This is a genomic window from Klebsiella sp. K5-45, assembly GCF_030128605.1.
GTDB classification, from domain to species: Bacteria; Pseudomonadota; Gammaproteobacteria; order Enterobacterales; family Enterobacteriaceae; genus Klebsiella; species Klebsiella quasipneumoniae.
Map to the genome: position 1 here is coordinate 286,282 of NZ_JAKUZW010000006.1, position 57,671 is coordinate 343,952.

Genomic DNA, 57,671 nt, shown 5'->3' on the forward strand with positions numbered 1-57,671 from the left:
AACGACCAAATCAACGCCTTCGCCTTCTTCGGCGGCAATGTGGTCCTCCACTCGGCCCTGTTCCGCTATTCCGATAATGAGAGCGAACTGGCCTCTGTCATGGCGCACGAAATTTCCCACGTTACGCAGCGGCATCTTGCCCGCGCAATGGAAGATCAGAAGCGCAATGCGCCGCTGACCTGGGTCGGCGCGCTGGGTTCAATTCTGCTGGCGATGGCCAGCCCGCAGGCCGGGATGGCGGCGCTGACCGGGACGCTGGCCGGCACCCAACAGGGCATGATCAGCTTCACCCGTCAGAACGAAGAAGAGGCCGACCGGATCGGTATTCAGGTTCTGCAACGCTCAGGATTCGACCCGCAGGCCATGCCGATGTTTATGGGTAAACTGCTTGATGAGTCGCGTTACTCAACGCGGCCGCCGGAAATGCTGCTCACCCACCCCCTGCCGGAAAGCCGGCTTGCCGATGCCCGTAACCGCGCCAACCAGATGCGCCCGGTTGTCGTACAGTCCTCAGCGGACTTCTATCTGGCGAAGGCGCGTACCCTCGGAATGTACACCAACGGCGACAATAAGCTGGGCACCGATCTGCTCAACGCCTGGGATAAAGGCAATATCCGCCAGCAGCATGCCGCGCAGTATGGCCGCGCCCTGCTGGCGATGGAAAGCAACAACTTTGACCAGGCGCGCAAAACGCTGCAGCCGCTGCTCAGCGCCGATCCGCAAAATCCCTGGTATCTCGATCTGGCTACCGATATCGACCTCGGGCAGAAGAAAACCGGCGACGCCATCAACCGCCTTAAAAACGCCCGCGAGCTGCGCACCAATCCGGTGCTGCAGTTGAACCTGGCCAACGCCCTGCTGCAGGGTGGCCAGCCCGGGGAAGCGGCGACCATCCTGAATCGTTATACCTTTACCTATAAAGAGGATGGCAACGGCTGGGACCTGCTGGCTCAGGCGGAAGGCGCCCTGGGCAATCGCGACCAGGAGCTGGCGGCGCGGGCAGAAAGCATGGCGCTGGTCGGCCAGCTGGAACAGGCGATTTCCCTGCTCAGCAGCGCCAGCTCGCAAGTGAAACTCGGTAGTCTGCAGCAGGCCCGCTACGATGCCCGCATCGACCAGCTACGTGAGCTACAGGCCCGCTTCCGCCCCTACCAAAAAATGTAAGGAGACCCCATGACCGACGCGGTAAAAATTTACCATAACCCACGCTGCTCGAAGAGCCGCGAAACGCTGAGCCTGTTGAAGAGCCACGGCATCGATCCTGAGGTGGTGCTTTATCTTGAGACGCCACCGGATGCCGGGACGCTGCGTCAACTGCTGCAGCTGCTGGGTATGGAGAGCCCCCGCGAGCTCATGCGCCAGAAAGAGGATCTGTATAAATCGCTTAATCTTGCCGACCCGGCGCTCAGCGACGCGGCGTTGATACAGGCGATGGTCGACAATCCTAAGCTTATCGAACGCCCCATTGTCGTTAGCCGCGGCCAGGCGCGTATTGGCCGACCGCCGGAGCAGGTCCTCGAGATCGTAAGCTAACCCGCCCGCGCCGCGCTATCGCGGCGCTTTTTTTACGTAGCCGATTCCAGATCTTCCACGCCAATCCCTCCCGCCCGCCTTGCAGTGCTACTGTTCATCTATCGCTCAATCCACTGGACGGATGAACATGAAAAAACCAACCTCAACGCCTCATGATGCTGTATTTAAGAGCTATCTCTCCCATCCTGATACCGCCCGCGATTTTCTGCGGCTGTACCTGCCCGAGACGCTGCTTAAGGTGTGCGATCTGCATACGCTGCATCTCGAGTCCGGGCATTTTGTCGAAGACGATCTGCGTCCCTTTTACGCCGACATTCTGTATTCCCTGAAAACCACGGCGGGAGACGGCTATATTTATGCGCTTATCGAACACCAGAGCACGCCCGATCGGCATATGGCCTTTCGTCTGATGCGCTACGCCATCGCCGCCATGCAGCGCCACCTTGATGCCGGCCACGATCGGCTGCCGCTGGTGATCCCTGTTCTCTTCTACCACGGTCTGGTGAGCCCCTACCCGTTCTCGCTGCGCTGGCTCGATGAATTCGTCGCTCCGGAGCTGGCCGGCCACCTTTATCACGGGGCGTTTCCGCTGGCGGACATTACCGTCATTCCGGATGACGACATTGCCACCCATCAGCGCATGGCGACGTTGGAGTTACTGCAAAAACATATTCGACAACGCGATCTGGCGCAGCTCCTCGACAAGCTGAGCGAATTATTATTGACTGGTCTGGCGACGGAATCGCAGGTACAAGCCCTGATGCACTATCTGGTGCAGGCAGGCAACGCGCGAGAGCCGATCAAGTTCATTCGCGAGCTGGCGTTACGTACGCCGCAGCACAAGGAGACGTTGATGACAATTGCGGAATATCTGGAACAACAGGGCCTGGAGCGGGGCCTGGCGCAGGGCCTGGCGCAGGGCCGTCAGGAAGGCCGGAAGGAAGAGGCGCAGCGTATCGCCGCCGCTATGCTACACAGTGGCCTGGCGCGCGATCTGGTCGCCCGGTTGACCGGGCTGACGGAGGAGGAACTGACTCCGCAGGCGGACTAGAGTTTAAGGATCTCTTTCACGAAGGGGATCGTCAGCTTGCGCTGAGCGGTAATCGAGGCATGATCCAGCTGATCGAGGGTCATAAACAGCGAGCGCATTTCGCGATCCAGCCGCTTCAGCAGGAAGCGGCAAACGTCCTCCGGCATCTCGAAGCCGCGCAGTCTGGCGCGCAGCTGCAGGGCCTGCAGCTTGTCTTCATCCGACAGCGGCTGCAGCTTATAGATCTGCCCCCAGTCAAGCCGCGAGGCGAGATCCGGCAGACCAAGATTCAGTTGCCGCGGCGGCCGGTCCCCGGTGATCAGCAGACGGGTTTTACCTGATTCCAGGATCCGGTTGTAGAGATTAAAGATGGCCATTTCCCAGGGCTCATCCCCGGCGACGCACTCGATGTTATCGATGCAGACCAGCGCCAGCTGTTCCATCCCCTCCAGCACCTCCGGCACAAACCAGGTGCGTTTATCCAGCGGCACGTAGCCCACGGCATCCCCGCGCTGGGAAAGCTCGGCGCAGGCGGCATGTAACAGGTGGCTGCGACCCGCCCCTTCACGTGACCAGATATAAATATACCCGCTGTGTTCCTGGCGCAGTACGTTCTGGAGGGCAGCAAGTAGGGAAGGATTATCACCCGGCCAGAAACTCGCGAAGGTTTCGTCGTCAGGAAGATACAGTGGCAAAGAGAGCTGTGCCGGTGCGTTCAGATGGACCTCAACATAGGCTTACAGAAAAACGCGAAGAGTTTATCACAGATTTAGGTCAGGAGAGAACCGGGCGGGATCGCCGCCCGGCCAGACGATCGTTATTTAACCTCTTCGCTATCCGCGGCGTCGAGAACCACCTCTTCCGGACGCAGGACGCTGATAAGCTTGAAAATCAGGCTGAGCGCGATACCGACGATGGTGGCCAGCGCCATCCCTTTCAGCTCAGCGGCGCCGATGTGCACTTTGGCACCGCTGACGCCGATGATCAGGATCACGGAGGTGAGAATCAGATTCTGCGCCTTGCTGTAATCCACCTTCGATTCAATCAGTACGCGGATCCCTGAGGCGCCGATTACCCCGTACAGCAGCAGCGACACGCCGCCCATCACCGGCACCGGGATGATCTGGATCGCCGCCGCCAGTTTGCCGACGCAGGAGAGCAGAATCGCAATGATCGCCGCGCCGCCGATAACCCAGGTGCTGTAGACGCGGGTAATCGCCATCACGCCGATATTTTCCCCGTAGGTGGTGTTAGGCGTCGAGCCGAAGAAGCCGGAAACGATCGTCGACAGGCCATTGGCAAACATCGAACGATGCAGGCCCGGGTCGCGGATCAGATCGCGTTTGACGATATTAGCCGTCACCACCAGGTGACCGACGTGCTCGGCAATCACCACCAGCGCAGCGGGCAGAATGGTGAAGATGGCGAACCATTCAAAACGCGGCGTGTAGAAGGTTGGCAGCGCGAACCAGTGCGCTTCGGCGATCGGGGTGGTATCGACCACGCCCATCACAAACGACAGCGCATAGCCCACCAGAACGCCAATCAGGATCGGGATAATCGCCAGGAAGCCGCGGAACAGGACCGAACCAAACACCGTCACCGCCAGGGTCACCATCGAGATAATAATGGTTTTACTGTCCGGCGACTGGCCGTCGGCCGGCAGCAGCCCGGCCATGTTGGCCGCCACGCCCGCCAGCTCCAGACCGATAACCGCCACGATGGCCCCCATCGCCGCCGGGGGGAACATCACATCCAGCCAGCCGGTACCGGCTTTTTTGACAATAAAGGAGACGAGGCAGAACAGCACGCCGCACATAATGAAACCGCCCAGCGCCACTTCATAGCCCAGCGGCAGCAGGAGCAGCACTGGAGAGATAAAGGCGAAACTCGATCCCAGATACGCCGGGATTTTGCCTTTACAGATAAAGAGGTACAGCAGCGTACCAATGCCGTTGAACAGCAGCACGGTGGCCGGGTTGATGTGGAACAGGATTGGCACCAGCACCGTTGCGCCAAACATGGCAAACAGGTGCTGCAAACTAAGCGGGATAGTCTGTAAAAGCGGCGGTCTTTCACTCACCCCGATAGCACGGCGCGTCATAGTGTTTTCCTCTGAGATGGTTAGTTATGTGTGTTTTATTCAAAAAAAAGCCGACTCTCAAAGTCGGCTTATTTATCGTTATGCGATTATTTCGTACCAAAGATCTTGTCGCCGGCATCGCCGAGACCGGGAATGATGTACCCGTGCTCGTTCAGTCCCTTATCGACAGAGGCGGTGTACAGCTCAACGTCCGGGTGCGCTTTCTCCAGCGCGGCAATTCCTTCCGGCGCCGCCACTAGTACCAGCACCTTGATGCTGGTGCAGCCGGCGTTTTTCAGCAGATCGATAGTGGCGATCATCGACCCACCGGTGGCCAGCATCGGGTCAACCACCAGCGCCATACGCTCATCGATGTTGGACACCAGCTTCTGGAAGTAAGGTACCGGCTCGAGGGTCTCTTCATTGCGATAAATACCCACCACGCTGATACGCGCGCTCGGCACGTGCTCAAGTACCCCTTCCATCATGCCGAGGCCTGCGCGCAGGATTGGCACGACGGTAATTTTCTTGCCCTTGATCTGCTCAACTTCCACCGGGCCGTTCCAGCCTTCGATGGTCACTTTCTCGGTCGCCAGATCGGCGGTGGCTTCATAAGTCAGTAAGCTGCCCACTTCAGAGGCGAGTTCACGGAAGCGTTTGGTGCTGATGTCGTGCTCGCGCATCAGGCCCAGCTTGTGTTTGACGAGTGGGTGTTTGACTTCCACAATCTTCATTCTCTTTCTCCTCTGAGGGGCAGCCACAAAAAAAATCGCGGGATTATACCGCTTTTTTCGGATTAGGCCATACCCATCTTGCTTGACGTATATCAAGCAAAGTGATTTAGAGACAAAAAAACCGGAGGCGAGGCTCCGGTTTTAGCGCGGGGTTCTGCCGGGCGGCGCTAACGCTTACCCGGACCGCAAACCCCCCGGCCCGATAAGCGCAGCGCCACGGGGGAATTATAGCTGCTCCCCGTTGCTGGCAATCACCTTCTTATACCAGTCGAACGACTTCTTCTTACTGCGCTCCAGCGTGCCGTTGCCTTCATTATCTTTATCCACGTAGATAAAGCCGTAGCGTTTTTTCATCTCCCCCGTTCCGGCGGAAACCAGATCGATACAGCCCCACGGGGTATAACCCATCAGATCGACGCCATCCTCGACCACCGCCTTTTTCATCTCCGCGATATGGGCGGAGAGATAATCGATACGGTACTGGTCATCCACGCTGCCATCCGCTTCACGAACATCGATCGCGCCAAAACCGTTTTCGACAATAAACAGCGGTAGCTGATAGTGATCCCAGAACCAGTTCAGAGAATAGCGCAGGCCGACCGGGTCAATCTGCCAGCCCCAGTCCGACTTTTTCACGTACGGGTTGGAGACCAGGCTGGTGGTTTCATCATAATCGAGCAAGGGGTTGTCTTCGGTGGCTTTGGTGGCGAAGGACATATAGTAGCTGAAGCCGATGTAGTCGACACAGCCTTCGGTTAACGCCTGACGATCGGCTTCGGTGATGTCCAGGCTAAAGCCGCGGCGGGCAAAATAGTTGAGCAGATGCTGCGGATAGCGGCCGCGCACGTGGACATCGGTGAACCAGTACCGACGGTGCATGGCGTTCATCGCCATCATCATATCGTCCGGCGCGCAGGTCAGCGGATAGATAGGGCACATGGCGATCATGCAGCCTATCTGCAGAGCAGGGTTGATCTCGCGCGCCGCTTTCACCGCCAGGGCGCTGGCCACCAGCTCATAATGTGCGGCCTGGTACATTACCGGTTCCCGATCTTCACCCGGTAAATACTTCAGACCGGAGTTGGTGAAAGGGGCAAAGTCCTCATGGTAGTTAGCCTGGTTGTTGATCTCGTTGAAGGTCATCCAGTACTTCACTTTATGCTGATAGCGGGTGAAGACGACCCTGGCGAAGCGCACGAAAAAGTCGATCAGCTTGCGGTTACGCCAGCCGCCGTACTCGGTGACCAGGTGATAGGGCATTTCAAAATGCGACAGCGTAATGACCGGTTCAATACCGTGTTTCAGACATTCGTCGAACAGATCGTCATAAAACTGCAGGCCAGCCTCGTTCGGCTCCTGTTCATCGCCCTGCGGGAAAATACGCGTCCAGGCAATCGAGGTGCGGAAACATTTGAAGCCCATTTCGGCAAACAGCGCCAGGTCCTGCGGGTAGCGATGATAAAAATCGATCGCCTCATGGTTCGGGTAGTTTTTCCCCGCCACCACGCCGTCGGTGATTTCCCGCGGCACGCCGTGGGCGCCGGCGGTCATCACATCCGCCACGCTGACCCCCTTGCCCCCCTCCTGCCAGCCGCCCTCTAACTGATGCGCCGCCACCGCGCCGCCCCACAGAAAACCTTCTTTAAATCCGGACATAGTCTCTCCCTAAGGTCGATCGTCGCCAGGCGAACGATAGTGCTGATTGAAATGGTAAACCGCGCCAATCAGGCCGGCATCGTTGCCGTGACTGACGGTATCGAGATAGTCGGCAATGCCGAACCAGGCCAGATGCTGGCGCAGCAGCGTCAGAAATCCAGGACGTTCCACAACGCCGCCGCCGATAAAAATGGTCTGCGGATCGAAGATATTGACGAGGTTATAAAGGCCATGGCCCAGGCCATTGAAGAACTCGGCGACCAGACGCTGGCAAACCGGGTCGCCGGCGTCATAGCGGTTAAAAATCATTTCGCCAGTGACGCTATCCAGCGGCGCGCCAATATGTTCTGCATAGCGATGGCGCAGCACCCGCAGGGTGCAGTTTTCATTCATCGAGTAGCGACGGGGATCGCGTCCGCCGGGACGATCGGTAAGCATATAGCCGAACTCGCCGGCGCGAAAACGCGCCCCGTGGATCAGCTGATGTTGGCAAAAAATCGCTCCACCGATGCCAGTGCCGATAGTGAGCACCAGAAAATTGGCCATCTCCGCCGCTTTACCCTGCCAGCGCTCGGCCAGCAGCACGCAGTTGGCGTCGTTTTCCACCGAGACCGGCAGCCCGGTTCGCGTCTCGAGCCATGATTTCATGGCGAAGTTATCAAATCGACGGATAGCGCCGCCCATGGTGATAAATCCACTGTGCGGATCGACATAGCCCGGCGCGCTGATGGCAATGCCTTCGCATGACGGGTGGGCCGCCAGCCACGACAGCATGGTCTGTAAGATATGATCGCCATCGCTGTCATTGATTGACTGCTTCGCGGTTTCCAGCAGCCTGCCGTCGCGGGTCATGACGCCCATCTTTAACGCGGTGCCACCGATATCAAATGCCGCAATCTTCATTCATCCCTCCCCTGTCGAGCATAAATCACCGGTAATCCATACGGCGATCAATCACAGAAACCGGTTTCATTGATATGATGGGGATTACCTGACACTGAGGCAAGCACAAGGCTGTACCCGGTTTCATTTTCGTGAGCAGTATCAAATTTGACCATCCGCCAACGGTTTTACGCCGACTGTAAAGCAGGCTCGCAAACGTTTGCTTTCCCTGTTAGAATTGCGCCGATTTTTCTTGCTTACCGCAAACGCGTGGAGACTTCGCAGTGACCGACAAAACCTCTCTCAGCTATAAAGATGCCGGCGTGGATATTGATGCAGGCAACGCTCTCGTCGACCGTATTAAGGGCGTGGTGAAGAAAACCCGTCGCCCGGAAGTGATGGGTGGACTGGGCGGATTCGGCGCGCTGTGCGCACTGCCGCAGAAATACCGCGAGCCGGTACTGGTCTCCGGCACCGACGGCGTCGGTACCAAGCTGCGTCTGGCAATGGATCTGAAGCGTCACGACACCATCGGCATCGACCTGGTCGCCATGTGCGTGAACGACCTGGTGGTTCAGGGTGCTGAACCGCTGTTTTTCCTTGATTACTACGCCACCGGTAAACTGGACGTCGATACCGCAGCCAGCGTCATTAACGGCATCGCCGAAGGCTGCCTGCAGTCCGGTTGCGCGCTGGTGGGCGGTGAGACCGCAGAGATGCCGGGGATGTACCACGGCGAAGATTACGACGTGGCGGGTTTTTGCGTCGGGGTGGTGGAAAAATCAGAAATCATCGACGGCAGCAAAGTCGCTGACGGCGATGTGCTGGTGGCGCTGGCCTCCAGCGGCCCGCACTCTAACGGCTATTCGCTGGTGCGTAAGATTATTGAAGTTAGCGGCGTTGACCCACAGACCACCGACCTTGACGGCAAACCGCTGGCCGACCATCTGCTGGCGCCGACCCGCATCTATGTGAAATCGGTCCTCGACCTGATTGCCAGCGTTGACGTCCACGCCATCGCCCATCTGACCGGCGGCGGCTTCTGGGAAAACATCCCGCGCGTACTGCCGGACAACACCCAGGCGGTGATTGATGAGTCTTCCTGGCAGTGGCCGTCCGTCTTCAAATGGCTGCAAACCGCCGGTAACGTCAGCCAGCATGAGATGTACCGTACCTTTAACTGCGGCGTGGGGATGGTTATCGCCCTGCCGGCAGCAGAAGCAGACAAGGCCATTGCCCTGCTGAACGAGAAAGGTGAAAACGCGTGGAAAATCGGGTATATCAAAGCCTCCGATTCCGAACAGCGTGTGGTCATTGCATGAAAAACATTGTGGTGCTGATTTCCGGTAGCGGCAGTAATTTGCAGGCGATCATCGACGCCTGTGGCCGGAAACAGATAAACGGCACCCTGCGTGCGGTATTCAGTAACAAGGCCGATGCGTTCGGCCTTGAGCGCGCGCGCGCGGCCGGGATCCCGGCCCACGCGCTGGCGCAAAGTCAGTTTGCCGACCGGGAAGCGTTCGATCGTCAGCTGATGCATGAAATTGACGCCTATGCCCCGGATCTGGTGGTGCTGGCGGGCTATATGCGTATCCTTAGCCCGGCCTTTGTCAGCCACTATCAGGGACGACTGCTGAACATCCACCCTTCGTTACTGCCGAAGTATCCTGGCCTGCATACCCATCGCCAGGTGCTGGAAAACGGTGACGAGGAGCATGGGACCTCGGTGCACTTCGTCACCGATGAGCTGGATGGCGGTCCGGTTATCCTGCAGGCCAAAGTGCCGGTCTTTGCTGGCGACAGCGAGGAAGAGGTCACGGCGCGGGTACAGACCCAGGAACATGCCATTTATCCGCTGGTGATAAGCTGGTTCGTCGAGGGGCGTCTGCGCATGGTGGGCAACCACGCCTGGCTGGATGAACGACAGCTTCCCCCCCAGGGCTATGCCGCTGAAGAATAAGCACGTCTCGCCCCGGTCATTGCCGGGGCTACTTTCTCACTTCTCCCCGGTTATTTATCTGTGTTTTCCAGGCAAAGTGCGTTGTGGTTCCACCCCGCAGGCAATGGCGTCGGCCGCTGGTAATCAAACTCACGTAGCGTCAGGTCAGTCACGCCGTTGGCATACATCACCGGCAGCCCTCCCGGGTAAGGCTCAACCCCCCAGGCACGGCCGCTGTGCGGATTCAGACACCAGGCATTATCCATGCCCATGCCGGTTGGCGACTGCGGGTTACACGGCGGACGCACATCATAAAGCCCCTGCTCCGCCTGTGGATTAAGCTTCTGGTGGAGCTGGATGCCGTCAAAAAGAATGCGCTGGATCAGGCCCGCTGGTTCACTATGCAAATTAATCGCCCCTTCACACTCCCCGACCAGACCGCGAAACTGGATCCGAGTGATGGCGCCGGGGGCGATAGCCGGATCGCGATGGCGTGCGGAAAGAAAAACCGGATCCGCCTCCCCCCAATGACAGGCTGGCGCGCTCACGCAAGCAAACGCTATGTTGCTGAAGATCATCCGCCGCAGCTGGCCGCCGTCGCGGGATAGCAAGCCGATCCCGCGATTGGAATCAAAGATGGTGCAGTTGCTGACCAGCACATCTTCAATATCCTGCCAGGTTTCCGTACCGACTTTTAAGGCGCAGCTTTTCGACCGCAGCGTACAGTTCACGATCGTAACCTGACGCAGCGGACGCTGAATATGCGCAGGCTTGGCCGTGGTTTTCAGACAGATAGCGTCATCGGCGGCGCTGAAATAGCAGTTGGCGATATGCACCTGCTGGCAGCTGTCGATATCCAGCGCGTCGGTATTGGCCATCGTCAAATCGTTATCCACGGTAATCCCGTTAATCGTCACGCCGATACACGAGACCAGATGTATGGTCCACATCGGCGCATGGCGCACGGTAATATTTTCCAGTCGCACGCCGCGGCAGTTCTCCAGCAAAATGATGCGCGGCCGCCGCTCGACGGGCTGGCGGTACCCCATGGCATCGACATCCCGGGAAAACCAGCCGTCGGCGCTACCGTAGATTTCACCGCCGCCACAGATACTCACATTTTGCGCATCGAGAGCATAAAGAAAGGCCCGGTGGGAGCACTCTGCCTGGCTCAGCGCGACCGCTTGGGTAAAATCATCGCCGTTTTCGCTGACGATCAGCTTGGCGCCCGGCGACAGCCACAGGCAGGTATTTGACCCTATCCGCAAGCCGCCGAGCGCGTACCTGCCGTGATCGACCACCAGCGTACCTCCTCCGGCCTCCGCCAGCTCGTCCAGCGCCTGTTGAAAGAGAGCGGTATCGGGAGTGACGCCATCCGCGTGGGGATGGCGCTGAGAAAGATGAATATTCATAGCGTATCCTGAAAATCAAACAGGCAGCTATCACACCATCTCCTGCCCGACCAGCGTAGGGGAGAAACTGCCCGCGGGGCAATATCTGCGCAGCATTTCACATTCACCAGGTCCGTCCGGGATAAAATGTGATGGATAACGCAAATCCTGCGCGGCCAACCGCGAAAAGCGTACTCTCCGCACAGTTCCCGCCCGCGGCCATCGCGTCAGCCGTGAGCCATATCACGGGATTTATTTCATTTCATCGCCATTTGGCAGGCTGCTCGCAGAACGGCGCAAAATCCCCGTATCCGGCATTTTCGCCCCCGCCCCCCCTCTTTTACTGTGCAACCTCGCTTTCCTTACCAAAGAGATACGCTTATGACGAGGACAGTAACCCCAACGCGAGAAGTCAAAACCCGCAATATCCTCTGCTGGGGGATGGGTGATATTTTCGGTAGCGGCGCGATGACCATTACCGGCCTGTGGCTGCTCTACTTCTATATTGAGGTCGCCGGGCTCTCCCCCGCCGCCGCCGCCTCCATTTTCGCCATCGCCAAAATCTGGGATGGGATCACCGATCCGGTGATGGGCTACATCACTGACAACATCCGCACCCGCTGGGGACGCCGGCGGATTTTCTTTATTCTCGGCGCGCCGATGTCGCTCTGTTTCGCCCTGATGTGGGTGAGCGGTTTCGGTTACGCCTGGTACCTCGGCACTTATTTACTTTTCAGCACCGTGTTTACGCTACTGATGGTGCCTTACGATACACTGCCGGCAGAAATGACCTCGCGCTACGATCTGCGCTCTAAGATGTCGGGCGCGAGGATGCTGTTCGCGCAGGCGACGGCCTTTCTCGCCGCGCTGATCCCCGGGCAAATCATGGCTCACGTCGCCGACCAATCGCAGGCATTTCTCTATATCGGCATCGTCTTCGCCCTGCTCTTCGCCCTGCCGTGGATTTTTGTCTGGCGCGGCACCTGGGAGCGCGACGCTCTTCCGCCACCGCAGGCCCGCCAGGGGTTGCTTAAAACCCTGGGGTCGTTATACCGGGAGATGGCTTCAACGTTTCATCTGCGCACTTTCCGCATTCATATCATGATGTACGTCGGCGGCGCGGTGGCGTTGGATATTTTCGGCTCGCTGTTTATGCATTACATGACCTATGTATTGCGCGTCGGGACCCCCTGGCATCGCAGGCGATGAGCCTGATGACGCTGTTTCAGTTCTTCGCCATCCCGTTCTTCACCTGGCTGTGCATTCGCGTTGGCAACGGCAATGCCTATAAGCTGGCCATTGCGCTGATCCTCTGCGCTTTGCTGTGGTTCAGCCAGCTTAGCGCCGGCTTTAGCCATCTCTCCTGGCTGCTGCTCGGCGGTGCGGTGGTAATGGGCGTCGCCCGCGGGGGAACCTATCTCATTCCGTGGAACGTCTATAACTTTCTGCCGGATGTCGATGAGGCCTATACCGGCGTGCGCCGCGAGGGAATTTACGCCGGCGTGATGATGCTGACGCGCAAGTTCTCCCAGGCGCTGGCGCTGTTTATCGTCGGACTGGCGCTGGAGGCGTTTGGCTTCACCAAGGGCGCTGAAGCGCAGAACGCCGCCGCCCTTAACGGCATCTGGTGGGTTTTCCTGGTGGGCCCCGGCCTGCTGGCGATCCTGGCCATGTATGGCGCATTTCGTTTCCGCTTAAGCCAGCCGCGCCATCAAATTCTGATTAACGAGCTGGAGCGCCTGCGCGCTGGCGGCCATCCGCAGGATGCCAGCCCGCAGACGCGAGAAACTATTGAACTACTAACCGGTCATCCGCACCGCAATGCCCGCTGGCAACACGCCGTCTTACCGCAAGGGAGTGATTATGTCGCAGAAAAGCAACCGTCCTGAACTCCTTCAGCGTATTGAAGCGCTGATCGATAACCTAACCGCCATTAACGATAAGAGCGGCCAGTATCTGCAGCGGCTGGCCGATGGCCGGGTCATTGATACGAAAGGCTGGGAGGGCTGGGAATGGACGCACGGCATCGGTCTGTTTGGACTGTTTCGCTATCAGCAGTTGACCGGTTCCCCCCGCGCCAGTCAGCTGATTGACGACTGGTTCAGCGCCCGCTTCGCCGAGGGAACGCCGGAGAAAAACATCAATACGGCTTGTCCGTTCTTAACGCTGGCGCTGCGCTACCAGCAGGCGCCGCGCAGCGACTGGCGCGCCTACCTCGACTGCTGGGGCGAAGCCATCTATCGCCAGATGCCACGCACCGATGAAGGCTGTCTGCAGCATGTCACCTATGAGAGCGCGCATCAGCAACAAATCTGGGACGATACGCTGATGATGGCGGTATTGCCTCTGGCCATACTGGGCAAAATGTTTGATAAACCGCGCTGGGTGGAAGAGGCCATCTACCAGTTTTTACAGCATCTGCACTATCTCAGCGACCGCCAGAGCGGCCTGTGGTATCACGGCTGGCATTTCGCCGGCCGACACCACTTCGCCGGCGCTCTGTGGGCCCGAGGCAACAGCTGGATAACCCTGGCGATCCCGGAGCTGCTGGAGATGCTCGATCTCGACGAGCATGATGCTGTTTACCGGCAATTGCAAAATACCCTGCAGATACAGGTCGCCGCGCTTGCCCGCTGCCAGAGTGACAACGGTTTGTGGCCAACGCTGCTCAACGACCCCGACAGCTATCTGGAAGCCTCGGCGACCGCCGGGTTTGCCGCCGGCATCTTCAAAGCGATACGCCTCGGCTATCTGGAAGCGGATTATCTGCCGGTGGCCGAGCGCGCGTGCGAGGGAATTATCGACCATATTTCACCACAGGGTGAACTGTTGCAGGTGTCGTTCGGCACCGCGATGGGCCACGACCTTGATCACTATCGTCACATCCCGCTCACCGCCATGCCCTATGGCCAGGCGATGGCGATGCTGTGCCTGGTGGAAGCCCTGCATCGCACGCTGTAAAAGCGTTACCTGAGCGCCGTCAGTTCGGTGCTCAGGCTATCCGCCAGGCTACGCACCCGTCCGGGATCGAACATGACGTAGAACGCCGGCGAGGCGTCGCTCATCTGCTGGCAGAGCGTTTCCATCTCAGACGCGCAACGGTACAGCGCCTGCACATTGATATGGCAGATCTCCCGCATGCTCCAGCTGTTCTCCACCTCGCGGGCGAAATGCAGCGTAAAAAAGGCCTTTTGCGCATGGGTAAACAGCTGGCAATAGAGCGCCAGCCCCTGCCACTCTTCACGCCACTGCCGCTCCAGCGCGGCAGGAAACTCCGCCGTGTGGGCAAACGCCAACGCCTCTTCCCCCAGGCGCTGCGCGCCGCTGGCCACCTCATCCTTTTCCTGCGCGATTTGCGTCAGATTGCTCATCGACTTCTGCGGGTCGTCGCGGGTGAAATGAATATCCTGCGCCGACCCCGGCAGCCAGTGGCTACGCGCCAGCTGACCGTACAGGCTCCACACCGCCTGCCCGTAGCTTTCCGGCAGCTGGCTGTGGCGATGGAAGACGTGGTCGCGCACGTAGATCGCCTGGTAGAGCGTTTGCGCTCCCTGCTCGAGAAGCTGCCGGAACTGCTGCGCCACGTCGTCAGGCGGACACCAGCCGTAGCGCTGCGCCAGCCACTGGTCGAGCAACTGCTGCTGGTTTTTCGCCATCCCGTCCCCCAGCAGCTGGCTGCAGGCGAACAGGTTGCATTCGCTTAAGGTATCGGGGATCCAGTGGTTATCAATACTTTCCCAGCTGGCTTTACAGATAGCGCCGGTGATACGCGGATTCCGGCTTTGGCACCACAGCAGCCGCCCCTGCAGTTCATCGATACGCAGAAACGGCATAACTCCCCAACCAACTTCCTCCCCGGCCAGATCGATATCAACCCACACATCCCGCGTCTGCACCGCCAGCAGCGCCGGGTTATTGGGAAAGGCTGGCCAGAAGCGTTCCGGGGTCAGTTTAATCGATACCGATACCGTCGGCGGCAGCGGTTCAATAGCGTCCAGCACGGTACTGAGATCGTCGTTGCTTGCCGGGAAGACGCGTATTACCAGATGTTTGTTTTGCGCCGCGACGGCCTGGCTCAAGGCGCCAAAACAGCGGCGATACAGCACGAAGCTCTGCGCCGGCTGGCGCCCTTCCCCCGCCTCGCGACGCTGCCTATCCCACTGCGGGCGGGAGATCGGCAACAAGCCGTCAGTGCTGGAAAGGGCGATAATCAAGCCGCTGAGCGCCGGTACGCCCTCGCAGACGGCGCGGACTTTGTCGGTCAACCAACGGCTCCAGAAATCCACATCAAAACGCACACCGCCCGGGTTATCCAGCAGTTCCGGATGCGCTAACAACAGCTCCGTCGGGAAACTGAGCTCTTTCGCCTGCAGATAAAAGCGCAGCCCCAGTTCCCGACAGCGCAGCGCCAGGCGGTTGAGATAGATACAGCGCGCTCGCTGCTGGCTCGACAACCGGTCGTTATAGTCAAACGGCGTGTAGCCCTGCGGCGATACCAGCTTGCCGAACAGCTCCGCCTGGCCGATCACCACGGTATTAAAACCATGTTTTATGGCATATTCCATTAAGCGACAAGCTGACGGCCAGTGCCAGATATCCTGATTATTGAGCTCCAGCGCCCGCGTTTCCCACATCGTTTCGCCCCCCATTTACTCATGATTGAACATAACGTAAGCAAACAAACGCGTCCGCTTTTTCCCGACATCAGGTTGAAAGAAAACTGTCATATTGCTTTGACATAGTTGGACATTCAATGGCAATGCTCGCCATAATGAAACAAGCGACATCAATGATCCGGAGTGTGAGTTGTAATGGGCCAGGAAAAGCTATACATCGAAAAAGAACTCAGCTGGTTATCTTTTAACGAACGCGTGCTGCAGGAAGCGGCGGACAAAAGTAACCCGCTGATTGAGCGCATGCGCTTCTTAGGGATCTACTCCAACAACCTTGATGAGTTTTACAAAGTGCGCTTCGCTGAGCTTAAGCGCCGGATTATTATCAGTGAAGAACAAGGCAGTACCGCCCATTCTCGCCACCTGTTAGGCAAAATCCAGGCCCGCGTTCTGAAGGCCGATCAGGAATTCGATAGTCTGTATAACGAACTGCTGCTGGAGATGGCGCGCAACCAGATCTTCCTGATCAACGAGCGCCAGCTGTCCGTCAATCAGCAGGCCTGGCTGCGCAACTACTTTAAACAGTATTTGCGGCAGCATATCTCGCCGATCCTGATTAACCGCGAAACGGACCTCGTGCAGTTCCTGAAAGATGATTACACCTATCTGGCGGTGGAGATTATCCGCGGGGAAAACATCAACTATGCCCTGCTGGAAATTCCGTCGGATAAGGTCCCGCGCTTCGTAAACCTGCCGCCGGAAGCGCCTCGCCGCCGTAAGCCAATGATCCTGCTGGATAACATTCTGCGCTATTGCCTGGACGACATTTTTAAAGGCTTCTTTGATTACGATGCGCTGAACGCCTACTCGATGAAAATGACCCGTGACGCCGAGTACGATCTGGTGCATGAGATGGAGTCGAGCCTGATGGAGCTGATGTCCTCCAGCCTGAAACAGCGCCTGACCGCCGAGCCTGTTCGCTTCGTCTACCAGCGCGATATGCCGGACGCGATGGTCGAAATGCTGCGCGATAAGCTCTCCATCTCCAACTATGACTCAATGCTGCCGGGCGGCCGCTATCACAACTTCAAAGACTTTATCGGCTTCCCGAACGTGGGTAAGGCCAATCTGGTCAATAAACCTATGCCGCGCCTGCGTCATCTGTGGTTTGATAAATTCCGCAACGGCTTCGACGCCATTCGCGAACGCGATGTGCTGCTCTACTACCCCTATCATACTTTTGAGCATGTGCTGGAGCTGCTGCGTCAGGCCTCGTTCGACCCCAGCGTACTGGCGATCAAAATCAACATCTACCGCGTGGCCAAGGATTCGCGCATCATCGACGCGATGATCCACGCCGCCCACAACGGTAAAAAAGTCACCGTAGTGGTGGAGCTGCAGGCGCGTTTTGACGAAGAGGCCAACATTCACTGGGCGAAACGCCTGACGGAAGCGGGCGTCCACGTTATCTTCTCCGCGCCGGGCCTGAAAATCCACGCCAAGCTGTTCCTGATCTCGCGTAAAGAAGGCGATGAGGTCGTGCGCTACGCCCACATCGGCACCGGTAACTTCAACGAGAAGACCGCGCGGATCTATACCGACTATTCGCTGTTAACCGCCGATGCGCGCATTACCAATGAAGTTCGCCGGGTGTTTAACTTTATTGAAAACCCCTACCGCCCGGTCAGCTTCGATTACCTGCTGGTGTCGCCGCAGAACTCGCGTCGTCTGCTGTATGAGATGATCGACCGCGAGATCGCCAATGCGCAGAACGGGCAACCGTCCGGTATTACCCTGAAGCTGAACAACCTGGTGGATAAAGGACTGGTAGACAGACTGTATGCCGCCTCCAGCTCCGGCGTGCCGGTCAACCTGTTAATCCGCGGCATGTGCTCGCTGATCCCCGGTCTGGAAGGCATCAGCGAAAATATTCGCGTCATCAGCATTGTGGACCGCTTCCTCGAGCATGACCGGGTCTATTGTTTTGAAAACGGTGGCGATAAGCAGGTCTGGCTCTCCTCTGCCGACTGGATGACGCGTAATATCGATTATCGCATCGAAGTTGCCGCCCCGCTGCTCGACCCGCGCCTGAAACAGCGGGTGCTGGATATTTTTGATATCTTGTTCAACGATACGGTAAAAGCGCGCTATCTTGATAAAGAACTGAGTAATCGCTATGTGCCGCGCGGCAATCGCCGTAAAGTGCGCGCTCAGATGGCGATTTACGATTATCTCAAATCACTCGAACAACCCGACTAACCTATGCCAATAAACGAAAAAACCCCTCGGCCGCAGGAGTTCGCTGCGGTTGACCTTGGTTCGAACAGTTTTCATATGGTGATCGCCCGTGTCGTCGACGGCGCCATGCAGATCATCGGACGCCTGAAACAGCGCGTACATCTGGCCGATGGCCTCGATGAAAACTCGGTGTTGAGCGAAGAAGCCATGACCCGCGGGCTGAACTGCCTGTCGCTGTTTGCCGAACGCCTGCAGGGGTTCTCCCCTTCCAGCGTCTGCATCGTCGGGACGCATACGCTGCGCCAGGCGACCAATGCGGCAGAGTTTCTTAAACGCGCGGAAAAAGTGATCCCCTACCCGATCGAGATCATCTCCGGTAATGAAGAAGCGCGCCTGATTTTTATGGGCGTGGAGCACACGCAGCCGGAGCGCGGCCGTAAGCTGGTGATTGATATCGGCGGCGGTTCGACCGAGCTGGTCATCGGTGAAGATTTTGAGCCCCGGCTGGTGGAAAGCCGTCGCATGGGCTGCGTGAGTTTCTCCCAGGCCTACTTCCCCGGCGGGACCATCAATAAAGAAAATTTCCAGCGCGCTCGCCTGGCGGCGGTGCAAAAACTGGAAACCCTGGCCTGGCAGTTCCGTATTCAGGGCTGGACCGTAGCGCTGGGCGCCTCCGGTACCATTAAGGCCGCCCAGGAAGTGCTGGTGGCTATGGGCGAGAAGGACGGGTTTATTACGCCGGAGCGCCTCGAAATGCTGGTCAGTGAACTGCTGAAGCATAAAAACTTCGACGCGCTCAGCCTGCCCGGCCTCTCGGAAGATCGTAAAGCGGTCTTTGCCCCGGGTCTGGCCATTCTGTGCGGCGTATTTGACGCGCTAGCCATTAAAGAGCTTCGTCTGTCTGATGGCGCGCTGCGTGAAGGCGTGCTGTACGAAATGGAAGGCCGCTTCCGCCACCAGGATATTCGTAGCCGTACGGCGCAGAGTCTGGCGAATCAGTACAACATCGATCGCGAACAGGCGCGCCGGGTGCTGGAAACCACCACCCTTATGCTGGAGCAGTGGCAGGAGCAGAATCCCAAGCTGGCCAATCCGCACCTGGCGGCGCTGTTGAAGTGGGCGGTGATGCTCCATGAGGTGGGCCTGAATATTAACCACAGCGGCATGCACCGCCACTCGGCCTATATTCTGCAGAACAGCGACCTGCCGGGATTCAACCAGGAGCAGCAGATGCTGATGGCCACCCTGGTGCGCTATCATCGCAAAGCGATAAAACTCGACGATCTGCCGCGCTTTACGCTGTTCAGGAAAAAGCAGTTTCTGCCGCTGATCCAGCTGCTGCGCCTCGGCGTGCTGCTGAACAACCAGCGTCAGGCCACCACCACGCCGCCGACGCTACGGCTGCAGACGGAAGCTCACCACTGGACGCTGACCTTCCCGCACAACTGGTTTAGCCAGAATGCGCTGGTGCTGCTGGATCTGGAAAAAGAGCAGCAGTACTGGGAAGGTGTGCCGGAGTGGCTGCTGAAAATTGCGGAAGAAGAGCCAGACGCCTGATCGCCTCTATGGATATCATGCGAGCCGGGCCATCGCGCCCGGCTTTTTTACGGCTTCAGGCGCTCATCCCCTCCGCCAGCTGCGTCAGAGGCACCGGGACGCCAATATCATAGCCCTGCATATAATCGATCCCCAGCGCGATGACCGCCTGGCGTATCTCCGGCGATTCAACATATTCGGCCACCACCTGCATGTTCTTCATCCGCGCCAGACGACAGATTGAATCCACCACCTGGTAATCAAGACTGCTGGCGAGCAGATTGCGAATAAAGCTGCCGTCGATTTTAAGAATATCGACGTTCATCGTTTTTAACCGCGCATAGCTGGCGTAGCCGGTACCAAAATCATCGATAGCTACCCGGCAGCCCAGTGCCCGCAGGTGCTCTAATGTCTGGCAAACCAGCTCGGGGTTGCTGAGCGCATAGTTTTCGGTCAGCTCGAAAATAATCTGCCATGGCTCAATGTTGTAGGCCTGCAGCAGGTTTTCGACCTCCTCGGGAAACTGACTGCGGCTCAACGAGACCGGAGAGAGGTTGATCGCCAGCCGCAGACCGGGCAGCGCCCGCCGGTTGGCATCCATAAAGGCCAGGGTATGCTCAATGACCCACTGATCCACGCGCGTGGACAGCCCAAACTCGTGCGCCACCGGCAGGAACTCGTTGGGCCCCGTCAGTTCGCCCGACTCGCCTTTCATCCTCAACAACACTTCATGGTAATTGTCGCCGCGAATGCCCTGGATAGGCTGCGCCATCAGGACAAAATAGTCTTGCTCCAGCGCCTTGAGGATGCGGTTCATCATCGCCACTTTGTCTTTCAGATCCTGCTGGACATGCCCGGCGCCGCGGCGCTGCAAATTCTCCGGATGGCCGCTGGCCAGCGACATGTCGGCAATCGTGTTCAGCTCGCCAAGCAGCAAATACAGATGCTTCACCGGCGAGCGGACGTTGCAATAGCTCATGCCGATCCGCGGCTGCAGGGGGACCCCGTCCCAGTGAAAACGGAACTGTCGCAAGGAGCGCTCAATTAAGTGAATGCGCGCCTGGTGCCCTTCGCTGTTGAGACGAAACACTAAATCGTGACCGGCAAGATGATATACCGCTTCGTTCGGCTCCAGCAGCGCACGCAGGTGATTCGCCAGCATTTGCTTATACTGAATACGCAACAGCACCCCGTAGTGGCGGCCCAGCAGTTCAAGCTCAGGAATACGCAAAAAACAGAGCGTCGACCAGCTCGCGCCGTTCAGCGCCCGGCTCAGCGCCCGCAGATTCGGCATATGTACTACCGGGTCGAGGAAGGCCATCTGTCGGATGCGGGCGTAGATCAGCCGCTGCTGTGTTGCCAGCATCGCCGTATAGGCGACAATAAACGAGAACACCAGATAGCTTGACGAGGTGATCGCCAGCTGAGTGTTATAACTTGGATAAATAGGTAAATAACGGTAATGAAAATGGATCACGGCGATCAGTACCGGCGTCCAGATCAGCGAGATAAAGCGATAGCCAAAACGCATCGCCCCCCACAGCATCACCGGCATCAATAAGGATAATGTATAATTTGTACTAAATATGGTGCTGGTATCATTAAGCGGCATCAATAATAGCCCCAGCAACAGGGTTAATATCGCCGCCCAACTGATGATTTCAATTTTCTTTATTTTTGGATCAATTTGTAAGCGAACCTGAGAAATATACCCGCGCAAATAAAAAGGGTTACGAATTACCCGCAGCAGTAAATAACATAACGGTACGCCGGTCAGGCACCCCACCATCAGCGCCTGAAAGGTGATTAACGACCGTAAACTAAACGGCGAGACGCCGGCCATATCCGTTGTGCGCGGATGTAGCCCCAGATACTCGGCGATCTGCGACAAAATCAGAAAAATGACCGAAGGGAGCAGCATTTGCCAGAACAGACGATGCGGCATCAGCCTGACGTTACCGTGCGATACCTGCTGCCGTTGGGGAACAAAGATGCGATATCCGCCCCAGCAGAGCACGCAGGGGATCAGAAAATGGAACAGTACGCCAACGGCCTGCTCCGGCGTCATGCCCCGGGCCAGCGTTAGCAGCAGACCAACGATAATACCAGGGATCGCCGCCCAGCCGAAAAACATCATCAGGCTGAGCACCAGCGCCAGGGGAAGATAATAAAGATAAACCATGTGCCCATTCAGCATGGTATATGTATTCATCCCTCTGGCAAGGGGTAATAATAACACAGGCAGGAGAAGCGGTAAGGCCCACCATTTGTCGCGATATTGTTGATAGTATTTTAATAAATTCATAGGTGCTCTACAGAGAGCCTCTGCTCCTGCGAGGCATATTCAGGCAGGCATCCAACCACCCCATGCTGACCGCATAAGTAATAACGATACGGTAACGTCCGCTGATTTTAGTGGTGAAGAGAATGAGGCTGTTGATGTAAATCAACAAATGCTGACACCAACATTAATAAAACTTATTTTTTCAGCTTTTCGTGGCTAATAAAGAGAGCATGTAAATACGAGGATTATCTTATATAACATTAATTAATGTTTTCACTGCCGCACTTTTACATCTGCATCAATTGACCCCACCTCGTTCCTGTGCCTTAATACCCCCATCGCCCATCTTCGGGTATACTTCAAGGAACCTTTTGTGAGTCAGGCACCCAGTATGCGTAAACGACATCGATTTAACCGTCGCATGACCCGTATCGTACTGCTTATCAGCTTTCTCTTCTTCTTTGGACGCTTTGTCTACTCCTCCATCGGCGCCTGGTATCATCACCAGGATAAAAAAGCGTCGCAGGAGTCAACGCTCACCGTCGAGCCCTCCGCCCGCGAGTAACCCGTTGATCCTGATGCCGGATACGCCACTATCCGCAGGTAGAGACGCCCGTTTCCGAGGCACTATCCCTGACGAGGCATGTTTTGCCGCTGACGATTTATAAGCGCACGGCCTGCAGCAGACGCAGCATTTCCGCCATTCCTTTGGTAATCACTTTATCCTGACGCATGACAACCGCCAGCTGACGGTACAGCGACGGGGCCAGAGAATGTACCGTTAAGCCATAGCGATCCTCCGCCTGCTCTACCGCCATGCGGGGCACAATACTGTAGCCCAGCCCGGCCCGCACCATGCGTTTGATCGCCTCGATGCTCCCCAGCTGCATCACCGGCGTGACCGCCAGGCCCGCCGAACGGAACCAGCGGTCAATCAGATCCCGCGTGCCGCTGCCCGCCTCGAAGGCAATGAGCGGCAGCGCCTGCAGCTCCTCAGGGGTACACACCGCCGGGATCCCCGCCTCGTGGCTGGGATGGATGACCACGAACTCCTCGTCCACCACGGCGGTCACCGCCAGACTGCGTCCCTGAACGGGCAGCGTGACCAGCCCAAGATCGAGCCGGTTTTCCTCCACCGCCCGGACGATATCCAGCGTGTTGCCGGTGGTCACCCCCACCGTCAGCAGTGGGTGCTGCTGACGAAGATGCTGCAGCAGCGGCGGAAGAAGATGAATGCAGGCCGTCGCGCCGGTCCCCAGAGTCAGTGAGCCATTAACTTCCTGACTAAATGCACTGACCGACTGCACCGCGCTATTCACCGCCCGATCGATCTGCTCGCTGTGGGCCAGCAGCGCCATTCCCGCCGCCGTCGCCTTGATCCCGCGCCCGGTGCGCTCCAGCAGTCGGGTCTGTAAAAATTGCTCCAGCTGACGCACCTGCAGGCTGACGGCAGGCTGGGAGATCCCCAGCGCGTCGGCGGCGGCTGAGAAGCTGCCGCGCTGTACGACCAGCCGGAAGGTCGCCAGGTTTCCCAGGTTCAGTGTTGTCATGCAAAGTTTCTCTTATACCGCGCATAAGGTGGCCGCTCTGCCAGAACAATAGCCTGCCGGGTATGCTCAGGACAACTCTCTTAACGGAATGAAAAACCATGGGAACACCGGCTATTCCCCGACGCCTAGCCTTCACCGCGGGCGCTCAGCAACTGATCAACTGGGGTATCTCTTTTTATATGCCCGGCACCTTTGCCGGAGCTATCGCCGCCGACAAGGGATGGAGCTCGCCGCAGATCTATCTTGGCCTGACGCTTGCGATGCTGATCATGGCGGCGGTCTCCCCGCTGGTCGCCAGGCTGCTGGCTCGCTTTGGCGGACGACTGGTGGTCACCAGCGGAACCTTACTGATAGCCGCCAGTTGCGCGATGATGGCCTGGAGCCCTTCGCTGGTCGGCTGGTACGGCGCCTGGCTGCTGACCGGCGTCGGCATGCGGCTGTCGTTGTATGATGCCCTGTTCGCCGCGGTAGTGAACCTTTACGGCCAACAGGCGCGGAAAACCATCTCTCAAATCACCCTCGCCGGCGGTCTGGCCTCTGCCCTCTTCTGGCCGCTGGGGGAGGCTTTACTCACCGTGATGTCCTGGCAGGATGCCCTGCGGGTCTATGCGCTGTTTGGCCTGCTGAGCGCATGGCTGAGTTATCAGCTGCCTCGTCAGCGGCTCGGCTCATCGACGAAAGCGAAAGCCCCAACAGCGGATGGCAATCGGCGTAACGGCATACGTTATGCGCTCTTTATTGCGCTGATCACCTTCATCTCCACCGGCACCTCCACCCATCTGCCGGAGTTTATCAGCCACTTTGGCCTGCCGGTTGCCATCGGAATGCTGTGGGGATTTGGCCAGACCGGCGCCCGGCTGGGGGAAGTGCTGGCCGGTCGACGCATCACCCCGCTCGCGCTGATGCGTTTTACCGCGCTCGCCATGCCGCTCTGTTTTCTCCTTGGTGTCAGCAGCACGGCGTATGCCGGGTGCGCAGCCGGGTTTGTGCTCGGCTATGGCGCGATAAATGGGCTGGTGACGATTGTGAAAGCGACGCTGCCGCTGGCGCTGTTTAGCGCAGAAAGCTACGCCAGCCGCACGGGTCTCCTGCTGATCCCCGGGCAACTGATGGCGGCGGCCGCCCCCTTTACCTATTCATGGCTGAACCATCGGCTGGGTATCGTGGGTGGAATGTGGATTTCCACCGGGTTAACGCTGATCGTTGCCGGACTGGCGCTGGCGATGGCGCGCTCGGTGGGTAAAACAGAGCCGGACAAGCGTCCAGCCCTCTGCCCGGGGGCAAAACGTGGGCCGGCTGAACATCTGCCGGAACCATAACCGGGTACATTCACCGGGGACACAGGAAACCCCCCAGTGATGGATAGCGGTGAGGGATGACGGGATTGAGGCTGGGCATAAATTAAAAAACCCTCTGTAACAACAGAGGGTTTCATTTTATTCAACTAACGCCGGGGATTATTCCCACTCGATCGTTGCTGGCGGCTTACCGCTGATGTCATACACCACGCGGGAGATACCGTTCACTTCATTGATAATGCGGTTAGAGACGCGGCCGAGGAAATCATACGGCAGGTGCGCCCAGTGCGCGGTCATGAAGTCGATGGTTTCCACCGCACGCAGGGAAACCACCCAGTCGTATTTACGGCCATCGCCCATCACGCCGACGGAGCGAACCGGCAGGAATACAGTGAACGCCTGGCTCACTTTGTTGTACAGGTCAGCTTTGTGCAGCTCTTCGATGAAGATAGCGTCCGCGCGACGCAGCAGGTCGCAGTACTCTTTCTTCACTTCGCCCAGCACGCGCACGCCGAGGCCCGGGCCCGGGAACGGATGACGGTAGAGCATATCGTACGGCAGACCCAGCTCCAGACCGATCTTGCGCACTTCGTCTTTGAACAGCTCACGCAGCGGCTCAACCAGCCCCATCTTCATCTCTTTCGGCAGGCCGCCCACGTTGTGGTGAGATTTGATGACGTGCGCTTTACCGGTGGCGGAAGCGGCAGATTCGATAACGTCAGGATAGATGGTGCCCTGCGCCAGCCATTTGACGTCGTCCAGCTTCAGCGCTTCTTCGTCGAACACTTCCACGAAGACGCGGCCGATGATCTTACGTTTCGCTTCCGGATCGCTTTCACCTGCCAGCGCGTCGAGGAAGCGCTGCTCGCCTTCCACGTGAACGATGTTCAGGCCAAAGTGGTCGCCAAACATCTCCATCACCTGCTGGGCTTCGTTCAGACGCAGGAGACCGTTATCCACGAATACGCAGGTCAGGTTTTTGCCGATGGCGCGGTGCAGCAGCATCGCGGTCACCGAAGAGTCCACGCCGCCGGAGAGGCCGAGGATTACTTTGTCATCGCCAACCTGCTGGCGAATACGCTCAACGGCGTCGTCGATGATTTTCGCCGGGGTCCACAGCGCTTCGCACTGGCAGATGTCGCGCACGAAGCGCTCCAGCATACGCATACCCTGACGGGTGTGGGTCACTTCCGGGTGGAACTGCACGCCATAGAAGCGTTTTTCTTCGTTGGCCATAATGGCGAACGGGCAGTTGTCGGTGCTGGCGACGGTGACGAAGTCAGACGGGATGGCGGTGACTTTGTCGCCGTGGCTCATCCACACGTCCAGCAACGGTTTGCCGTCCGCGGTCAGGGAGTCTTCGATACCGCGCACCAGCGCGCTGTCGTTAACCACTTCAACCTGCGCGTAGCCAAACTCACGCTCGTTAGAGCCTTCGACATGGCCGCCCAACTGCATCGCCATGGTCTGCATGCCGTAGCAGACGCCAAATACCGGCACGCCGGCTTCAAACACATACTGCGGCGCGCGCGGGCTGTTCTCTTCGGTGGTGCTTTCCGGGCCGCCGGAAAGAATGATGCCGCTTGGATTAAATTCGCGGATCTGTGCTTCCGTGACATCCCATGCCCACAGCTCACAGTAGACGCCCAGTTCACGCACGCGACGCGCCACCAGCTGAGTATACTGTGACCCGAAGTCGAGAATGAGAATGCGATGTTTATGAATGTTTTCCGTCATTGACGCTAATTCCGAGGCAAGTGAAACAGAGTAAATAAATCGCCCGACGCAAGGTCGGGCGAAGAAATCAGGAGCCCAGGCGGTAGTTCGGGGACTCTTTGGTGATGGTCACGTCGTGAACGTGGCTTTCCTGGATGCCCGCACCGCTGATGCGTACGAATTCAGCTTTGGTACGCAGCAGGTCAATAGTACCACAGCCGGTCAGACCCATACAGGAGCGCAGGCCGCCCATCTGCTGGTGAATGATCTCTTTCAGGCGGCCTTTATAGGCCACGCGGCCTTCGATACCTTCCGGCACCAGTTTGTCAGCGGCGTTATCGCTCTGGAAGTAGCGGTCAGAGGAGCCTTTCGACATCGCGCCGAGGGAACCCATCCCGCGATAGGATTTGTAAGAGCGCCCCTGATAGAGTTCGATTTCACCCGGGGATTCTTCGGTACCGGCCAGCATGGAGCCGACCATCACTGCCGCCGCACCGGCCGCGATCGCTTTGGCGATGTCGCCGGAGAAACGGATACCGCCGTCGGCGATAACCGGAATTCCGGTGCCTTCCAGCGCTTCCACCGCGTCGGAAACGGCGGTGATCTGCGGTACGCCTACGCCGGTCACGATACGGGTAGTACAGATGGAGCCCGGGCCGATGCCTACTTTCACCGCACTGCAGCCGGCTTCCGCCAGCGCGCGCGCGCCTGCGCCAGTGGCGACGTTGCCGCCGATGATCTGCAGGTCTGGGTATTTCGCACGTGTTTCACGAATACGTTGCAGAACGCCTTCGGAGTGGCCGTGAGAGGAGTCAATCAGCAGAACGTCAACGCCCGCTGCCACCAGCGCGTCAACGCGCTCTTCGTTGCCCGCGCCGGCGCCAACCGCAGCGCCTACGCGCAGACGGCCCTGCTCATCTTTACAAGCGTTCGGTTTACGTTCCGCTTTCTGGAAGTCTTTTACGGTGATCATCCCGCGCAGGTGGAAGCTCTCATCCACAACCAGCGCTTTCTCAACGCGTTTTTCGTGCATCTTAGCGAAGACCACTTCACGGCTTTCGCCTTCACGCACGGTGACCAGACGCTCTTTCGGGGTCATATAGACGCTGACCGGCTGGTTCAGATCGGTAACGAAACGCACGTCGCGGCCGGTGATGATGCCGACCAGCTCGTTCTCTTCGGTAACCACCGGGTAGCCGGCGAAGCCGTTACGCTCGGTCAGCTCTTTCACTTCACGCAGGGTGGTGGTCGGCAGAACGGTCTGCGGGTCGGTGACCACGCCGGACTCATGTTTTTTCACGCGGCGAACTTCTTCCGCCTGGCGCTCGATGGACATGTTTTTGTGAATAAAGCCGATGCCGCCTTCCTGTGCCAGGGCAATAGCCAGACGCGCTTCCGTTACGGTATCCATGGCTGCGGAGAGCATAGGAATATTCAGACGAATGGTTTTCGTCAGCTGAGTGCTGAGATCGGCTGTATTCGGCAGAACGGTAGAATGAGCGGGAACGAGGAGGACGTCGTCAAACGTCAGGGCTTCTTTAGCGATACGTAGCATGGGCAATATCTCGACCAGGGTGGATAAATATTGCCGTGGCATTATACAGAGCGTAACCGATTGCATCTACCCTTTTTTGCAAATAATACTTGCCATCCCCTCTGAGCGCGTTACTATCAACTGAATAACCTGCTGATTTAAAGTTTGATCTTGCTCACATGTTACCCTCTCAATCCCCCGCAATTTTTACCGTAAGCCGCCTCAATCAGACGGTGCGTCTGCTGCTTGAGCGCGAAATGGGCCAGGTTTGGATCAGCGGCGAGATCTCTAACTTCAGCCAGCCTTCTTCCGGCCACTGGTACTTCACCTTAAAAGACGATAACGCCCAGGTGCGCTGCGCGATGTTCCGCAACAGCAACCGCCGGGTCACGTTCCGCCCGCAGCACGGGCAGCAGGTGCTGGTTCGCGCCAACATCACCCTGTATGAGCCGCGCGGCGACTACCAGATTATCGTTGAAAGCATGCAGCCCGCCGGCGAAGGGTTGCTGCAGCAGAAGTATGAGCAGCTGAAAACGCAGTTAACCGCGGAAGGGCTGTTCGATCAAAAACATAAGCAGGCGCTCCCCTCCCCCGCCCACTGCGTCGGGGTCATCACCTCGAAAACCGGTGCCGCGTTGCACGATATTCTTCATGTCCTCAGGCGCCGCGACCCCGGGCTGCCGGTGATCGTCTACCCGACCGCGGTTCAGGGTGACGATGCTCCCGGGCAGATTGTGCGCGCCATCGCGCTGGCGAACACGCGCCGGGAGTGTGACGTGCTGATTGTCGGACGCGGCGGCGGTTCGCTGGAGGATCTGTGGAGTTTTAACGATGAGCGGGTGGCGCGAGCAATCTTCGCCAGCCAGATCCCTATCGTCAGCGCCGTTGGCCATGAAACCGACGTCACTATCGCTGATTTTGTTGCCGACCTGCGCGCGCCGACCCCTTCTGCCGCCGCAGAGATCGTCAGCCGCAATCAGCAGGAGCTGCTGCGCCAGCTGCAGGCCGGGCAGCAGCGGCTGGAGATGGCAATGGACTATTTCCTCGCCAGTCGCCAGCGCCGATTTACCCAGTTGTTCCATCGTCTGCAGCAGCAGCACCCGCAGCTGCGGCTGGCCCGCCAGCAGACCGCTCTGGAACGCCTGCGCCAGCGGATGCGCATCGCCGTGGAATCGCAGCTTAAACGCGCCGATCAGCGGCAAAAGCGTAATGTTCAGCGCCTGAATCACTACAACCCGCAGCCGCGCATCCACCGGGCTCAATCGCGCCTCCAGCAGCTGGAATACCGGCTGGCGGAAACGATGCGTGGCCGCCTCAGCGAGCGGCGTGAACGGTTTGGTCACGCGGTGACCCATCTGGAGGCGGTGAGTCCCTTAGCCACCCTGGCGCGCGGCTATAGCGTCACTTCGGTGAGCGACGGCACGGTACTAAAGCAGACAAAACAGGTCAAAACCGGCGATCTGCTCACCACCCGCCTGAAAGACGGCTGGGTCGAAAGCGAAGTGAGGCAGATTGCGCCGGTGAAAAAAACGCGGGCCAGAAAGCCATCGCCGCCTAAACCAGCGGAATAAATTCCACCCGTTTTTTCGAGATCAGGCCGTGCCCGTGCTGGCAAAAGTAATCCACCGCGCCGCACGCTTTCAGCACCTCCAGCGGCTGGTGGCATTCCGGGCAGCGCGCCTCAAGGGCAAATACCCTTTCGCACTGAGCGCAATGCGCGCTGCTGCCTTTGACATCTAACGGCGCGTGGCACAGAGGGCAATCAAGTTCCATAACCATTCCTTTCAACGTTTATCTGCATCTATTTTACCATGTTCCGGGTTTAATGAGGGCCGCGTAATTGCTGCTGCAACCTGAGCAGCCACTCCACTTCCTCAAGCCGACGCCGCGTCAGCCCGGCCACGCTTTCGGGCGCCCGGGTAAACACATTCTCCGCGCCAAGGATCTGCTCATCGAGACAGTGCGAATAGATCGCTCCGGGCCGGGTCCAGCGCTGGATCCGCTCACCGTCCTGTAGCGTCGCCACCTCGCCATCAGGGGCGCGATCGAGGGCGAGCATTCGCCCATCCCGCAGCCCTATCCGCATTCCCTTTTGCCCGCCCGCGGGACCAGCATATTTGTTAAGCCAGATATTCAGCGGGATATCGCCCAGGCGTCCCTGCAGATGCGCCTCTCCCTCGGCGGTGACCATATCCCCATGAGCAATGTCCCGGCCGAGACGGTCTTTCACCACCCGGACGGCGAGGTCCAGCGTCACATCGCCTCTGCAGCCGAGCAGGGTTTCACGCAGCATCGCCAGGACATGCGTACCGATATCGAGGATCACGCCGTCGGGATGACGCAGCTGCCGGGTATCCAGCTCGCCGGTGGCAAAGTTGAGCGCGACCGGTTCTCCGGCAGCGTTAAAGCCGCTTGGCTCCAGCAAATAGCCTTCGATCCAGACGATATCCTGCGCTGAAAGGTGCGGCGGCGGCAGGCCGCTGGCCTCCTCTTCCGCCTGCCACGGCGGAGCAAGAGCGTTCAGCGCTAACCCACGCGCCATCCAGTGGTCGAGGGCCAGCACGCGACCGGCCTCCCCGGCCGGCGCCAGCAGCGCCCGCAGCCGGGCGGCCTGCTCAAGGTTGGCCACAATCGGTTTCTCCACCACGATGCGGGGAATGGCGCTGGCTAACGCCCTCTCCAGCACAGGCAAGTGCTGGAGAGATGAGGTGGTAATGAAGAGCGTATCCAGGGGTTCGGCCAGTAGCGCCGACAGCGAATTGCGGCGCTGGATCCCCGGCAGCGCTCTGCTGCTATCCAGATCATAGCCCTGGCAGCTATCAATACGGTATCCCAGGCGGCGCAGCGCCGGTAAATAGGCAGTTTCCACCACCGCGCCAAGGCCGATAAAACCAATCTGCATAACAAGTCCACTTTTGAGCCGGTCTGTTCCCGGCGAAGTATCGCGGGATTATGGCGGAAAGTTTTGACTTTTACCGGCGCGGCGGCCACAAAAAACCCGCCGAAGCGGGTTTAATGATTATTTGCTTTTCTTGATATGCTTGATCAGGCGCTTACGTTTACGCATCTGGTTCGGCGTCAGGGTGTTGCGCTTATTGGCGAACGGGTTTTCCCCTTCCTTGAACTGGATACGGATTGGCGTGCCCATCACGTCCAGGGATTTACGGAAATAGTTCATCAGGTAGCGCTTGTAGGAATCCGGCAGATCCTTCACCTGGTTACCGTGGATCACCACGATAGGCGGGTTGTAGCCCCCGGCGTGGGCATATTTCAGCTTCACGCGTCGGCCGCGAACCAGCGGTGGCTGATGATCTTCCGCCGCCATGTTCATGATCCGGGTCAGCATCGCGGTGCTTACGCGGCGGGTAGCGCTATCGTAGGCTTCACGTACCGATTCAAACAGGTTGCCGACGCCGCTGCCGTGCAGGGCGGAGATGAAGTGCACCCGGGCAAAGTCGATAAAGCCCAGACGATAGTCGAGGGTCTCTTTCACCTGCTCCTTCACTTCCTGGCTCAGACCGTCCCATTTGTTGACGACGATCACCAGGGAGCGACCGCTGTTGAGGATAAAGCCCAGCAGCGATAGATCCTGATCGGAGATGCCTTCACGGGCATCAATCACCAGCAGCACGACGTTGGCGTCTTCAATCGCCTGCAGGGTCTTGATGACCGAGAATTTCTCCACCACGTCAGTAATTTTGCCGCGCTTGCGCACCCCGGCGGTATCGATGAGCACGTATTCGCGCTCGTCACGCTGCATCGGGATGTAAATGCTGTCGCGGGTAGTGCCCGGCATATCGTAAACTACCACGCGATCTTCGCCGAGGATGCGGTTGGTGAGCGTCGATTTACCGACGTTGGGACGTCCGACAATCGCCAGTTTGATCGGCAGATCCTGCGGATTGAAGTCGTCTTCCGGCTCTTCTTCCGCTACACCGTTCTGCTCAGCTTCGAATTTTGCCCAGTATTCGGCGTCTTCATCCACCTCTTCCTGCGGATTAACCTCATCTACCCATGGCAGCAGGGCCTGCTCCAGCAGGCTGGTCACACCGCGGCCGTGCGAAGCGGCAATAGGATAGATATCGCCCAGGCCAAGCGACCAGAAGTCCGCCATCGCCTGGTCGACGTCGATGCCGTCGGTTTTGTTAGCCACCAGGAAGGTGGGCTTTTCACGAGAGCGCAGGTGTTTAGCGATCGCGATGTCCGCCGGCATCAGGCCCGCGCGCGCATCGACCATAAACAGCACCACATCGGCCTCTTCGATTGCCAGCAGCGACTGCTCCGCCATCCGGGTTTCCACGCCCTCTTCCGTACCATCAATACCACCGGTATCGATACAGATGAATTCGCGGCCTTCGACTTCGGCCCGACCGTACTTACGGTCACGAGTCAGCCCCGGGAAATCCGCAACCAGCGCATCACGAGTGCGCGTCAGGCGGTTAAAGAGCGTGGATTTTCCAACGTTAGGGCGCCCGACAAGCGCGACCACAGGTATCATGTTAAATGCCTCATACAATCACTAAGCAACATCGTCATAACGACGTTTTTAAAAAAGTCAAAACGGCCCCTGTCTGCCAGGGGCCGTTTCTTAATCACTCACGACAGCGGTAATTAACGCGTAATCGCGTACAGCGTACCGTCTTTCGCCTGGATCAGCAGTCGACCATCGGCCACAACCGGGTCGGTCAGGAAGCCGGAGCTGTCCACTTTCTGCTGCGCCACAAAATGGCCATCTTCCGGGTTCACCCAGTGCATATAGCCTTCGCTATCGCCGACCACCAGATTGCCATTATACAACACCGGCGCGGTCAGCAAACGGTGCAGCAGATCGCTTTGTGTCCACAGGGTCACGCCGCCATCGGTAGTCAGCGCCAGCAGGCGGTCATTCTGGTCAACCAGATAGATACGGTTGCCATCGACGATGAAATCATTCACCGAACCCAGCTCGCGTTTCCACATAATCTGGCCGCTACGCAGATCCAACGCGGTCAGGTTACCGTTATAAGCCAGCGCATAGACAACGCCGTTGACGATAATCGGCGTGGTGTCGACGTCGCTCAGACGGTCGATTTCCGTCGGCCCGGTGGCCGTGGAAATACGCTGCTGCCAAATCATCTGCCCCTGCTGCATCAATACCGCGCTGACGCGGCCATTGTCGCCGCCCACGATCGCCGCGCCGTAGGCGGTGGCCGGAGCGGATTCGCCGCGCAGGGAGAGCGCAGGCATATCCAGGTTCACCGTCCATTTCACGGCGCCATCGGTCTCATTCAGCGCCTGCAGCTGGCCGTTACTGGTGTGGACCAGCACCATGCCATCGCTCACCACCGGGCGCGACAGCGCTTCGCCGGCGACGCGGGTTTGCCAGGCCACGGTACCATCGCTGGTATTCAGCGCATACAGCTGCGCTTTTTCACTGCCGATATAAACATGGCCGCCCGAGACGGTCACACCGCCGGAAAGCAGCGCCGGGGTACGCGAGAACCAGCCATCTTTCTCCGCCAGATTCACCGACCATACCTCTTTACCGTCGTCGGCATTCAGCGCTTTGACGGTGCCTTTACGGTCAGCGGCATAAACCACGCCGTCGGCGAAGGCCGGATGAAGGTTAGAGTAAAATTCGCCGATACCATCGCCAACCGAGGTGCTCCAGGACGTGGACGGCGTAAACTGGTTTTCTACCGTCGGCAGCGGTGACATTTTCACCACATCTTCTTCGCTATTAAACAGCGAACACCCGCTCAGCAAGGTAACGGAAAGCAGCCCTGGCAACAGTAATTTACGCAATTGCATCGAGTCCCTCTCAGATGGACAAATTATTCATTTTCATACGCATCATTTCGCTGAGCGCAGGAGAAGCATCGCTTTTCACGCCAGCTTCCCACGCCGCACGGGCCCCTTGCTTATCGCCTTTGCTCAACAGAATTTCGCCGCGCAAATCAGCCACAATAGCGGTCCAGCCTTCACCTTTAATGCTGTCGAGGGTTTTCAGCGCCGCATCAGCCTGCTTCATCTGCAGTTGAACGCGGGCAAGACGCATACTGATAACCGATTTCAGATTATCATCAGACGCGGCAGCCAGCCCCTGCTGAAGCTGCTTTTCGGCGTTCGGCAGATCGTTCTGTTCAACAAAATGCTGTGCCAGCTCGAGAGAAGCGAAGGCGCCGTAGGTATTTTTATTGTCAGCCGCGAACTTCTCCGCCCCTGACAGCACTTCTGGCGTATTTGATTTCAGCGCGGAAGTCGCCTGTTCGTAAGCCAGCGACGCGTCTCTGGCGGTATCCTGCTGATGGGAGGTCCAGTAGCGCCAGCCAACCAGCGCGCCAATCCCTAAAATCACCCCGACCGCCAGCGCTTTGCCGTTTTCGGCAAAGAAGCGCTTCAGCGCATCGACCTGATCGTTCTCGTTGTTAAAAGTTTCCACGCAGTCCTTCTCCTGACTAATAATTCCCGGGAGATTAACCCAGAAGTGTGCGCAAATGCGCGGCAACGCTCTCCTGCGTTACGGTAGTTTGCTCACCTGAGCGTAAATCCTTCACTACCACGTTTCCGTCAGCGATCTCTGACTCACCCAGCACCAGCGCGACGCGTGCGCCCCACTTATCAGCGCGGGCGAACTGCTTCTTAAAGTTGCCGCCGCCGTGGTTGGTCATCAGTTTCACGCCGGGTAGCGCATCGCGAACCTGCTCAGCCAGACGCATGGCGGCGGACTGAGTATCGGTTCCGGAGGCTACCAGGTATATATCGACAACAGGATCGGCTTTAAATTCCGGATTCACTGCCTGGACCAGTAAAACAAGACGTTCCAGCCCCATGGCGAAGCCCACGCCCGGGGTGGCACGACCGCCAAGCTGCTCAACCAGACCGTCGTAACGGCCGCCGGCACAGACGGTGCCCTGGGAACCGAGACTGGTGGTCACCCACTCAAACACGGTGCGGTTATAGTAGTCGAGACCGCGCACCAGGCGCTGGTTGACGGTATAGCGGATCCCGGCATCGTCAAGCAACGCGCACAGGCCGGCAAAGTGGGCTTTCGACTCTTCGTCGAGATAATCGCCGAGCGCCGGCGCGTCGTTCAGCAGCGCCTGCACGTCCGGGTTTTTGGAGTCCAGCACCCGCAGCGGGTTGGTATACATCCGGCGTTTGCTGTCTTCATCAAGCTTATCGGTAAACTGCTCGAGATAAGCCACCAGCGCGTCGCGGTAGTTGGCGCGGGCTTCCAGCGAACCGATGGAGTTCAGCTCAAGGCTAACGTGATCGGAGATGCCCAGCTCACGCCACCAGCGCGCGGTCAGCATGATCAGCTCCGCATCGATGTCCGGCCCCTGCAGGCCAAAAACTTCGGCGCCGATCTGATGGAACTGGCGGTAACGGCCTTTCTGCGGACGCTCGTGGCGGAACATCGGCCCGACGTACCACAGGCGCTGTTCTTGATTGTACAGCAGACCATGTTCGATGCCGGCTCGTACGCAGCCCGCTGTCCCTTCCGGACGCAGCGTCAGGCTGTCGCCGTTGCGGTCCTCAAAGGTGTACATCTCTTTTTCAACCACGTCGGTCACTTCGCCGATCGCGCGTTTGAATAACGGGGTCTGCTCTACAATCGGCAAACGGATTTCGCTGTAACCGTAGCTACCGAGCACCTGCTTCAGTGAGCCTTCAATGCGCTGCCAGAGAGCGGTTTCGCCCGGCAGATAATCGTTCATGCCACGGATGGCTTGAATGTTCTTTGCCACGTTTATTCTCTTTATATATACAAAAATGAACCCCGGCGCCTCGCGCCCGCAGGTTCAATCATACACGGGAAGCGTATCGCTTCCCAACACGTTATTTTGCTTCAAGCTGTTGAACGTCAATCCGACGGGCTTCATCGAGCATCGAGGCTTTGGCGCGGATCCGCGCTTCAAGCTGGTCGATCATGTCGTTGTTGTCCAGGCGATCTTTACGCACGCCGTCTTCATACAGGCCGCTTTTCTTGTTGCCGCCGGTCACCCCGAGGGTGGAAACCAGCGCTTCGCCCGGGCCGTTCACCACGCAGCCGATGATCGAAACATCCATCGGGGTGATGATATCTTCCAGACGTTGCTCCAGGGCGTTCACCGTACCGATAACGTCAAACTCCTGACGCGAACAGGTCGGGCAGGCGATGAAGTTAATACCGCGGGAACGGATACGCAGCGATTTGAGGATATCGAAGCCAACCTTGATCTCCTCCACTGGATCCGCCGCCAGCGAGACGCGCAGCGTATCGCCGATCCCTTCGGACAACAGCAGCCCAAGACCGATCGCCGATTTCACCGCGCCGCTGCGCGCACCGCCCGCTTCGGTGATCCCGAGGTGCAGCGGCTGATCGATCTGTTTCGCCAGCAGGCGATAAGACTCTACCGCCAGGAAGACGTCAGAGGCTTTAACGCTGACTTTAAACTGATCGAAGTTAAGGCGATCGAGATGATCAACGTGGCGCATAGCGGATTCGAGCAGCGCCTGCGGCGTCGGCTCGCCATATTTTTCCTGCAGATCTTTTTCCAGCGAGCCGGCGTTGACGCCAATGCGTATCGGGATGTTTTTATCCCGTGCGCAATCTACGACCATGCGGATGCGCTCTTCGTTGCCGATGTTGCCTGGGTTGATACGCAGGCAGTCGACGCCATATTCTGCGACTTTCAGCGCAATACGGTAGTCAAAGTGGATATCGGCGACCAGCGGGACGTTGACCTGCTGTTTGATCAATTTGAACGCCTCAGCGGCGTCCATCGTCGGAACAGAGACGCGGACAATATCCGCGCCTACGCGCTCTAACGCTTTGATTTGATTTACGGTCGCAGCCACATCAGTGGTGCGCGTATTGGTCATTGACTGAACGGCGATGGGGGCCCCATCGCCAATTGGCACATTACCAACGTAAATACGTTTAGATTTTCTACGTTGAATCGGAGCCTGGTTATGCATGAAAAATCTCCCGCGTTACCCGTCTGTTACTGCGCCGGTGATGATTCGGCATTAAGGGTCAGACGCGCAACCTGGTTAGTTCTGATAAAACGACTTAAATCGACAGGCTTGCCCAGATACTGGATCTCTACCGCAGCCGGGGCGCCAATTTTCAGCTTATACGGCGCCTGACCGCTCAGGTTCAGATTTCCGCCTTTACGCTGCAGGCCGCTGAACAATTTTTTGCCGGTAGCATCGCTCACTTCCAGCCAGCAGTCGGCGGAAAAGTTCATCACCAGATCCTGCGCCGATGCCGCCGGGTTCGTCACGTTCGCCTGATCGGTCGGCAATGGCGTGGCCGGGGTAGCCGGCGCCGTCGGGGCTGCGCCTGCGGTATCGACATTGGCCTGGGAAGGCGCGACAACGGCGTTATTGTCCGCTGGCGTCTGAGCCGGTGCGCTGGTGGTCGGGGCGCTGGCGGTATCGGTTGGCGCGCTGTTCGCAGCGCTATCGGCGGTCGGGGCTGCCGGGGCGCTGGTATCCAGCGGCACGCTCTGGCTACTGGTGTCGCCGCTGTTCAGCTCAGCGGAAGACTGATCGGCCATGGTGGAGATCTCTTCCTGCTGCGCCTTATGGTCTTGCCACCACCAGGCGCCGCTCAGGCCGATAACCACAAACAGCACCAGCCAGGTGAAGCTCATCAGCCAGCCGTCGCGTTTTTTGCGACGTTTACCTAAAGAGAAGCTCTGCATTGGCGCGACTTTCGCCGCACGGATGGGCGCTTGCTTGGCCATCATCGGCAGCAGCTCGTCTTCTGGAATATGTACGAGGCGAGCATAGGAGCGGATGTACCCGCGCAGGAAGGTGGAAGCGAGGTCGGCAGGCGCCTTATCGTCTTCAATATCACGAACCGTGGACACCTTCAGGCATAAGCGTTCTGCCACCGCTTGCTGGCTAAGTCCGAGTTGTTCGCGGGCGTGACGCAGACGCGCGCCCGTGGTGTTTGCTTCTTGATGATCTTGAGTGGCTTCAGTATTCATTCGCTACAACTACTGGTACGTGAAATTTAAAGTTCAGCGCGGGAAAAAGCCGGCGCCGCGAGACATCTGTGGTACGTCAGCCTCACAGTATAGGACTGTCAGCCGCGCGATCACAGAGACGAATCAAAATTGAATGCTAAGCGGTTGTTGTGCCGCTACATACTGCCTCAAAGTCGACAAAAACGCACCGTAATTATTAACCGAATCAGCGTATTTCGCCTGGCTATAGGTCATAAATATGGCCCGTGCCGCCTGCGCTGCACGGGCCATCATTTGTCAGACCGCTTTTATGTCAATCGCTTCGCCCTGCATCCGCTTACGCAGCGTGCGCTTGGTACGGTCGATAACATCGCCCGCCAGCTGACCGCAGGCGGCGTCGATATCGTCGCCGCGCGTTTTACGCACGATGGTCGTAAAGCCGTACTCCATCAGGACTTTGGAGAAACGGTCGATGCGGCTGTTGGAGCTGCGGCCATACGGCGCGCCCGGGAACGGGTTCCATGGGATCAGGTTGATCTTACACGGCGTATCTTTCAGCAACGCCGCCAGTTCGTGGGCGTGCTCGGTGCCGTCGTTGACATGATCCAGCATCACGTACTCGATGGTCACCCGGCCCTGGTTGGCGTTGGACTTCGAAATATAGCCGCGCACCGAGTTGAGGAAGGTCTCGATGTTGTACTTTTTGTTGATCGGGACGATTTCGTCACGAATGGTATCGTTCGGCGCGTGCAGGGAGATCGCCAGCGCGACGTCGATCATATCGCCGAGTTTATCCAGCGCCGGCACCACGCCGGAAGTCGACAGGGTGACGCGACGTTTGGAGAGGCCAAAGCCGAAATCGTCGAGCATGATTTCCATCGCCGGAACGACGTTGTTGAGGTTCAGCAGCGGCTCGCCCATGCCCATCATCACCACGTTGGTGATCGGACGTACGCCGGTGGTCTTCACCGCGCCGACGATTTTCGCCGCGCGCCAGACCTGGCCGATAATTTCGGAAACCCGCAGGTTACGGTTAAAGCCCTGCTGGGCGGTGGAGCAGAATTTACACTCCAGCGCGCAGCCTACCTGGGAGGAGACGCACAGGGTGGCGCGGTCTTCTTCCGGGATATAGACGGTCTCGACGCGCTGATCGCCAACGGCAATCGCCCATTTGATGGTCCCGTCGGTTGAGCGTTGTTCTTCAACTACTTCCGGGGCGCGGATCTCCGCCACTTCTTTCAGTTTACTGCGCAGGACTTTGTTGATGTCAGTCATCTCATCAAAGTCATCGCAGCAGTAGTGATACATCCATTTCATCACCTGATCGGCGCGGAAAGGCTTCTCGCCCATGTTTTTGAAAAACTCGCGCATCTGCTGACGGTTTAAATCCAGCAGGTTGATTTTGGCATCTTTGTTCGGCACCGTCAGAGCGGCGTTATCAGGCGTGACAATTTGTTCAGACATAATGTTTTCCGGCCTCGTTATTACACGTTATGGCCCCAGGTGGGTTGAAAAAGAAACGCCCCGGAGAGCGACAGCTCGTCCAGGGGCGCTATATTCTACAAATTCTGGCGCATCATTGCCACGTTTGCACAAAGCAATGATAAAAAATCTGTAACTGACTGCTCAATCCTCTAAGGCTTTTCGATTGTCGCAAGGCGGCAAGCAAGTGACAAATTCGTCGGGAACGAATTTGACCAGCCGTAGGCTGGCCTCCGGTGAGAGGCAGGAGCCTCTCATTAATCCCCGGGAGCATAGATAACTATGTGACCGGGGTGAACGCGCGCAGCCAACGCCGCGACGGTCGAAAAGACGACGAGGATTAGCGAGTGCGCGGGCAAACCTCGCCTTCAGCAAAGAAGAACGCGATTTCGCGAGCAGCGGATTCTACAGAGTCGGAACCGTGGGTGCCGTTCTCGGTGAAGCTGTCAGCGTAGTCAGCGCGCAGGGTACCCGCCAGCGCGTTTGCCGGGTTGGTCGCGCCCAGCAGGTCACGGTGACGCTGAACCGCGTTTTCGCCTTCCAGGACGGAAACCACGATCGGGCCGGAGGTCATGAACTCAACCAGACCGTCGAAGAACGGGCGACCTTCGTGCTCAGCATAGAAACCACGAGCCTGCTCAACGGTCAGGTGCAGCATTTTGGTGCCGACGATTTTGAACCCTGCAGCTTCAAAGCGGGAAAAGATGCTGCCAATAACGTTTTTTGCCACCGCGTTTGGTTTGATGATGGAAAAAGTACGTTCAATAGCCATGATTACCTCTAATTAAATGTTCTGTTGTTGCACATACGATCGTATGGCCTGGCGCGCATTATAATGAGCATCCCCGCCCCTGCCTACGGATGAAGGTAACATTTTGTTAAAATAAGATGAGTATTGAAAACACAAACCGCCAACAACAAATTTACCCTGGTTATTGCAGGGTGAAACGCGCGGCCGCCGTTTGCCCTGCCTCATCCATCACCACCAGCTGCCACTCGCCGGGCTTATCCAGGGTTAGCGTGGTTCTCGCGCCGGCGGCATCTATCGGCTGGCCGTTAATAAACCACCAGCGCCGCCCTTCCCCGCCGCTGGTTTGCAGGGGCAACATCACCCGCGCCTCGCCCGGCAGACGTTTAATCACCGCCCCCTCGCGGACCCCGGAGAGCACCAGCGGTGCGACATCCTGAGTTTGCAGCGGCGGACATGCCCTTGATGCCGGCCCCAGACGCGCGGCGCGACGCTCACCCGGCGGTAGCCAGGGCTCCAGCGGCAGCGGCCAAACCTCAACCACCGTTTCGCGCGCCCCGGGACAATCCGCCGCCACCCGTTCGCCGTGTTCATTACGCCACACTGGGAAGCGGATCCCGCGCACGCCCTCCTGCCCCGGCAGCAGCAGGGTCGGCGGCTGGCTGTCTTCCAGCAGCCAGCTGGCCAGGCGACGACGGCAGTTGCTGTCGCCCGCCGGCAGCGCCTGGCCGCCGGGCCAGCATAGCGTCCCGCGGCTGACCGTTGCCGGGCGCGGATCGACCGGCAGGCCGCCGCGGCTCATCGCCGGGCGGGCGAGCAGCAGATTATTGACCTGATTGAGCAACGGCACCGCGCTGGCGAAACCAAACTGCCCCACCACCGGCGTACCGTCCGGACGCCCGGTCCAGATGCCTATCAGATAACGCGCATTGAGACCCACCGCCCATGCATCGCGATACCCGTAGCTGGTGCCGGTCTTCCAGGCCAGCGGCACCACTTGCGGGAGTGAGGCATCGGGAACCGGTTGCGCTTCGCCGGCCAGGATGCGCCGGACGATCCACGCCGCCCCCGGGGATAGCAGCGCCCTTTCCACCAGCGGGTCTCCGGGCTTCATGCGCAGCCGCGCCGCCTTCCCGTGGCGGGCAAAGGCGCTGTATGCCGCGACGATATCTTCCAGCCTCGCCCCGGCGCCGCCGAGGATCAACGACAGATTTGGCTCGGCGCCGGCGGGCAGCATCAGGGGCAACCCGGCATTGCGCAAATTCGCCGCGAAACGTTTGGGCCCGTAGGCTTCAAGCACCTGGACCGCCGGCAGATTCAGGGAGCGCACCAGCGCCTCGCTGGCGCTCACCGGGCCGTGAAAGCCGCTGTCAAAGTTACCGGGGCGATAATCGCTAAAGCGCCGCGGCACATCCTGCAATAACGACGACGGATGAATCAGCCCCTCATCCATCGCCAGCGCATAAATGAAGGGTTTCAACACCGACCCCGGCGAACGGACCGCCGACGCCATATCAATGTGGCCAAAGCGGCTGTCGTCCGTAATATCCGCCGAACCCACCCAGCCGCGGACTTTCATATCCGTGTGATCGACCACGACCATCGCCAGCGAACTGCGCGGCGGCAGGCGCGATTTCCAGTTCAGCGCCAGATCCTCAAGCTGCCGCTGGAGTCCGGCATCGAGGGTCGTCACCACCTTTTCATCACCACTGCTCGCCAGCGCCCGACGGGCGAAGAGCGGCGCCAGCTGCGGCATCTGGCGCGGAAACAGCCACACCGGCTCCTCCATCGCCTCCTTTACCGCCTGCTCCGGCCAGACGCCCTGACTGACCATACGCGCAAGCACTTTATCGCGCGCCGCCTGGGCCCGCTGCGGCCAGCGGTCCGGACGTAAACGGCTGGGCGCCTGGGGCAGCACCGCCAGCAGCGCCGCCTCGCCGTAGCTAAGCCTGGCAGGCGGCTTCCCGAGATAGGCCCAGCTGGCCGCGCCGATACCCTGCAGGGTGCCGCCAAACGGCGCGCGGTTCAAATAGAGGGTCAGAATGTCGCTTTTTGACAGATGCCACTCCAGCTGCAGCGCACGCCACAGCTGGCGCAGCTTGCCGCCGAAAGTGCGGGGGTGGGGATCGAGCAGGCGCGCCACCTGCATGGTAAGCGTGCTGCCGCCGGAAATGACCCGCCCGGAGGTAAGATCCTGCCAGGCGGCGCGCACTACAGCGAAGGGATTGACCCCCGGATGGCGCCAGAACCAGCGGTCTTCATACTGGATGAGCGCCTGAAGATAACGCGGCGACACGTCGGCGAGAGTGACCGGATAACGCCAGACGCCCTGCGCGTCGGCAAACCGCCACAGCGGCGTCCCGTCCTCCGCCACCACCACGCGGGCGGGCGTAACGTCCCGTAGCGGCAGCGGCCACAGGCGATCGGCCGCCAGCACCGCCAGCCAGAGCAGAAAAATAAACGCCGCCAGCCCGCGCCAGCAGCGTTTTACCCGAGGCAATACGCGCATTTACGGCGTCACGGTAAGCGGGCCGCTGGCCGCTCCGGTCGCCCGCCACTGCGGCACATACATCGATTCCACCTGCGGCTGCGGGACCTGGTAAGTGCCCGGCGTCACCGCTCGCGCCAGATAGACCAGCGTCACCGGCTGACCTTCATTGACCGCGACTGCGGCGACGAAGCGGTCATCGCGGAACTCGATATGCTGAATATCCGCCTGCTGCATCTGGTTAAGCAGGTTTTGCACCGCTTCGCCATTCTCCTGCAGGCTGGCGCTGCTGTTGGCCAAATTCTGGTTTTCCAGCTCCAGACCTGCTGGCAACAGATCAACCACCAGCGCGTCAGGCACGTTGCGTTTGGCGGTCACCTCCAGCTTGACGAGTACCAGTTCGCCGCTGCGCAGTGATGACAGCGATTTCTGCTGCCCCTGGGTATCGAAAATAGTTCGTTCAATCCCCAGGACGTTACCGCCCGGCTGCGGCGCGCTTTGCGGATAGCCGCTGCTGTCAAGGCGCAGCCACAGCGGTTGACTGCCGGTGTTGCTCACCTGCAGTGCCGCCAGCCGATCGCCGTCGAGGTTGCGGGTTTGCGCTTTGTCGCCGGTCAGCGGCTCCGCCTGCAGCGAGGTTTGCGCCTGCCAGCTGCCCGGCAGGTCGGCCAGCGTCCGTCCGGCAAGGAACAGGGCGTTGGTTTCCTGGGTCGACAGCCAGCGCTGGCCATAGGCCTCTTCCGACAGCGTGCTCAAAAGCTGATTTTGCACCTCCGGCAGCAGCTTATTCTCTTCCAGCAGCGCCAGCTTCAGGGCGTCATCGCGAAGCGGGCTACCGTAATCGCCCAGCCAGCGTTTCTCATCCTGACGCGGGGTGGCAACCGCCAGCTTCAGCGCGGCGTCGCCGCGCGGCGCATCACCCATGGTTTTCAGCGCGATGCCGAGCTGCAACAGCGGCAAGCCGGATCGCGCCTGGTCGTGACGGCTCCAGATTTCACGCAAGGCGCCGAGGGGGGCTTTTTGCTGACGCGCCAGCACCAGCGCGGCATAGGCCTGAGCGGCAAAGCGGCTGGCCTGGGCGTCGTCGCTGTAGCGTACGGTCATCAGCCCCGGCTCCTGCAGGTAGCGCAGCAGGCGTTCATTGCCTTTATTGATAGCGTTGACCGGCACGCTGTAACCCTGCTCGCCGGCGCGAACGAGGAAATCCATGGCGTAAGCGGTCAGCCAGTACTCTTCCGGCCCCTCTTTATCCCATAGCGCAAAGCCGCCGTTTTCCAGCTGCATCTGCAGCAGGCGCGAGATGCCGACATCGATTGCCGCGCGGCGTTTTTCGTCGCTATCGCCGCTGATGCCCAGCGCCTTTAGCTGCGCCGCGCTGGTATACAGGGAGGGGAACAGGCCGCTGGCGGTCTGCTCAAGGCAGCCGTAAGGATAGGCTTTCAGGTCGCGGATATAGCGCGCAAGATTCAACGGCGGCTTGCCGCTGAGCAGCAGCTGGCCCTGCAGCGTCTGCGGGGCGAAACCTGCCGATTGCGCCGCTGGCGCCTGCCAGCTTTCGCCGGGCTGCAGCACGGCGCCGCTGTTGACGGTCTGCGCCGGGAACGCCGGACGAACGCCGATTTTCCACTGTTTCTGCAGCGGGGCGAAGGTTTCCCCCGGCAGGCTCAGGCCGCTGATCGTGGCGTTCACCTGGCCATCGCCGAAGCCCGCCAGCGCGCTCACCGGCACAAACAGCGTGCTGCGTGCCCCCGGCGCCAGCTGCACCGGCGGCAGTTGACCCTCGGTCAAGGACACCAGCCCGCTGGCGGCAAGATGCACCTGCAGGGTTTGCGGTTTATCGGTCAGGTTGCTGAGATCCAGCGCCAGACGCGTAGTGTCGCCGCTGGCGAGGAAGCGCGGAGTGTTCAGCTCGGCGATGACCGGGGCGGCCACCACCACTTTATCTTCGCTGCTGCCAAAGTCATTCGCCGTCCAGGCCTGAGCCATCACCCGCAGTTCGCCGTTAAAATCACCGATCGGCAGCGTCACCGTCCCTTCGCCCTGATCGTTCAGCACCACCGGCTGCGCTTGTTGGGCGATGATGGTCACATGGTTAACCGGCGGTTTACCGCCACGTTTTAACTCGTCGCCATCGCCGCCGAAGCGCAGGCTGGCCACACGTCCCTGTCCTTCAATGACCTGGCCGTAAATATCATAGATATCCGCCCCATAACGTTTCTGGCCAAAGAAGGCGTTCCACGGATCCGGGGTGGCGTAATCGGTAATATTCAGCACCCCGCTATCGACCGCCGAGAGCAGAACGTTCACCTGTTTCGGCGCCTCGCCCTCTTTGACGCTGGCTTTCACTTTCACCGTCAGCGGCTGGTTGGGGCGCATTTTATCCGGGGCCTCCAGCGCCAGCGTCAGGCGACGGTTTTCATCGCCCAGCGGCAGATGCAGCAGGCCCACCGCGCGTTTCGGCGTCGCCGAGCGGGATTTATCGCCAGGACGAACCACCAGTGTGCTGAGGTAGAGGTCGTGGCGATTCCAGGCTTTATCCACCGGGATCGACAGGTCCATCCCCTCGGCAGGTACGTCAATCTCCTGCCACCACAGCGGCCCTTCGCTGGATTCCACCATCGCGTAGCCTTTACCCGCCGCCGGGGCAGCAATGTGCAGCCTGATGGTGTCACCCGGCTTATAGCTCGGTTTATCCAGCTTCATGGTGACCCGGTCCGGGCGCGCTGCGCCGGTGCCTTCGCTGTTATCCTGCCAGCTGTAGCCCGCCCAGAAGCGCACGCTGCTGACGACATCGTCCGGTCCTCTCACCTCCAGGCGATAGGAGCCCCACTCTACCGGAAAGCTCACTTTACCGATCTGGCCGGCCTGCAAATCCAGCGACTCCTCGCCCTCCTGCAGATCTTTTTGATCGAACTGCGACTGCCAGCCTTCGCTGTCGGACCAGTTCCAGTAATAATCGCGGCGCTCGCGGATCAGCCGTACCTGCAGACCGGAAACGGCTTTTTTCTCGCCTTTGGCGTCGGCATAGACGATATCAAACGCGGCGTTGCTGTTTTCATCCACCACCGGCTGCTTCACCGAGGTGTCAGTGCGGTAGTCGTAAACGTCCTTCAGGGTAAATTGCGGGCGGATCCCCGGCAGCGCCTCGGCAGGCCAGATCGGCTGCATAACCGTAAGGGTGACCGGACGCCCGCCGGACTCCAGCAGGCTCGCCTGCAACACCACCTGCAGCGGCGAATGGCTATCCTGCCACTGGCTTGAGGTCGTCACTTCACCATGGCCGTTTTCATCCAGCGTCAGCTGGACTTCATCAAGGCTGCGGGAGAGATTTTCTTCCGCGATATCGCCGAACTGGAAGCCCGGCAGAGCGGCGACGGCGTCGCGCAGCGGGCGCAGGAACAGTTTGCCCTGCAGCTGGTTGCCGCTGGCCGGCGCGCCGTAGAGATAAGCGCCGCTGACGCCAAAGGCGACATCGGCATTCGGCGCGACAGGCGCCGCCTGCGGCGTCAGCTTCAGCGCCATGCGTTCCGGCATGAAGTCTTCGACGTGGAAATCCCATTCGCGGGGCTGATTGTCGCCGGTGCTGGCGCGAATGTGCCACATGCCGGTGGCCGCGCCGCTGTCGAGCGGATAAGTAAACTGGTACAGGCCGTTAACCGGCTTGCTCATCACCGAGCGGATCACCTGGCCATCCGGCTGGACCACCTCCAGCTTCACCGGCTGTTCCGCCAGCGGCTTGCCGTCGCTATCGCGCAACAGCGCATTGAGGATCACCGTTTCGCCCGGACGATAGAGATCCCGTGGGCCAAACATAAAGAACTGTTTACTGAAGCCAGGCGCGCCGGCAATGGAGAACTCCGCCAGATCCAACGCCGGCAGTTTGAGGTCAAGGAGCGTGGTCTGCCCCTCTTTGCGCGCCAGCAGCAGCGCGGCTTCTTTATCGGTTTGCAGGGTGACGTGGCCCTGGCTATCGCTTTTCGCCTGCGCCAGGGTCTGCCCTTTGGCGTTGAGCAGTTGGACGTCGATACCAGACTGGGCGGCGCCGTTTTCCAGGCTCTGGGTAAAGACGTCCAGCCGGTTGTGGTAACGATGCGCCGACACGCCGATGTCGCTAAGGGTAAACAGCGTCGCCGCGTTGCTGTAGCTATAATGACCCGCCGGGTTCATGACCGCCACGTAGACGCCAGGCTGCTGGAGCGGCTTGATGTCGCTCAGCGGCAGCAGCAGCTTTTCGCGGGTATTGCGCGCCGGATTGAGGTCAAAGCGGCCGCTGTATACCAGATCGGCCATCTTCAGCAGCTCGTCGGATTCCCAGTTGCTTAATGAATTGCGGTATTCCCACTGACTGACGAAGGCCGAGAGCGATTCCGGCTTAATGCGGAAGAAGTTCACGTCGACGTTATCGACGTTCAGCGCCATCACCGGTAGCCCGGCGATCACGTTGCCCGGCAGCAGCGAGCCGCGGCTGGCAAACCCAACGCTTGGCGCGATATCACGGGTGGTCAGAGTCTTCTCGAATGGTTTATCGAGCGTCGCCTTGTTCAGGGCGACCAGCGTCGGGTCGACCGAGACAATCAGCTCGCGCTTTGGCTCCAGGTGACGCAGACGCAGCTCTTTGAGGTTCGGCGCCAGCTCCCAGGCGCCATCTACCTTACCGCTCTTCTTATCCACCAGGTGTACGCTGCGGGAGAAATCCTGGTCCGGCTGCAGCGGCACGGAAAAGGTCAGCACCAGGGTCGCGGCGCCATCCAGCTGCACCTCCGAGGCGTCGAGCAGCGTCAGCGCTTTGCCCTGACTTTTTTCCGCCAGCGCCGCCAGCTGGGCGCTGTCCGGTTTTGCCGCCGCGCCAGGGCCGCTATCGGCGGCCGGCGTCGGGGCCGTAGCCTGCGGTGCACCGCTGTCATCACACCCGGTTAATGAAAATGCGGTAAGGAGCGCCAGTGACAGCGCCGCTAAACGAAATGGTTTCATCCTTCTAACCCCTCGGCCGGTGGGCCTGATGCAAATTATCACTTTTTATTATGCGTTAAGGCGGCGCTTCTCAACAGTGATGACGCGGGTTTCTGCCGATTAATCAGAAAAGTGCCGTGACGTCGTCCCCACTCTGGCGTCCTTAACTTGTCAGCACCCGATAAAACGCCGACAATTCAGTCATGAATAGTAAAACGGAGGCACCTATGTCCACCTCGTTTTTTGTCGCCGCCGACTGGCTGGCGGAACATATTGATGACCCGGAGATCCAGATTATCGACGCCCGCATGGCGCCCGCCGGACAGGAGGCCCTGCGCGATATGGCCGCGGAGTACCGCGCCGGCCATGTGCCGAACGCGCTGTTTTTCGATATCGAGGCGCTGTCCGATCACACCAGCCCGCTGCCGCATATGATGCCGCGCGCCGAGGCGTTTGCCGTCGCCATGCGCGAACTGGGCGTCTGCAGCGATAAGCACCTCGTGGTTTATGACGAAGGCAATCTGTTTTCCGCGCCTCGCGCCTGGTGGATGCTGCGCGCCTTTGGCGTGGAGAAGGTGTCGATTCTGGCCGGTGGACTGGAGGGCTGGCGCCGCGACGAACTGCCGCTGGAACAAGGGGTGCCGGAGGTGGCCGAAGGGGAATTCGACGTACGCTTCGATCCTCAGCAAATTAAGCGCCTGACCGACGTGCTGCTGGTCAGCCATGAAGGGTCGGCACAGATTGTCGATGCGCGTCCGGCGGCCCGGTTTAACGGCCTGGCTGACGAACCGCGCCCGGGCCTGCGGCGCGGGCATATCCCCGGCGCGCTTAACGTGCCGTGGACGGATCTGGTGATTAACGGCGAGCTGAAGACCGTCGACGAGCTGAACGACATCTTTTTGCGTCAGGGCGTCGATTTTGACCGGCCCATTATCGCCAGCTGCGGCTCCGGCGTGACGGCGGCGGTGGTGGTGCTGGCGCTCACCACGCTTGGCGTGAACGGCGTCTGCCTGTACGACGGCTCATGGAGCGAATGGGGGGCGCGCAGCGATCTGCCGATTGAACCGGCTCCTGCCGCTCAGTAAACGCCGTATGGCCGCGGGCCCCCGTTCCGCGGCCACTAAATAATTTCTGATTTTCCCCGCCTCTTTCTCCTGCCAGCCGCTAAACCGGTTACTCTGTGCTGCCGCAGGGCTTGCGCCTGCCGTGTTCGCTTTACTGCCACCCACTATATAAGGAAATTGAATGATGGCTTTTTCATTACCGGATCTCATGGATGTCGTACACAAGCACAACCGCAATCCCACCCCAAAACCGATGCCCGTAGAGGAAGTGGATCGCCTGCGAGTACGGAAATACCGCGATCCGCAAAATAGCGAAACCGTGGCGCTTCCGGAAAGTTTGAAAGCGCTGCTGGCTTACGATTGCCAGCTGACAAGCCCCCACGGTCAACGGGTGCTGGAATCGGTTCTGGACGCCATTGATGAACATGGCGTCCTGCTTTCCGACTCGCTGGATGAAGATGCTTATTATATGAATGGCCTTGATATGATCGGGCTGGATATTGAAGAGCTGATGCCCGTCTGGAACGACGATCCGCGTCTTCCTGCCCTGATTCGCCTCCGCCATCCCGGAGATCAGCAGGTATTTATCTATGTCACCGAGCGTGATGAACAGGGTGAATATCCTGTCGTCCGCTTCGAGGGTAAAGAGAATGACCTTTGGCTGGCAGAATCGTCACTGATTGAATATCTGCAGGAGATTTTTGCCGGTGGAGAGGAGAGCCACGACGAATGGCAGCATCAGCAAGCCCTCAACCAGGCACGCGATGGCGCCTTGCTGGAGCTGGAATATCTTCATGAGGATCTTTACGCCAGGCTCGAAGGTTGCCCTGACTAATTCACCATCTCCCGCCGAAAGCGCGCTTAACGGGCGCCGTCGGGGCCAGCTCCAGGAGGGAGCGCTTAATCCCTAACCTGATGTCACCACAAGGAGTGAAAATGGCATTAGTCTCCAACCCACATTCTGCTTATTCCCCGCGCCTTCCCTGGCTGGGAGGCATCGCTGGCCTGCTGGTCGGCGGCGCGATCCTCTATTTTTGGCCGCAATGGAACCGAACATGGTTAAGCCTGGTTCCTGCGCCCGTTTCCGTCTATACCCGCTTTCTCGGCGTCACTTTGGCAGACGTCCCGCTGATCACCTATGGTCATCAGGCGCTGCTGGGTTTTCTGATGGTGCTGCTCGCGCCCGGTTATGGTAAATCGACGCTTGCCGCATGGATAATGCACAACCCGGCGTCAAGCCGCCGCTGGCCCGGCGAGGTACTCCGTGCCTGGGTGACGAAATTTGGCCTGCTGGTCATGGTCTTTTGCAATCTGTTCTTTTTGTCCCGGGTCGGATCCGGGACCCTGGCGTTATATATTTTTATTCTCCAGCACATCAGCGTTGCCGCGGCGGTGACGTCAGGAGGGCTGCTGCTGCGTGACGCCCGACGTCTGGCCCGCACATTCGATGCTCAGCTGGCGGATCTGCGCCTTCTGATGCTCCTCACCCTCGGATTCCAGACGATTTTGCCGGCGCAGATCGCGCTGATGAGCGCCCGGGGCGTGAATACGCCGCTGGGCTGGTATATTGTCAGCGCGCAGATGGTGGGGGTGTTACTGGCGTTTATGCTGGTCGCCGGGCTGGTAGCAGCGCTACGCTATCTGCTGGGAGAGGAAAGGTGCCGGGCCTGGCGCGGGGATATGGCGCTCTTCAACGGCATCGTCACGCTGTGCGTGGCGGGATTTCTGCTCTATCACATGGTGTCAGCCTATCCGCGAATCGTTGCCGCCCTGCATTAATCTTTACCAACCCGCTTTGGCATCGAGCTGAAAGTATAGCGAAACCGGGGGCTGGCGCCCCCGCTGTCAGATAATGCGGTTTTGTTTGAAATCGCGCAGGAAGCTGCCCCAGCGCTTTTCATAGAACGGCGTGATATGGGCAATCATAAAGTGGCTGATGCCCTTCTCGCCGTCTACCACCTGGCAAATATCGATCGGCTCATCGCCGGGCAGGGTATCGGTGGCCACGCTGCCGGTGGTCTGAATAATGGACTCGATATCCCCTTCCGCTTCAATGCCGATAAGCAGATTAGCAGGCGCGTCGGCGTGCTCTTTGATCGAGCACAGGAACGCCCGCTTGACGGTTTTCAGCGTTTTGAACAGCGTGGTCAGCGAATCCACCATCTGCGCCGGCGGCTCGGCGACTTCAGACAGCAGCAGCGCTTCGCCCCCCTCCAGCACCGTCTGGGTGCTGAGCGGGCTGCCCTCTTCCCCGAGCAGATGGCTGATTTCCCGCGGGGTGAATTCTTTACCGCTCGGCAGCTTCGGGTTGAGGAACAGCGATTCGCCGAGAGTCATCGCCATCAGCGTGCGGGCCGGCATCATCACGAAAGCCTGTTCGTCTTCCACCGCCTGCTGCAGGGCCTCCAGCGAAGTGAAGAACGGAATGACCGACGTGCCGTCATCTTTTTCCCAGTGCTGCAGATCCAGCGCGCTATCTTCAACAATCTGCTCGCCATCGGCTGCGCTGCCCGGTACCCAGACGGTGGCCTCAAGCAGCGCGCTGAAAAATGCCGGACGATGAGCGGGCTCGGTAGCCGCTTTTTCCAGCAGGGTTTCTAATTCGTTTTTGGTTTCGGACATAGTTTGGCTACTTCAAAAATCGCCCGGCGGCGCGACGTCCGCACGGGCCTGCGGATTTTCCAGGCCGGGTAAGCGTAGCGCTACCCGGCAAGGCCATTACTCAGCCGTCAGCAGATTGGCGATAGTACGTACGCCAAGCCCCGTCGCGCCCGCCGACCACTGCTCAACGGCCGATTTGCGGTAGGTTGCCGAACAGTCGATATGCAGCCAGCCCTGGTGGTAGTTTTCCACGAAGTGGGACAGGAAGCCCGCCGCGGTGCTGGCGCCGGCCGGATAGGCGGCGCTGCCGGTATTGTTCAGTTCCGCGAAGTTAGACGGCAGCTGATTACGGTGGAATTCGGCCAGCGGCAGACGCCAGAACGCTTCATTTTCCGCCTGGGCGCTCGCCAGCAGGCGATTCGCCAGCGCATCGTCAAAGCTGAACAGCGCGTGGTAGTCGTTGCCGAGGGCGGTTTTCGCCGCGCCGGTCAGGGTGGCGGCATCGACGATCAGCTCAGGCTTCTGCGCCGAAGCGTCAATCAGGCCATCCGCCAGCACCAGACGACCTTCGGCGTCGGTGTTCATCACTTCGACGGTTTTGCCGTTGCGATAATGAATAATATCGCCCAGTTTGAAAGCGTTGCCGCTGATCAGGTTGTCGGCGCAGCACAGATAGAGCTTCACGCGCTTATTCAGCCCGCGGGTAATGGCGAAAGCCAGAGCGCCGGTGACAGTCGCCGCGCCGCCCATATCAGACTTCATTGAATCCATAAAGGCGCTCTGTTTGATGCTGTAGCCGCCGGAATCAAAGGTGATGCCTTTACCTACCAGACAGGCGTATACCGGGGCTTCTTTATCGCCGGTCGGGTTATAGTCCAGCGCCAGCAGAACCGGCGGACGCTCGGAGCCGCGGCCGACGGTGTGCAGGCCGAGATAGCCCTGCTCACGCAGATCTTCGCCTTTGGTGATGCGATAGCTCATCTTTTCGACCGCCACGCTGCACAGCAGGTCGACGGCGCGCTGCGCCAGCTGTTCCGGGCCCAGCTCTTCCGCCGGCGCATTGATGGTGTCGCGCACCCAGTCAATAATGGTCAGACGGTTATCCAGCTCGCTTTTCTGCACATCGTCCAGGGTCGGCCATTCAACTTTTCGGGTGCCTTTCGGGCCTTTATAGCCCGCCCAGAACGCCCACGCGCGGTCGGTGTTCCAGCCTTCGCCGCTTAACGCGACATGCTTGATGCCCATGCCGTCAATTTTACGCGCCGCGCGCTGAATCAAGCCCAGGTCGTCTTTACCGTTGAGATGCAGGGCAATGCCATCATTATTAATGCTGTAAGACGCCTTCTCTCCCCAGCGCGCATCGGCTGGCTGAGTGGAAAGCGTAATCTTCATGGCTTCGGTCATTATCATTATCCTTCTTAGCAAACGGGCCACCGTATGGCAGCCCGTAACGTTCTCTCGCTCGATGATTCATCCGACTTTATACCGCCGCATAAATCATGACGCGAAAATTATTCGGCTTCGTCTAACCAGACTAACAGAATCGCCTCGAGAATTTTTTCATTGGATGCGTTCGGATCATCATCAAACTCTTCCAGATCGCAAATCCACTGATGCATGTCGGTAAAGCGAACGGTTTTTGGGTCGAGGTCAGGGTAAGCGTCATACAGCGCTTCGCCGATTTCACGACTGTCGGTCCATTTCAGTGCCATATTAGTGCTCGCGTGCGTGGTTGATGGTGTAACGCGGGATCTCAACGACCAGATCTTCGTCGGTGACGCGCGCCTGGCAGCTCAGGCGGCTGTCAGGCTCCAGTCCCCAGGCTTTATCCAGCATATCGTCTTCATCTTCGGTACTTTCCGCCAGCGAGTCAAAGCCTTCACGCACGATGCAGTGGCAGGTGGTGCAGGCACAGGATTTTTCGCAAGCGTGTTCAATCTCGATGCCGCTACGCAGCGCCGCATCCAGAATAGTCTCACCGGTCTCAGCTTCCACAACGATGCCATCCGGACACAGGTCCTGGTGGGGCAGAAATACAATTTTTGGCATTTTAAACCTCGTCCACGGATTGGCCTTTCAGCGCGATACGGACCGACTGATCCATACGGCGGGCGGCGAATTCCTGGGTTTGTGTGTCGATATTTTTAATCGCTTCTTTAATGGCGTCGGCGTCGTCGCCTGCCGCGGCGGCGCGTACCTGCTCCGCAGCAGCATCGATAGCCTGACGCTCCGCGGCGCTTAACAGCGCGGCGTCGGCGGCCAGCGCGCTTGTCAGGCTTTCCAGGACGCGTGCGGCTTCTACTTTCTGTTCAGCCAGCATGCGCGCCTGAATATCCTGTTCGGCGTAGCTCATCGAATCTTTAATCATGGTGGCGATTTCGCCATCGGTCAGACCGTAAGACGGTTTCACCTGAATAGAGGCTTCCACGCCGGTCGATTTTTCCATCGCCGTGACGCTCAGCAGGCCATCGGCATCCACCTGGAAGGTGACGCGAATATGCGCCCCGCCCGCCGGCAGCGCCGGGATACCGCGCAGCGCAAAGCGCGCCAGCGAACGGCAATCCTGCACCAGCTCACGCTCGCCCTGCATCACATGAATGGACATCGCCGTCTGGCCATCTTTGAAGGTGGTGAACTCCTGGGCGCGGGCCACCGGAATGGTGGTATTACGCGGGATCACTTTCTCCACCAGACCGCCCATGGTTTCCAGCCCTAACGACAGCGGGATAACGTCGAGCAGCAGCAGTTCGCTGTCCGGCTTGTTGCCGACCAGAATATCGGCCTGGATCGCCGCGCCAATGGCGACGACTTTGTCCGGGTCAATGGCGGTCAGCGGAGTGCGGCCGAAGAATTCGCCTACGCGCTCGCGCACCAGCGGCACGCGGGTCGAACCGCCGACCATCACCACTTCCAGCACCTCTTGCGCCTCAACGCCAGCGTCTTTCAACGCCCGGCGGCAGGCCATTAACGTGCGTTTTACCAGCGGGGCGATCAGATCGTTAAACTGGCTGCGAGTGATATCGCCCTGCCAGCCGCCGACCTCAACGTGCGCCACCTCGGCATCGCTAAGGGCAATTTTCGCCGCGATGGCGGCATCCAGCAGCTCACGCTGCAGGCGGTTGTCGCTACGGTCGCTGAAGCCTGCCTGCTCGCGCAGGTAGTCCGCCAGCAGATGATCGAAATCATCGCCGCCGAGAGCGGAATCGCCGCCGGTAGCCAGCACTTCAAACACCCCGCGGCTTAAGCGCAGAATAGAGATATCGAAGGTGCCGCCGCCGAGATCGTAGACCGCAATCACCCCTTCCTGGCCGGAATCAAGGCCATAGGCGATAGCCGCCGCGGTCGGTTCATTAAGCAGGCGCAGCACGTGCAGACCCGCCAGACGCGCCGCGTCTTTGGTCCCCTGACGCTGGGCGTCATCAAAATAAGCGGGAACGGTGATCACCACGCCGTCGAGCTCGCCGGCCAGCGCTTCAGTGGCCCGGGCAGCCAGCGCTTTCAGAATATCGGCGGAGACGCGAATCGGGTTCAGCAGGCCGCCGGCGGTCTGGATCATCGGCAGGCCGTTTTCACTGGCCTGCAGCTGATACGGCAGATGCGGATAGCGATGTTGGATATCGGCGAGGGAGCGCCCCATCATCCGTTTCACGGAGCTGATGGTGTTGGCGGGATCCTGGGCGGCGTTCAGCCGGGCGTCATAGCCGACGGTCAGCCCCGATGCGTGGTAGTTCACCACCGACGGCAGCAGATAGCGGCCTTGATGATCGGGCAGAGTCTCGGCCTGGCCGCTACGCACGGTAGCCACCAGAGAATTGGTGGTGCCCAGGTCGATACCGGCCGCCAGACGACGCTGGTGCGGCGCGGCGCTCAGGCCGGGCTCACTAATTTGTAATAAGGCCATAATTGCTTCCGAAAATTAAAAATCGAGCAGTTTTTCTTCGAGTTCTTCAGCACTGCTGCGCAGTTTATCGAGGAAACGGAGCTTACGCACCGTGTCCGCCGCCGCCTCCCAGCTCTCATTATGCAATTGGTCAACCATCAGCTGATGGCGGGTATCAAACAGCGCTTTCACTCGTTTGATAAAGCTTTCCAGCCGCGCTTCGTCTTTCGCCTGGCCGATCTCATCCAACTCTTCGCGCAGTTCCAGCTGTTCCATCAGGAACGCGGTATCGCGAACGGTATGCTGCTCGCTGGCCAGATCGAAGCCATGCAGCGAGAGGAGGTATTCTGCGCGGGTCAGGGGATGGCGCAGCGTCTGCCAGGCCTGGTTAATGGTGGCGGAATACTGAACCGCCGCAAGCTGCTCCGCAGCGGGCGCGCTGGCAAATTTATCCGGATGGTACTGGCGCTGCAGATCCTGATACCGGACAGCCAGTTGTTCAAGCGAGAGGGTATAGCTGGCTGGTAACCCGAAGAGGGTGAAATAGTCCATAGTAACCTCAGGGTCATGCATCTAAACGAAAACCCCACGCGCGGCGTGACCGCGGTGGGGTTGGGGTGTACCGATTATACGTTAAAGCTTTCGCCGCAGCCGCACTCATCTTTGACGTTCGGGTTGGTGAACTTAAACCCTTCGTTAAGGCCTTCTTTGACGAAGTCCAGCTGCGTGCCGTCGAGGAATTGCAGACTTTTGCCGTCGATCACGACCTTCACGCCTTTGTCTTCAAACACGGTGTCTTCAGCCGCCGGCTCGTCAACAAACTCCAGTACATAGGCCATACCTGAGCAGCCGGAGGTTCTCACGCCCAGGCGCAGGCCAAACCCTTTTCCGCGGTTTGCCAGGAAGGCATTGACTCGCGCTGCTGCACTGTCGCTAAGAGTAATCGACATAACAAAACCTCAACTAATTATTTTGCTTCACGTTTGCTTTTGTAATCCGCAATCGCGGCTTTAATCGCGTCTTCCGCCAGAATAGAGCAGTGAATTTTCACCGGCGGCAGTTCCAGTTCATCGGCGATATCGGTGTTCTTGATCGCCTGCGCTTCGTCCAGGGATTTACCCTTCACCCACTCGGTGACCAGGGAGCTGGAAGCGATAGCAGAACCACAGCCGTAGGTCTTGAAGCGCGCGTCTTCAATGATACCTTCATTGTTGACTTTAATCTGCAACTTCATCACGTCGCCGCAGGCCGGCGCGCCGACCATGCCGCTGCCGACGTTCTCGTCGCTGTTGTCAAAAGAGCCGACGTTGCGCGGGTTCTCGTAATGATCGATAACTTTTTCGCTGTATGCCATGATGAATTCTCCTTATTGGTGCCGAATTAGTGATGTGACCATTCAATACTGTTCAGATCCACGCCCTGTTTGAACATTTCCCACAGTGGAGAAAGCTCGCGCAGACGGCCAATGGATTTACGAATCAGGTTGATGGCGTAGTCAATCTCTTCTTCGGTAGTGAAACGACCTAAAGAGAAACGAATAGAACTGTGCGCCAGTTCATCAGTCATGCCTAACGCGCGCAGCACGTAGGATGGCTCAAGGCTCGCGGAAGTACAGGCTGAACCGGAGGAAACCGCCAGGTCTTTCAGCGCCATAATCAGCGACTCGCCTTCAACATAGTTGAAGCTGACGTTAAGAATGTTCGGCGCGCCCTGCTCAAGGTCGCCGTTGAGGTACACTTCTTCCATATCCTTCACGCCGTTCCACAGACGGTTGCGCAGCGTGCGCAGACGCGCCATCTCGCTTTCCATCTCTTCTTTGGCGATACGGTAAGCTTCACCCATGCCGACGATCTGGTGAACAGGCAGAGTACCGGAACGCATACCGCGCTCGTGGCCGCCGCCGTGGATTTGCGCTTCGATACGAATGCGCGGCTTACGACGCACGTACAGCGCGCCGATGCCTTTCGGACCGTAGATTTTGTGACCGGAGAAGGACATCAGGTCCACTTTCAGCTGGCTGAGATCGATAGGCAGCTTGCCCACGCTCTGGGTGGCGTCTACGTGGTAAATGATACCGCGGGCGCGACACATCTCGCCGATGGTAGCGATATCCTGCACCACGCCGATTTCGTTATTCACATGCATGATGGAAACCAGGATGGTGTCGTCACGCATCGCCGCTTCCAGCTCTTTCAGATCGATAATCCCGTTGCTCTGCGGCGCCAGGTAGGTCACTTCGAAGCCTTCGCGCTCCAGCTGACGGCAGGTATCCAGAACCGCTTTATGCTCGGTTTTGCTGGTGATGATGTGCTTGCCTTTTTTCTGATAAAAGTTGGCAGCACCCTTGATCGCCAGGTTGTCGGATTCAGTCGCACCAGAGGTAAAGACGATTTCGCGCGGGTCGGCACCGACCAGCTCGGCAATCTGATTGCGGGCGATATCAACCGCCTCTTCAGCCTGCCAGCCAAAACGGTGGGAACGAGAGGCCGGGTTACCAAAG

General features: G+C 58.9%; 45 protein-coding genes and 2 pseudogenes (2 of these 47 only partly in view). 15 read left to right on the forward strand and 32 right to left on the reverse strand.

The features are described from left to right. The 3 genes from bepA to MKS11_RS15155 form a co-directional block, all read left to right on the forward strand. Positions 1 to 1,164 carry the 3' portion of a beta-barrel assembly-enhancing protease gene (bepA, locus tag MKS11_RS15145; RefSeq protein WP_004201932.1) on the forward strand. It extends 300 nt beyond the left edge of the window, so the window shows 1,164 of its 1,464 coding nt (coding positions 301-1,464); its start codon lies beyond the left edge, outside the window; it ends in the stop codon at positions 1,162 to 1,164. 9 nt (positions 1,165 to 1,173) lie between these two features. After that, positions 1,174 to 1,533: an arsenate reductase (glutaredoxin) gene (gene arsC, locus MKS11_RS15150; protein ID WP_048297992.1), complete on the forward strand. Its 360-nt coding sequence runs from the start codon at positions 1,174 to 1,176 to the stop codon at positions 1,531 to 1,533. 127 nt (positions 1,534 to 1,660) lie between these two features. Then, positions 1,661 to 2,584 (forward strand): Rpn family recombination-promoting nuclease/putative transposase, encoded by a 924-nt coding sequence (locus MKS11_RS15155; RefSeq protein ID WP_087771348.1) that lies wholly within the window; start codon positions 1,661 to 1,663, stop codon positions 2,582 to 2,584. Here MKS11_RS15155 and MKS11_RS15160 read toward each other — a convergent pair. From MKS11_RS15160 to bglK, 5 genes are all read right to left on the reverse strand, one after another. Continuing rightward, the gene (locus tag MKS11_RS15160; RefSeq protein WP_020947395.1) at positions 2,581 to 3,282 is read right to left on the reverse strand and encodes a DnaA inactivator Hda; all 702 of its coding nucleotides are present in this window, start codon (positions 3,280 to 3,282) and stop codon (positions 2,581 to 2,583) included. The two genes, MKS11_RS15155 and MKS11_RS15160, sit on opposite strands and share 4 nt — an antisense overlap. Positions 3,283 to 3,380: 98 nt before the next feature. Then, positions 3,381 to 4,667, reverse strand: coding sequence for a uracil permease (gene uraA, locus MKS11_RS15165; protein WP_017900445.1), 1,287 nt, complete (start codon positions 4,665 to 4,667; stop codon positions 3,381 to 3,383). A gap of 86 nt (positions 4,668 to 4,753) precedes the next feature. After that, a complete protein-coding gene (upp, locus tag MKS11_RS15170; protein ID WP_004201927.1) occupies positions 4,754 to 5,380 on the reverse strand; it encodes a uracil phosphoribosyltransferase in 627 nt (208 codons plus the stop codon). A gap of 225 nt (positions 5,381 to 5,605) precedes the next feature. Then, the gene (locus tag MKS11_RS15175) at positions 5,606 to 7,036 is read right to left on the reverse strand and encodes a 6-phospho-beta-glucosidase (RefSeq protein ID WP_017900444.1); all 1,431 of its coding nucleotides are present in this window, start codon (positions 7,034 to 7,036) and stop codon (positions 5,606 to 5,608) included. Positions 7,037 to 7,045: 9 nt separating this feature from the next. Then, positions 7,046 to 7,939: a beta-glucoside kinase BglK gene (gene bglK, locus MKS11_RS15180; protein ID WP_087771347.1), complete on the reverse strand. Its 894-nt coding sequence runs from the start codon at positions 7,937 to 7,939 to the stop codon at positions 7,046 to 7,048. Between the two features lie 263 nt (positions 7,940 to 8,202). Between bglK and purM the strand changes: the two genes are divergently transcribed. Next, complete coding sequence (gene purM, locus MKS11_RS15185) at positions 8,203 to 9,240, forward strand: phosphoribosylformylglycinamidine cyclo-ligase (RefSeq protein WP_023318861.1); 1,038 nt, start codon at positions 8,203 to 8,205, stop codon at positions 9,238 to 9,240. Continuing rightward, positions 9,237 to 9,878 (forward strand): phosphoribosylglycinamide formyltransferase, encoded by a 642-nt coding sequence (gene purN, locus MKS11_RS15190; protein ID WP_004201920.1) that lies wholly within the window; start codon positions 9,237 to 9,239, stop codon positions 9,876 to 9,878. The genes purM and purN overlap by 4 nt, the downstream gene beginning before the upstream one ends. A 50-nt stretch (positions 9,879 to 9,928) precedes the next feature. On the opposite strand, the gene MKS11_RS15195 is transcribed toward purN, so the two are convergent. Then, positions 9,929 to 11,269: a glycoside hydrolase family 28 protein gene (locus tag MKS11_RS15195; protein ID WP_004201919.1), complete on the reverse strand. Its 1,341-nt coding sequence runs from the start codon at positions 11,267 to 11,269 to the stop codon at positions 9,929 to 9,931. Positions 11,270 to 11,689: 420 nt separating this feature from the next. Here MKS11_RS15195 and MKS11_RS27605 point away from each other — a divergent pair. Next, positions 11,690 to 13,137 (forward strand): annotated as a pseudogene (locus MKS11_RS27605) (MFS transporter). Then, positions 13,112 to 14,209 (forward strand): glycoside hydrolase family 105 protein, encoded by a 1,098-nt coding sequence (locus tag MKS11_RS15210; RefSeq protein WP_064794938.1) that lies wholly within the window; start codon positions 13,112 to 13,114, stop codon positions 14,207 to 14,209. The pseudogene MKS11_RS27605 and the gene MKS11_RS15210 overlap by 26 nt, the downstream one beginning before the upstream one ends. A gap of 5 nt (positions 14,210 to 14,214) precedes the next feature. Here MKS11_RS15210 and MKS11_RS15215 read toward each other — a convergent pair whose 3' ends face one another. Beyond that, positions 14,215 to 15,882 (reverse strand): hypothetical protein, encoded by a 1,668-nt coding sequence (locus tag MKS11_RS15215; RefSeq protein WP_087771356.1) that lies wholly within the window; start codon positions 15,880 to 15,882, stop codon positions 14,215 to 14,217. 177 nt (positions 15,883 to 16,059) lie between these two features. Here MKS11_RS15215 and ppk1 point away from each other — a divergent pair, with 177 nt between their 5' ends. Together ppk1 and ppx are read left to right on the forward strand one after the other, a co-directional pair. Continuing rightward, positions 16,060 to 18,120: a polyphosphate kinase 1 gene (gene ppk1, locus MKS11_RS15220; protein ID WP_002913838.1), complete on the forward strand. Its 2,061-nt coding sequence runs from the start codon at positions 16,060 to 16,062 to the stop codon at positions 18,118 to 18,120. Between the two features lie 3 nt (positions 18,121 to 18,123). Next, positions 18,124 to 19,656 (forward strand): exopolyphosphatase, encoded by a 1,533-nt coding sequence (ppx, locus tag MKS11_RS15225; protein ID WP_004201914.1) that lies wholly within the window; start codon positions 18,124 to 18,126, stop codon positions 19,654 to 19,656. A gap of 55 nt (positions 19,657 to 19,711) precedes the next feature. On the opposite strand, the gene MKS11_RS15230 is transcribed toward ppx, so the two are convergent. After that, positions 19,712 to 21,940: an EAL domain-containing protein gene (locus MKS11_RS15230; RefSeq protein ID WP_053810094.1), complete on the reverse strand. Its 2,229-nt coding sequence runs from the start codon at positions 21,938 to 21,940 to the stop codon at positions 19,712 to 19,714. 370 nt (positions 21,941 to 22,310) lie between these two features. Between MKS11_RS15230 and MKS11_RS15235 the strand changes: the two genes are divergently transcribed. Further along, the gene (locus MKS11_RS15235; protein ID WP_017900441.1) at positions 22,311 to 22,484 is read left to right on the forward strand and encodes a YfgG family protein; all 174 of its coding nucleotides are present in this window, start codon (positions 22,311 to 22,313) and stop codon (positions 22,482 to 22,484) included. A gap of 97 nt (positions 22,485 to 22,581) precedes the next feature. Here MKS11_RS15235 and MKS11_RS15240 read toward each other — a convergent pair. Then, positions 22,582 to 23,494, reverse strand: a pseudogene (locus tag MKS11_RS15240) (LysR family transcriptional regulator). Positions 23,495 to 23,567: 73 nt separating this feature from the next. Between MKS11_RS15240 and MKS11_RS15245 the strand changes: the two are divergent. Next, a complete protein-coding gene (locus MKS11_RS15245; protein ID WP_087771344.1) occupies positions 23,568 to 24,788 on the forward strand; it encodes an MFS transporter in 1,221 nt (406 codons plus the stop codon). 138 nt (positions 24,789 to 24,926) lie between these two features. Here the strand turns inward: MKS11_RS15245 and guaA are convergent, their stop codons facing one another. Together guaA and guaB are read right to left on the reverse strand one after the other, a co-directional pair. Continuing rightward, positions 24,927 to 26,504 carry a glutamine-hydrolyzing GMP synthase gene (gene guaA / locus MKS11_RS15250; RefSeq protein ID WP_004201905.1) on the reverse strand — a complete coding sequence of 526 codons (1,578 nt, stop codon included), beginning with the start codon at positions 26,502 to 26,504 and terminating at the stop codon, positions 24,927 to 24,929. Between the two features lie 67 nt (positions 26,505 to 26,571). Continuing rightward, positions 26,572 to 28,038 carry an IMP dehydrogenase gene (guaB, locus tag MKS11_RS15255; RefSeq protein WP_004151980.1) on the reverse strand — a complete coding sequence of 489 codons (1,467 nt, stop codon included), beginning with the start codon at positions 28,036 to 28,038 and terminating at the stop codon, positions 26,572 to 26,574. Between the two features lie 158 nt (positions 28,039 to 28,196). Here guaB and xseA point away from each other — a divergent pair, with 158 nt between their 5' ends. Then, entirely contained in the window at positions 28,197 to 29,588 is a 1,392-nt protein-coding gene (xseA, locus tag MKS11_RS15260) for an exodeoxyribonuclease VII large subunit (RefSeq protein WP_065697519.1), read from the forward strand. Here the strand turns inward: xseA and MKS11_RS15265 are convergent. The 12 genes from MKS11_RS15265 to MKS11_RS15320 form a co-directional block, all read right to left on the reverse strand. Continuing rightward, positions 29,572 to 29,790, reverse strand: a complete 219-nt coding sequence (locus MKS11_RS15265; RefSeq protein WP_004201901.1) for a zinc ribbon domain-containing protein — start codon at positions 29,788 to 29,790, stop codon at positions 29,572 to 29,574. The two genes, xseA and MKS11_RS15265, sit on opposite strands and share 17 nt — an antisense overlap. Positions 29,791 to 29,839: 49 nt before the next feature. Further along, the gene (locus tag MKS11_RS15270; protein ID WP_048295283.1) at positions 29,840 to 30,919 is read right to left on the reverse strand and encodes a Gfo/Idh/MocA family oxidoreductase; all 1,080 of its coding nucleotides are present in this window, start codon (positions 30,917 to 30,919) and stop codon (positions 29,840 to 29,842) included. 117 nt (positions 30,920 to 31,036) lie between these two features. Next, positions 31,037 to 32,515, reverse strand: coding sequence for a ribosome biogenesis GTPase Der (der, locus tag MKS11_RS15275; RefSeq protein WP_004201897.1), 1,479 nt, complete (start codon positions 32,513 to 32,515; stop codon positions 31,037 to 31,039). A gap of 113 nt (positions 32,516 to 32,628) precedes the next feature. Further along, on the reverse strand, positions 32,629 to 33,807 hold the full coding sequence (gene bamB, locus MKS11_RS15280) for an outer membrane protein assembly factor BamB (protein WP_004201895.1): 1,179 nt from the start codon (positions 33,805 to 33,807) through the stop codon (positions 32,629 to 32,631). A gap of 10 nt (positions 33,808 to 33,817) precedes the next feature. Further along, the gene (locus MKS11_RS15285) at positions 33,818 to 34,438 is read right to left on the reverse strand and encodes a YfgM family protein (RefSeq protein ID WP_004201892.1); all 621 of its coding nucleotides are present in this window, start codon (positions 34,436 to 34,438) and stop codon (positions 33,818 to 33,820) included. 34 nt (positions 34,439 to 34,472) lie between these two features. Next, a complete protein-coding gene (hisS, locus tag MKS11_RS15290) occupies positions 34,473 to 35,747 on the reverse strand; it encodes a histidine--tRNA ligase (protein ID WP_004201891.1) in 1,275 nt (424 codons plus the stop codon). A 91-nt stretch (positions 35,748 to 35,838) separates the two neighbouring features. Next, positions 35,839 to 36,960, reverse strand: coding sequence for a flavodoxin-dependent (E)-4-hydroxy-3-methylbut-2-enyl-diphosphate synthase (gene ispG, locus MKS11_RS15295; RefSeq protein WP_004201890.1), 1,122 nt, complete (start codon positions 36,958 to 36,960; stop codon positions 35,839 to 35,841). A 26-nt stretch (positions 36,961 to 36,986) separates the two neighbouring features. Continuing rightward, on the reverse strand, positions 36,987 to 37,979 hold the full coding sequence (rodZ, locus tag MKS11_RS15300) for a cytoskeleton protein RodZ (RefSeq protein ID WP_004201889.1): 993 nt from the start codon (positions 37,977 to 37,979) through the stop codon (positions 36,987 to 36,989). Between the two features lie 276 nt (positions 37,980 to 38,255). Continuing rightward, positions 38,256 to 39,422 carry a bifunctional tRNA (adenosine(37)-C2)-methyltransferase TrmG/ribosomal RNA large subunit methyltransferase RlmN gene (locus MKS11_RS15305; RefSeq protein WP_064150927.1) on the reverse strand — a complete coding sequence of 389 codons (1,167 nt, stop codon included), beginning with the start codon at positions 39,420 to 39,422 and terminating at the stop codon, positions 38,256 to 38,258. Positions 39,423 to 39,780: 358 nt separating this feature from the next. After that, a complete protein-coding gene (ndk, locus tag MKS11_RS15310; RefSeq protein ID WP_004144312.1) occupies positions 39,781 to 40,212 on the reverse strand; it encodes a nucleoside-diphosphate kinase in 432 nt (143 codons plus the stop codon). Positions 40,213 to 40,372: 160 nt separating this feature from the next. Continuing rightward, positions 40,373 to 42,697, reverse strand: a complete 2,325-nt coding sequence (gene pbpC / locus MKS11_RS15315) for a peptidoglycan glycosyltransferase PbpC (RefSeq protein ID WP_043520140.1) — start codon at positions 42,695 to 42,697, stop codon at positions 40,373 to 40,375. Beyond that, positions 42,698 to 47,647, reverse strand: coding sequence for an alpha-2-macroglobulin (locus MKS11_RS15320; RefSeq protein ID WP_087771185.1), 4,950 nt, complete (start codon positions 47,645 to 47,647; stop codon positions 42,698 to 42,700). It abuts the gene before it with no gap. A 206-nt stretch (positions 47,648 to 47,853) separates the two neighbouring features. Between MKS11_RS15320 and sseA the strand changes: the two genes are divergently transcribed. From sseA to MKS11_RS15335, 3 genes are all read left to right on the forward strand, one after another. Continuing rightward, a complete protein-coding gene (gene sseA, locus MKS11_RS15325; RefSeq protein WP_017900432.1) occupies positions 47,854 to 48,711 on the forward strand; it encodes a 3-mercaptopyruvate sulfurtransferase in 858 nt (285 codons plus the stop codon). Between the two features lie 163 nt (positions 48,712 to 48,874). Further along, positions 48,875 to 49,525 carry a DUF5066 family protein gene (locus tag MKS11_RS15330; protein ID WP_087771190.1) on the forward strand — a complete coding sequence of 217 codons (651 nt, stop codon included), beginning with the start codon at positions 48,875 to 48,877 and terminating at the stop codon, positions 49,523 to 49,525. Positions 49,526 to 49,626: 101 nt separating this feature from the next. Further along, complete coding sequence (locus MKS11_RS15335) at positions 49,627 to 50,469, forward strand: hypothetical protein (protein ID WP_017900430.1); 843 nt, start codon at positions 49,627 to 49,629, stop codon at positions 50,467 to 50,469. A 66-nt stretch (positions 50,470 to 50,535) separates the two neighbouring features. On the opposite strand, the gene sseB is transcribed toward MKS11_RS15335, so the two are convergent. The 9 genes from sseB to iscS form a co-directional block, all read right to left on the reverse strand. Continuing rightward, on the reverse strand, positions 50,536 to 51,312 hold the full coding sequence (gene sseB / locus MKS11_RS15340) for an enhanced serine sensitivity protein SseB (protein WP_004201877.1): 777 nt from the start codon (positions 51,310 to 51,312) through the stop codon (positions 50,536 to 50,538). A 96-nt stretch (positions 51,313 to 51,408) separates the two neighbouring features. Continuing rightward, positions 51,409 to 52,695, reverse strand: coding sequence for an aminopeptidase PepB (pepB, locus tag MKS11_RS15345; RefSeq protein ID WP_284109616.1), 1,287 nt, complete (start codon positions 52,693 to 52,695; stop codon positions 51,409 to 51,411). Between the two features lie 107 nt (positions 52,696 to 52,802). After that, on the reverse strand, positions 52,803 to 53,003 hold the full coding sequence (gene iscX / locus MKS11_RS15350; protein WP_002913954.1) for a Fe-S cluster assembly protein IscX: 201 nt from the start codon (positions 53,001 to 53,003) through the stop codon (positions 52,803 to 52,805). 1 nt (position 53,004) lies between these two features. After that, on the reverse strand, positions 53,005 to 53,340 hold the full coding sequence (fdx, locus tag MKS11_RS15355) for an ISC system 2Fe-2S type ferredoxin (protein WP_004201872.1): 336 nt from the start codon (positions 53,338 to 53,340) through the stop codon (positions 53,005 to 53,007). 1 nt (position 53,341) lies between these two features. Continuing rightward, on the reverse strand, positions 53,342 to 55,192 hold the full coding sequence (gene hscA / locus MKS11_RS15360; protein WP_004201870.1) for a Fe-S protein assembly chaperone HscA: 1,851 nt from the start codon (positions 55,190 to 55,192) through the stop codon (positions 53,342 to 53,344). 15 nt (positions 55,193 to 55,207) lie between these two features. Next, complete coding sequence (gene hscB, locus MKS11_RS15365) at positions 55,208 to 55,723, reverse strand: co-chaperone HscB (protein ID WP_004201868.1); 516 nt, start codon at positions 55,721 to 55,723, stop codon at positions 55,208 to 55,210. Positions 55,724 to 55,797: 74 nt separating this feature from the next. Next, positions 55,798 to 56,121 carry an iron-sulfur cluster assembly protein IscA gene (iscA, locus tag MKS11_RS15370; protein ID WP_002913979.1) on the reverse strand — a complete coding sequence of 108 codons (324 nt, stop codon included), beginning with the start codon at positions 56,119 to 56,121 and terminating at the stop codon, positions 55,798 to 55,800. A 17-nt stretch (positions 56,122 to 56,138) separates the two neighbouring features. After that, positions 56,139 to 56,525, reverse strand: coding sequence for a Fe-S cluster assembly scaffold IscU (gene iscU / locus MKS11_RS15375; RefSeq protein WP_002913991.1), 387 nt, complete (start codon positions 56,523 to 56,525; stop codon positions 56,139 to 56,141). 26 nt (positions 56,526 to 56,551) lie between these two features. After that, positions 56,552 to 57,671, reverse strand: partial view of a cysteine desulfurase gene (iscS, locus tag MKS11_RS15380; RefSeq protein WP_017900428.1) — the 3' portion only. The gene runs 95 nt beyond the window's last position; only the last 1,120 of its 1,215 coding nucleotides appear in the window; its start codon lies beyond the right edge, outside the window — the gene reads right to left on this strand; it ends in the stop codon at positions 56,552 to 56,554.

What these genes read in the sequence shown, in the direction of transcription:
- iscU (WP_002913991.1), bottom strand. Translation starts at nt 56,525, where the DNA reads ATGGCATACAGCGAAAAAGTTATCGATCATTACGAGAACCCGCGCAAC.
- MKS11_RS15215 (WP_087771356.1), bottom strand. Translation starts at nt 15,882, where the DNA reads ATGTGGGAAACGCGGGCGCTGGAGCTCAATAATCAGGATATCTGGCAC.
- arsC (WP_048297992.1), top strand. Translation starts at nt 1,174, where the DNA reads ATGACCGACGCGGTAAAAATTTACCATAACCCACGCTGCTCGAAGAGC.
- MKS11_RS15230 (WP_053810094.1), bottom strand. Translation starts at nt 21,940, where the DNA reads ATGAATTTATTAAAATACTATCAACAATATCGCGACAAATGGTGGGCC.
- hscB (WP_004201868.1), bottom strand. Translation starts at nt 55,723, where the DNA reads ATGGACTATTTCACCCTCTTCGGGTTACCAGCCAGCTATACCCTCTCG.
- guaA (WP_004201905.1), bottom strand. Translation starts at nt 26,504, where the DNA reads ATGACGGAAAACATTCATAAACATCGCATTCTCATTCTCGACTTCGGG.
- MKS11_RS15175 (WP_017900444.1), bottom strand. Translation starts at nt 7,036, where the DNA reads ATGTCCGGATTTAAAGAAGGTTTTCTGTGGGGCGGCGCGGTGGCGGCG.
- ndk (WP_004144312.1), bottom strand. Translation starts at nt 40,212, where the DNA reads ATGGCTATTGAACGTACTTTTTCCATCATCAAACCAAACGCGGTGGCA.
- MKS11_RS15320 (WP_087771185.1), bottom strand. Translation starts at nt 47,647, where the DNA reads ATGAAACCATTTCGTTTAGCGGCGCTGTCACTGGCGCTCCTTACCGCA.
- xseA (WP_065697519.1), top strand. Translation starts at nt 28,197, where the DNA reads ATGTTACCCTCTCAATCCCCCGCAATTTTTACCGTAAGCCGCCTCAAT.
- hscA (WP_004201870.1), bottom strand. Translation starts at nt 55,192, where the DNA reads ATGGCCTTATTACAAATTAGTGAGCCCGGCCTGAGCGCCGCGCCGCAC.
- purN (WP_004201920.1), top strand. Translation starts at nt 9,237, where the DNA reads ATGAAAAACATTGTGGTGCTGATTTCCGGTAGCGGCAGTAATTTGCAG.
- iscA (WP_002913979.1), bottom strand. Translation starts at nt 56,121, where the DNA reads ATGTCGATTACTCTTAGCGACAGTGCAGCAGCGCGAGTCAATGCCTTC.
- MKS11_RS15330 (WP_087771190.1), top strand. Translation starts at nt 48,875, where the DNA reads ATGGCTTTTTCATTACCGGATCTCATGGATGTCGTACACAAGCACAAC.
- bglK (WP_087771347.1), bottom strand. Translation starts at nt 7,939, where the DNA reads ATGAAGATTGCGGCATTTGATATCGGTGGCACCGCGTTAAAGATGGGC.
- MKS11_RS15155 (WP_087771348.1), top strand. Translation starts at nt 1,661, where the DNA reads ATGAAAAAACCAACCTCAACGCCTCATGATGCTGTATTTAAGAGCTAT.
- bamB (WP_004201895.1), bottom strand. Translation starts at nt 33,807, where the DNA reads ATGCAATTGCGTAAATTACTGTTGCCAGGGCTGCTTTCCGTTACCTTG.
- MKS11_RS15235 (WP_017900441.1), top strand. Translation starts at nt 22,311, where the DNA reads ATGCGTAAACGACATCGATTTAACCGTCGCATGACCCGTATCGTACTG.
- upp (WP_004201927.1), bottom strand. Translation starts at nt 5,380, where the DNA reads ATGAAGATTGTGGAAGTCAAACACCCACTCGTCAAACACAAGCTGGGC.
- ppk1 (WP_002913838.1), top strand. Translation starts at nt 16,060, where the DNA reads ATGGGCCAGGAAAAGCTATACATCGAAAAAGAACTCAGCTGGTTATCT.
- MKS11_RS15305 (WP_064150927.1), bottom strand. Translation starts at nt 39,422, where the DNA reads ATGTCTGAACAAATTGTCACGCCTGATAACGCCGCTCTGACGGTGCCG.
- pbpC (WP_043520140.1), bottom strand. Translation starts at nt 42,697, where the DNA reads ATGCGCGTATTGCCTCGGGTAAAACGCTGCTGGCGCGGGCTGGCGGCG.
- uraA (WP_017900445.1), bottom strand. Translation starts at nt 4,667, where the DNA reads ATGACGCGCCGTGCTATCGGGGTGAGTGAAAGACCGCCGCTTTTACAG.
- fdx (WP_004201872.1), bottom strand. Translation starts at nt 53,340, where the DNA reads ATGCCAAAAATTGTATTTCTGCCCCACCAGGACCTGTGTCCGGATGGC.
- guaB (WP_004151980.1), bottom strand. Translation starts at nt 28,038, where the DNA reads ATGCTACGTATCGCTAAAGAAGCCCTGACGTTTGACGACGTCCTCCTC.
- ispG (WP_004201890.1), bottom strand. Translation starts at nt 36,960, where the DNA reads ATGCATAACCAGGCTCCGATTCAACGTAGAAAATCTAAACGTATTTAC.
- MKS11_RS15245 (WP_087771344.1), top strand. Translation starts at nt 23,568, where the DNA reads ATGGGAACACCGGCTATTCCCCGACGCCTAGCCTTCACCGCGGGCGCT.
- der (WP_004201897.1), bottom strand. Translation starts at nt 32,515, where the DNA reads ATGATACCTGTGGTCGCGCTTGTCGGGCGCCCTAACGTTGGAAAATCC.
- MKS11_RS15270 (WP_048295283.1), bottom strand. Translation starts at nt 30,919, where the DNA reads ATGCAGATTGGTTTTATCGGCCTTGGCGCGGTGGTGGAAACTGCCTAT.
- rodZ (WP_004201889.1), bottom strand. Translation starts at nt 37,979, where the DNA reads ATGAATACTGAAGCCACTCAAGATCATCAAGAAGCAAACACCACGGGC.
- MKS11_RS15265 (WP_004201901.1), bottom strand. Translation starts at nt 29,790, where the DNA reads ATGGAACTTGATTGCCCTCTGTGCCACGCGCCGTTAGATGTCAAAGGC.
- sseA (WP_017900432.1), top strand. Translation starts at nt 47,854, where the DNA reads ATGTCCACCTCGTTTTTTGTCGCCGCCGACTGGCTGGCGGAACATATT.
- MKS11_RS15335 (WP_017900430.1), top strand. Translation starts at nt 49,627, where the DNA reads ATGGCATTAGTCTCCAACCCACATTCTGCTTATTCCCCGCGCCTTCCC.
- MKS11_RS15210 (WP_064794938.1), top strand. Translation starts at nt 13,112, where the DNA reads ATGTCGCAGAAAAGCAACCGTCCTGAACTCCTTCAGCGTATTGAAGCG.
- iscX (WP_002913954.1), bottom strand. Translation starts at nt 53,003, where the DNA reads ATGGCACTGAAATGGACCGACAGTCGTGAAATCGGCGAAGCGCTGTAT.
- sseB (WP_004201877.1), bottom strand. Translation starts at nt 51,312, where the DNA reads ATGTCCGAAACCAAAAACGAATTAGAAACCCTGCTGGAAAAAGCGGCT.
- MKS11_RS15195 (WP_004201919.1), bottom strand. Translation starts at nt 11,269, where the DNA reads ATGAATATTCATCTTTCTCAGCGCCATCCCCACGCGGATGGCGTCACT.
- pepB (WP_284109616.1), bottom strand. Translation starts at nt 52,695, where the DNA reads ATGACCGAAGCCATGAAGATTACGCTTTCCACTCAGCCAGCCGATGCG.
- ppx (WP_004201914.1), top strand. Translation starts at nt 18,124, where the DNA reads ATGCCAATAAACGAAAAAACCCCTCGGCCGCAGGAGTTCGCTGCGGTT.